Below are 54,708 nucleotides of genomic sequence, written 5' to 3'. Positions count from 1 at the left end.
GGCAGCGGTTAACATGGCCGCGGCGTCCAACGGCTTTCCCATGAGCAGGCACCTGAAAACCTTCAGCGACGGTTCGCGGATCGAGTTCGGCCGCGGGCAGTTCGACGACTGGTGCGTCTACCTGCTCCGGCCAGGCCAGTCGCGCACCGCGCCGCGCGACGCCTGGTACTTCGGCGAGCTCAAGCGCCTGGCGGCGCGCCACGGCGCCTACCGGCTCTACGAGGACTTCGTGCAGATCTACGAGCGCACCGGCGCGCGGGTCGACGCGTCGCTGATGGACCACATCGGCGCGCTGTCGGCCGGCTACGGCGACGACGCGCTGGAGGTCGACCAGCTGCTGTCCATCGTCTACGCAGGCATGGTGGCCGAGGAGAACAAGCGCCACGCACCCTTGCGCAAGCGGATCAAGCGGCTGGGCATGTACCAGAGCCTGATCGAGGGATGGGACGCGGAACTGGCGGCGGGGTTCAGCCGCGGCAAGGAATGGCAGGTGCTGGATGCGGAGTGCGGGTTGCGGGGGTTTTGAGGGTTTAGCCCCACGCGAATCATGCGCCTCCGCCGGCCCGTCATCCCAGCGCAAGCTGGGATGACGGCATTCGGGATCGGAACCGGATCGGGTTGCGTGGCGATGAGGGAGACGACGCGTGCATCGACGGTGACCGGCCCACCATCGTCTCCAGTCAAAAACGAAGAAGGGCCGCGATGCGGCCCTTCTCCCTTCGCGATGACGATTCGCTTACGAACGCACCGGCACCACGCGGATCTCGACGCGACGGTTGAGCGCGCGGCCGGCGTCGGTGTCGTTGCTGGCGATCGGGTAGCGCTTGCCCATGCCGACGATCTCGAAGCGCTCGCGCATCAGGCCCTGGCCGATCAGGTAGTTGGCGACCGAGGAGGCGCGCTGCTCGGACAGGCGCTGGTTGGCCGCCTCGCTGCCGATGCTGTCGGTGTGGCCGGTCACTTCCACGATGGTCTGGTTGTACTCGCGCAGCGTGGAAGCCACGTTGTTGAGCGCCGGGTAGAACTGCGGCTTCAGGTCGGCCTTGCCGAAATCGAAGGTCACCCCGTCCGGCAGGTTGAGCTTGATGACATCGCCCTCGCGGCTGACGTTGATGCCGGTGCCCGAGGTCTGGCGGCGCAGTTCGGCCTCCTGGCGATCCTGGTAGGCACCGATGGCGCCGCCGGTCAGGCCGCCGACGCCGGCGCCGACCAGCGCGCGCTGGCGGCGCTCGGTGGCGTCGCTGCCGCTGAGCAAGCCGGCGACCGCGCCGATGCCGGCGCCGATCAGCGCGCCCTGGCGGGTGCGGTTGGGATCGTTGGGATCGCTGGTCTGGCCGGTGTAGGTGGCGCAGGAACTGAGCGCGACGGCCGCGGCCAGGGCGGTGAGCGTGGTCCTGATGGCGTGCTTCTTCATATTCTTCTCCTCGTCATGGGGCATGCCGATGCCCAGTCGTTCAGCGCCGTGAAACTTAGCCCAGCGGATCTGTCCATCAGGTGAAGATTCGACGTCGCAGCTCGCGCTCCGTTCAGTCGGGATGCATGCGTGGGACGCCGGGGACGCGGGACACGGCAACCGTCATCGCCGGCTCAGACCGCAGCCCTGTATGCCGCCAGCGCGGCCTCCCGCCCTTCGGCCAGATCCCGCACCGGCATGCGCGGATAGTCCGGCGCGACCTCGGCCAGCAGGTCCGGCCGCTGCCAGGGCGCGAAGCGCAGCGGCAGCGGCAGCGGCGCCAGTTCCGGCAGCCAGCGCGCGATGTAGCGGCCGTCCAGGTCGAACTTCTCGGCCTGGGTGACCGGGTTGAACACGCGGAAATAAGGCGCCGCGTCGGCGCCGGTGCCGGCCACCCATTGCCAGCCGAGCGTGTTGTTGGCCAGGTCGGCATCGACCAGCGTGTCCCAGAACCAGCGCGCGCCGTGCGACCAGTGGTAGCGCAGGTGCTTGGTCAGGTAGCTGGCGACGATCATGCGCACCCGGTTGTGCATATGGCCGGTGGTCCACAGCTCGCGCATGCCGGCGTCGACGATCGGCACGCCGGTGCGGCCGCGCTCCCAGGCCGACAGCGTCGCCAGGTCCGGCTCGGCCCAGGCGAAGCGCTCGAAGCGCGGGTTGAGGTTGTCCTGCGGGGTCTGCGGGAAGTGGTGCAGCAGGTGGTGGGCGAAATCGCGCCAGCCCAGTTGCCGCAGGTAGGCGTCGATGTCGGCGCCGGTGCGTGCGCTGCGCGCCTTTTCCAGTTCGGCGGCGATGCGCCACGGGGCGATCTCGCCGAAGTGCAGGTGCGGCGACAGCCGCGAGGTGCCGGTGCGATCGGGGAGGTCGCGCTCGCGGTGGTAGTCGGCCAGCGCGCCGTCGATGAACACTTCCAGCGCCTCGCCGGCACCGCCCTCGCCCGGCTGCCAGACTTCCCAGAACCCGGCGTCCCAGCGCAGGTGCGGTTGCAGGCCGAGCGACGACAGGGATGCGCCAGCCAGCGACTCGGGCACGGCCGGCAGCCGTAGCGGCGCTTCCCACAACGCCGGCAACCGCCATTGCGCCTGCGCGGCGCGCCAGTACGGGGTGAACACCTTGTACGGCCCGCCCTGCTGGGTGGCCAGCCGCCAGGGTTCGAACAGCAGCGCGCCATTGAAGCTCTGCGCACGCAGCCCGCGCTCGCGCAGGGCCGACTTCAGCCCGGCGTCGCGCCGCTCGATGGCCGGTTCGTAGCGGCGGTTCCAGAACACGGCCTCGGCGCCGCTGTCCTCGATCAGCGCACCGAGCGCCTCGGCGGTGGGGCCGCGCCGGTACAGCAGCGTCGAGCCGCGCCGTTGCAGGTCGCTTTCCAGCGCCGCCAGCGAGCGGTGCCGCCAGGCCTCCGAGGCCGCGCCCGGCGCCCACGGCGATTCCTCCTCCGGCGCATGGACGTAGACCGGCACCGGCGCGTAGCCTTCGTCCAGCGCGGCCTGCAACGCCGGGTTGTCGTCCAGCCGGAGGTCGTTGCGGAACCAGACGATCGCGCGCGCCACGGGAATGCCCTCAGCCGGTCGCGCGCTGGTACGGCGGCGTACCGGCCCGGCTCCTGCGCCCGCCGGTGGCGCGACGTGCGCTCATCCCGCCGTGCTCCCGCCCTGTCCGGCCGCGCCGCCCGTGTACTCGCGCGGGATCCTCTCGTTGAGACCGGTCAGGATCTCGTAGGGGATGGTGCCGGCGGCCTGCGCCACCGCCTCGCAGGAGATCCCGGCCTCGCCCTGGCGGCCGATCAGCACCACTTCGTCGCCGTTGTAGGCGGTGCCTTCCGGACCGATGTCGACCATGAACTGGTCCATGCAGATGCGCCCGGCGATTGGCAGGCGGCGGCCGCGCACCAGCACCTCGCCGCGCGAGGACAGCGCGCGCGGGTAGCCGTCGCCATAGCCGATCGGCACGGTGACCACGCGGGTATCGCGCGCGGCGCTCCAGGTGGCGCCGTAACTCACGCTGCTGCCCGCCTTCACCACCTTGAAGTAGACCACCTTGGAGACCAGCGACAGCGCCGGCCGCAGCCCGACGGCGGCGCGCGAGGCCGGATCCGGCAGCACCCCGTACAGCGCGATGCCGGGGCGCACCATGTCCAGGTGCGTGCCCGGGAAGTGCAGCACGCCGCCGGAATTGGCCAGGTGCCGCACCGGCATCGGCGCGCCGATGCGATCGAAGTGCGCGCAGGCGTCGAGGAAACGCCGCAACTGCTCGCCGGTCATCGGCGAGGCCAGATCGTCCGAGCAGGCCAGGTGCGAATAGACGCCCTTCACCACGCACCAGCGCGAGGCCACCGCGGCCTCTATGAACGGCGCGGCATTGCCGCTGTGCACGCCGATGCGCCCCATGCCGGTGTCCAGCTTCAGGTGGATCACTGCCTTGCGGTCCATCGACTCGGCGGCCCGTTCCACTTGGCGCAGTTTGTCGACCGAGGAGACGGTGACCTCCAGGTCGTGGGCGATGAAACTCGAGACCTGCGGCGCATGGATGCCGCCCAGCACCAGGATCGGCACGCGCACGCCGGCGCGGCGCAGCGCGATGCCTTCCTCGACGAAGGCCACGCCCAGTTGCGCGACGCCCTGCGCCTGCAGGTGCAGCGCCACCGGCACCAGGCCGTGACCGTAGGCGTTGGCCTTGACGATGCCCATCACCGGCACGCCGGCATGGGCCTGCAGGGCGCGCAGGTTGGCGCTCAGCGCGTCCAGATCGACGCGGATGCGGGTGGGACGATCGCTGGCCTCGGCGCGGTACGCGTGCGACGGGCCGGATTCGGCGGAAGGCGGGGCGGACATGGCGCGATTGTAGCGGCCCCGACCTCGCCCCCGGCGGCTATTCGAAGCTGCCGACCGAATCGTGGGCCAGGTTGTCGAAGCGGGTGTACTCGCCGAAGAACTTCAGCTTGATCGAGCCGGTCGGGCCGGAACGCTGCTTGCCGATGATCACCTCGGCCAGTCCCTTGTCCGGCGAGTTTTCCTTGTTGTAGTAGTCGTCGCGGTAGATGAAGACGATCACGTCGGCGTCCTGCTCGATGGCGCCGGACTCGCGCAGGTCGGCCATCACCGGGCGCTTGTCGGTGCGCGTCTCCAGCGAGCGGTTGAGCTGGGACAGCGCGATCACCGGCACGTTCAGCTCCTTGGCCAGGCCCTTGAGCGAGCGCGAGATCTCGGAGATCTCGGTGGCGCGGTTCTCGCTGTTGCCGGGCACCGACATCAGCTGCAGGTAGTCGATGACGATCAGGCCCAGGTCGTGCTCGCGCTTGAGCCGGCGCGCCTTCGAGCGCAGCACCTCCGGCGACAGGCCGGGGGTGTCGTCGATGAAGATCTTGGTCTCCTTGAGCATGCGGATGGCGCTGGTGACGCGGCTCCAGTCCTCGTCCTCCAGCTGGCCGGTGCGCAGGCGGGTGGCGTTGACCCGGCCGTTGGACGAGATCAGGCGCAGGGCGAGTTGGGCGGCCGACATTTCCATCGAGAAGATCGCCACCGCCTTCTTCGACTTGATCGCCGCGTACTCGGCCATGTTCAGCGCCAGCGTGGTCTTGCCCATCGCCGGGCGCGCGGCCAGGATCAGCAGGTCGGTCGGCTGCAGGCCGGCGGTCATCTCGTCGAACTCGGTGTAGCCGGTCGGCAGGCCGGTGACGCTGCCGCCATTCTCGAAACGGCTCTGCAATACCTCGAAGGCGTCCTTCAACGCGCTGTTCATCGCCACGAAGTCGCTGCGCCCGCGCGCGCCAGCCTCGGCGATGGCGAACACCTTCTGCTCGGCCACGGCCAGCAGCTCGTCGCTCTGGCGGCCTTCGGGCTGGAAGGCGTCGTTGACGATGCCGGTGCCGACATCGATGAGCTGGCGCATCACCGCCTTGTCGCGGACGATCTCGGCGTAGGCGACGATGTTGGCCGCCGAGGGCGTGTTGCTGGCCAGTTCGACCAGGTAGGCGCCGCCGGCGATCTGCTCCAACTGGCCCTGCGATTCGAACCACTCGCCCAGGGTCACCGCGTCGTAGGGGCGGTTGCGCTCGGCCAGCTCGCAGATGGCGCGGTAGATGAGCTGGTGGTCGCGGCGGTAGAAGTCGCGCTCGGTCAGCTTGTCGTTGATGCGGTCGTAGGCCTCCGGTGCCAGCATCAACCCGCCCAGCACGGCCTGTTCGGCCTCGATCGAATGCGGCGGCACGCGCAGCTGCTCGATGCGGGCCTCGTGCTGGTCGTAGCGGAAACTCGGGGATGCGGGCATGGGGCGCGACGGCGGGCTCGGAAAGGATGCGAGGGAAACGGCGGGACCGGTCATGTTAGGCGCCTGGCGGGTTCGGGCGTTGCAGATAACTATGTGGATAAGCCGGGATAACCGGTGGAGATCTCACCGGTTGCGACTGCGCGCCCCGCAAACGAAACGGGCGCCCAAGGGGCGCCCGTTCCGGGTATTGCCTGCAAGCCGGGGTATCAGGCTTCGGCTTCGACGACCACCTTGACCGGGGTCTCGACGTCGGCATGCAGCTTGGCGATGACTTCGTACTCGCCGACGTTGCGGATGGCGCCTTCGCCCATCACCACTTCGCTCTTCTCCAGCGGCAGGCCGGCGGCGGTGAACGCCTCGGCGATGTCGCGCGGGCCGACCGAGCCGAACAGCTTGCCTTCGGTCGAGGCATTGGCCTTGATGGTCACGCTGGCGCCTTCCAGCTTGGCGCGGCGGCTCTCGGCCTCGTCGTGCACGGCCTTGGCCTTGGCCTCGTACTCGGCGCGCTTGGCCTCGAACTCGGCCAGGTTGGCGGCGGTGGCCGGCACGGCCTTGCCCTGCGGCACCAGGTAGTTGCGGCCGTAGCCGGGCTTGACCTTGACCTTGTCGCCGAGGACGCCGAGGTTGGTCACTTTCTGCAGGAGGATCAGTTCCATTTCTTTGCTCCGTATTCGTTAGCGGGAATCATCCCGCAGCGTGGGCTGTCCGAATGACAGTGGTTCAAGCCCTCCCCTTCAAGGGGAGGGTTTGGGTGGGGATGGTGTGGCTCGTATCCGGTTCTGTCTCACCGGGAGGGAAAACCATCCCCATCCCGGCCTTCCCCTCGGAGGGGAAGGAGAACGTCAGACGTCGTGGTTGTCCGTGTACGGGATCAGCGCCAGGAAACGCGCGCGCTTGACCGCGGTGGACAGCTGGCGCTGGTAGCGCGACTTGGTGCCGGTGACGCGGCTCGGCACGATCTTGCCGGTCTCGGTCAGGTACTGGCGCAGGGTGTTGAGATCCTTGTAGTCGATCTCCTTGACGCCCTCGGCGGTGAACTTGCAGAACTTGCGGCGGCGGAAAAACTTGGACATGGGTGTGCTCCTTACGCGGCTTCGGCGGAATCGGAATCGGCGGCTGCGGCCGGAGCCTCGCCTTCCTCATCGTCACGGCGACGGCGCTCGCCACGCTCGGGCTTGTCGCCCTTCTCGTCCTTGTTCTTCATGATCAGCGACTGCTCGGTGTCGGCCGCATCGCGCTTCATGACCAGGTGACGCAGGATGGCGTCGTTGAAGCGGAAGGTCTCGGTCAGCTCGCTCAGCACGGACTGGTCGGCCTCGATGTTGAGCAGCACGTAGTGGGCCTTGACCAGGTTCTGGATCGGGTAGGCCAGCTGGCGGCGGCCCCAGTCTTCCAGGCGGTGGATCTTGCCGTTGCCGCCTTCGATCAGGCCCTTGTAGCGCTCGATCATGGCCGGCACCTGCTCGCTCTGGTCCGGGTGGACCAGGAACACGATTTCATAGTGACGCATCGTTGTTTACCTTTCGGATGTGGCCCTGACGGGCCGGACAGCTCCCCGCGCGGCCGCGAAGGCCTGGCGGTGGAGCAAGGGACCTGCGCTTGATGGGCGCAGGAAGCTAGAAATTATGGCAGTTCAAGCACTTGCCCGCAAGCGGACGGGGTTGGCCGCCATTCCCCGCCTTGCCCCTTTCGTTCGTTGACTGGAGGAAAGCCCCCTTTGGTAAAGGGGGCGCGGCGAAGCCGCGGGGATTCGGAGGCAAAGGACACGGGGCCCAAGGTTTGCCTTGGGCAAACCTTGGGAGGCTTGAGCCTGCTCCCGCAGGCTCAGGCCTTGTCGGCGTCGGTGGTGAAGCTCTCGCCGCAGCCGCATTCGGCGGCGGCGTTGGGGTTGCGGAAGACGAAGGTCTCGCCCAGACCCTGTTTGGCGAAGTCGATCTCGGTGCCGTCGACCAGCGGCAGGCTGTCGGCGTCGACGTAGATGCGCACGCCCTGGTGCTCGAACACCTGGTCGCCCTCGCGCCGGTCGCGCGCCAGGTCGGCCACGTGGCCCCAGCCCGAGCAGCCGGTGCGCGCCACGCCGAAGCGCAGGCCAAGCGCGTCCGGCGCCTCGGCGAGGAAACGCTGCACGCGCTGCAGGGCGTTCGGGGTCAGGGTGATGGCCATGCGGTGGACTCTGGGGCGGATTGGCGGGAGGAATTATAGGCCAGGCATCATGACCGCCCGCCCAGCCTCGCGCGCCTACCGGCACACCGGTAAACTGCGCCTCCCCTAGATGGTTCTGGTTGCCGAAGGATTCAAGTCATGACGGTGGTGAGCGTCGAACATGCGCTGGCGGGCAGGATCCCGGCCGGCGGCGAAGTCACGGTGCGCGGCTGGGTGCGCACGCGGCGCGATTCCAAGGCCGGGCTGTCCTTCGTCAACGTCAGCGACGGCTCGTGCTTCGCGCCGATCCAGGTGGTCGCCCCGTCCACCCTGCCCAACTACGAGGCGGAGGTGAAGCGGCTGACCGCCGGCTGCGCGGTGGTCGCCACCGGCACGCTGGTGCCCTCGCAGGGCCAAGGCCAGAGCTTCGAGATCCAAGCCAGCGCGGTGGAGGTGGTCGGCTGGGTCGAGGACCCGGAGACCTACCCGATCCAGCCCAAGGCGCACTCGCTGGAATTCCTGCGCGAGGTGGCGCACCTGCGCCCGCGCACCAACCTGTTCGGCGCGGTCACCCGCATCCGCCACTGCCTGGCGCAGGCGGTGCACCGCTTCTTCCACGAGCGCGGCTTCTACTGGATCAGCACGCCGATCATCACCACCTCCGACGCCGAGGGCGCCGGACAGATGTTCCGCGTCTCCACGCTGGACCTGGCCAACCTGCCGCGCGACGGCCAGGGCGAGGTGGACTTCGGCCGCGACTTCTTCGGCAAGGAGACCTTCCTCACCGTGTCCGGCCAGCTCAACGTCGAGGCGTACTGCCTGAGCCTGAGCAAGGTCTACACCTTCGGCCCGACCTTCCGCGCCGAGAACAGCCACACCACCCGCCACCTGGCCGAGTTCTGGATGATCGAGCCGGAGATCGCCTTCGCCGACCTGGCCGCCGACGCCGACCTGGCCGAAGACTTCCTCAAGTACCTGTTCCGCGCGGTGCTGGACGAGCGCGGCGACGACATGGCCTTCATCGCCGAGCGCGTGCAGAAGGACGCCATCACCCGGCTGGAGGCGTTCATCAACGCGCCGTTCGAGCGCATCGACTACACCGACGCCATCGGCCTGCTGCAGAAGTCCGGCCGCAAGTTCGACTTCCCGGTCGAATGGGGCCTGGACTTGCAGACCGAGCACGAGCGCTGGCTGGTCGAGGAACACGTCGGCCGCCCGGTGGTGGTGATGAATTACCCCGAGCACATCAAGGCCTTCTACATGCGCCTGAACGACGACGGCAGAACCGTCGCGGCGATGGACGTGCTGGCCCCGGGCATCGGCGAGATCATCGGCGGCAGCCAGCGCGAGGAGCGCCTGGACGTGCTGGACGCGCGGATGGCGCAGTTCGGCCTGGATCCGGCGCACTACGACTGGTACCGCGACTTCCGCCGCTACGGCAGCGTGCCACACGCGGGCTTCGGCCTGGGCTTCGAGCGGCTGGTGGTGTACGTGTGCGGGCTGTCCAACATCCGCGATGCCATTCCCTATCCGCGCGCGCCGGGCAGTGCGGAGTTTTGATGGAGCCGGGGCTAGGGGCCAGGGGCTAGGGGCTAGGGGCTAGAGGCTAGAGGCTAGAGGCTGGCAATCTGGTCCAACCATCTCTCCAATCCCAATATCCTTCACTCCCGCCCCCCAGCCTCTAATCCCTAGCCCCTAGCCCCTAGCCCCTAGCCTCTAATCCCTAGCCCCTAATCCCTAGCCCCTAGCCCCTCCCCCCATGCTCCTCTTCCTCGCCCTCTGCTTCGTCGGCATCGCCATCGCCGGTTTCTGCGCGTTCGTGATCTTCTGGCCGCTGACGCTGGTGCACGTGCGCGATCGCCATCCGGCGCTGTCGCAGGCCTGGGGCGAAGGCGCGTTCCTGAAGGGGCAGTCGCTGGGCTGGCTGCTGAACGGGCGCTACCGCGAGACCGCCGACGGCTCGCTGACCGGGCTGGCGACGCCGGCGCGGCTGGCGTTGCTGGTGATCTTCGGCGCGCTGGCGATGTCGGCGCTGCTGTGGCTGTGGTCGGTGGCGTCCTGATGGACGGATACGTGCGCGAAGACTGGTACCTCGCCTCGCTGGGCCGGATGCTGATCTGGGCGCGGCTGCGCGTGCGCGAGGCCGGCACCGCCGAGGTGCTGGACAGCGACGGCAACACGCTGGCCTACGACAGCGAGGACAGCGCCCGCGCCGCGTTGTTCGATGCCGAGTTCGTCGCCTGGGACGGGTTGGACGAGGACGACGCGCTGGCGCGCGGCTTCTCGCTGGCGGAGATTGCGCCGCCGCAAGCCGACGACGACGAAGGATTGCGCGGGCTGATGGTGCGCACGCTCGGCCATCGCGCCTGATTGCGCCGGTTCGTGTACACGCCGCGCGCCTTCGCCGAGACCGACCTGGCCGCGCTGGACTGGCTGGTCACACGCGATCCCTTCGTCACCCTGGTCACCGGCGACGCCGAGGGCCTGCCCTTCGCCACCCACCTGCCGGTGCTGTACGTCCGCGAGGGCGAACGGGTCATCCTCGAAGGCCACTGGGCCAAACCCAACCCGCAGGCGCGGCACGACGGCCGCGCGCTGGCGATCGTGCACGGTCCGCATGCCTACGTCTCGCCGGGCTGGTACGCCGACAAGGAAGAAGCCGCGCGCGTGCCGACCTGGAACTACGCGGTGGCGCACCTGTACGGCACGCTCGAGCCGCTGCACGAGGAAGCCGCGCTGGCCGGCATCGTCGCCCGGCTGAGCCAGCGGCACGAGGACGCGGCCGGCGGCGACTGGCGCTACGAGCACGCGCGCGAGGAACAGCGCATCCAGTTGCGCGGCATCGTCGGCTTCCGCTTCGTGGCCGAACGCATCGAGCTGAAGTTCAAGCTCAACCAGCACCATCCGGCCGCCAATGTCGAGGGCGCGGCGGCGGGGCTGCGGCGGCAGGCCGACGCGCAGGCGCACGAGGTCGCGGCGCTGATGCTGGACAGGCTTGCGCGGCGTTGATCCGGCCGGTGGCGAAACCCGGCCCGCGCGGGCCGCGTTTTCCCCCACCTCCCCCTTTGCCCTGCATCGCATCGATCCACCCCAGGCCCTAAACTGCCTCGCAACGCTCCCACAGGAATCCGCGCATGGATCTGAACCTGTCCGGCAGGCACGCGCTGGTCTGCGGCGCCTCGGAAGGCATCGGTCGCGCCGCCGCGCACGAACTGGCGCTGCTGGGCGCCGACGTCACCGTGCTGGCGCGCCGCGCCGATGCGCTGGCCGAAGCCGCCGCCGCATTGCCGATCGTCGCCGATGGCCAGAAGCACGGCTGGCGCGCCGCCGATCTGGCCGATCACGCGGCGCTGCGAACCGCCGTGGACGACCTGCTCAGCGCCTCGCCCGTGCACATCCTGGTCAACAACACCGGCGGGCCGCCCGGCGGCCGCGCCATCGACGCCGACGCCGCGGCCTACCTGGACGCGTTCCAGCGCCACCTGCTGGCCAACCAGGCACTGGCGCAACGCGTGCTGCCGGGCATGCGCGCGGCCGGCTGGGGCCGCATCGTCAACGTCGTCTCCACCTCGGTGAGGGAGCCGATTCCCAACCTCGGCGTGTCCAACACCATCCGCGGCGCGGTCGCGGCCTGGGCCAAGACGTTGTCGCGCGAACTCGGCGGCGACGGCATCACCGTCAACAACGTGCTGCCCGGCTACACGCGCACCCGGCGGCTGGAGCAGATCCTGCGCGATCGCAGCGCCGCGACCGGCAAGGACGAAGCCGACGTCGCCGCCGGCATGCTGGCCAGCGTGCCGGTCGGCCGCTTCGCCGGCGCGGCGGAAGTCGCCGCGGCCATCGCCTTCCTCGCCTCGCCCGCCGCCGGCTACATCAGCGGCGTCAGCCTGGCGGTGGATGGCGGGCGCATGCAGTCGATCTAGCGCACGTCTATCCGTCATCCCCGCGAGGCGGGGACCCAGTGTCTTTGCTGCTGCCTTCAAGGCTTGAAGTCGCCAGGTTCCCGCCTGACCAGACATTCGTCTGTTGAAAACCGCGGGAATGACGGGAGAGTGACAATCCGAATGCGCCGGCGCCACGCCTTTCGCGCCACCTGGCTCTCACGCCCTCGCGACGGAAGCGCTGCTGCAATCGCGACATGCCCGAGGGACCGGAAACCCACTACAACGCCGACCGCCTGGATCTGCTGCTGGGCGGGCGCACGCTGCAAAGGCTGGCGTTCTCGGATCCCGCGCTGGCGCAGCGGCAGGAGCAGTTGCAGGGCCGCGGGGTGCTCGGGGTCCGCGCGCGCGGCAAGGCGACGCTGATCGACTTCGACAACGATCTCACGCTGTACACCCACAGCCAGTTGTTCGGCTACTGGCGCTTCGGCACGCGGCAAGGCCACGTGCCGGCTGGCGAGCCGCGCGTGCTGCTCGCCAGCGAACGCGGATGGGCGGCGCTGTACCTGGCGCCGAAGGTCGAGGTATGGCCCAGCGCAACCATCGAAATAGAACAGTCCTATCTGGCCAAGCTCGGCCCCGACGTGCTGGACCCCGCCGTGCGGCCGGAGATGCTGGCGGCGCGGCTGCACCAGCCGGCGTTCCGCAGGCGCTCGCTGGCGGCGCTGCTGTTGCAGCAGGAATTCGCCGCCGGCATGGGCAACTACCTGCGTTCGGAGGTGCTGTTCGACGCCGCGCTGCTGGCCACGCATGTCGCCGGTGCTCTCGACGCAGGGCAGACACAGCGGCTGGCCAGGGCGCTGCTTGAAATCCCCCGGCGCGCCTATCGCGCCAAGTTCCGCGACGCGCCTCCTCCCCACGGCAAGGACTACCTGGCGCATACCGCGCGCACGTTCCGCTTCAAGGTGTTCGAGCGCGACGGCCTGCCCTGCCCGCGCTGCGGCGCGACCATCGTCATCGACCGGCTCGCCGGCCGGCGCATCTACTCCTGCCCCGGCTGCCAGCATTGATGCGCTGCGGCTACCGCCACGCATCGGCCCGGCCTAAGCTTGGCCGATGCGAAGACTGCCCCATTGGTTCGACGGATCGCCGCAGCCCGTGCGCGAAGGACGCTGGCTGGACGTGCACGATCCCTGCACCGGCGAGGTCTGCGCGCAGGTCGCGCGCGGCGACGCCGACGATGCCGCGCGCGCGGTCGCCGCGGCCGCGGCCGCGTTCCCGGCCTGGTCGGGGCTGCGCAACAGCGAACGCTCGGCCTGGCTGGAGAAGCTGGCGTCGGCGCTGGAATCGCGCCTGGACGACTTCGCCCGCGCCGAGTCGCTGGATACAGGCAAGCCGCTGCGGCTGTCGCGCGAGGTCGAGATCCCGCGTGCGGTCTCCAACCTGCGCTTCTTCGCCCATGCCGCCACCCAGTCCGCCAGCCAGTCGCACCACGGCGAGGCCGGGCTGAACTACACCCTGCGCCAGCCGCTGGGCGTGGTCGCGACGATCTCGCCTTGGAACCTGCCGCTGTACCTGTTCACCTGGAAGATCGCGCCGGCGCTGGCGGCGGGCAACACGGTGGTCGCCAAGCCTTCCGAGATCACCCCGCTGACGGCGACGATGCTGGCCGAACTGGCCGCCGGCATCGGCTTTCCGCCCGGCGTGCTGAACGTGCTGCACGGCCGCGGCGACGAGGCCGGCGAGGCGCTGGTGGCGCATCCGCAGGTGCGCGCGGTGTCGTTCACCGGCAGCACCGGCGTCGGCCGGCGTATCGCCGCGCTGGCCGGCCCGGCGTTGAAGAAGGTCTCGCTGGAACTGGGCGGCAAGAACCCGACCCTGGTGTTCGCCGATGGTCCCTGGCGCGAGCAGATGGACACGATCGTGCGCTCGGCGTTCCAGAACGCCGGCCAGATCTGTCTTTGTGGCTCGCGACTGCTGGTGGAACAGTCGATATACGATGAGTTCCGCGACGCCTTCCTGAGCGCCGCGGCCGCGCTGCGCTGCGGCGACAGCGAGGACCCGGCCACCGGCCTCGGCCCGCTGGTCTCGCAGGCGCATTGCGACAAGGTGCTGGCCTGCATCGCCCGCGCGCGCGACGAGGGCGGCCGCGTCCTGCTGGGCGGCGAGCGGCTGGCGCGGCCCGGCTGGTTCGTGCCGGCGACCGTGATCGAGGGGCTGGGGCCGGAAACGGCGACCAACCGCGAGGAGATCTTCGGCCCGGTGGCGACCCTGCAAGCCTTCGACGACGAGGCCGGGGCGCTGCAACTGGCCAATGCCAGCGACTACGGCCTGGCGGCGATGCTGTGGACGCGCGACCTGGACCGCGCGCACCGGCTGGCCGCGCGGCTGCAGGCCGGCATCGTCTGGATCAACGCCTGGCTGCTGCGCGACCTGCGCACGCCGTTCGGTGGCACCGGCGCCTCCGGGCTGGGCCGCGAAGGCGGCGAGGAGGCGATGCGCTTCTTCACCGAGCCGCGCAACGTCTGCCTTTCCATCGCGCCCTGAACATGCCGGGCTGACGCGATGGCCCGGGGCGGGCAAACTATCCCCCCGCTCCCGCGGCCCTATTCCCTTTCACGGCCTTTCCCATGTCCGAACTCGAAAAACTGCTGCGCAACAACCGCGACTGGTCCGAACGCATCCGCCACGAGGATCCGGATTTCTTCGAACGGCTCTCGCGCCAGCAGTCGCCGCGCTACCTGTGGATCGGCTGCTCGGACTCGCGCGTGCCGGCCAACCAGATCCTCGGCCTGGACCCGGGCGAGGTGTTCGTCCACCGCAACATCGCCAACGTGATGTCGCACGGCGACCTGAACTGCCTGTCGGTGATCCAGTTCGCGGTGGACATCCTCAAGGTCGAGCACATCCTGCTGGTCGGCCACTACGGCTGCGGCGGCGTGCACGCGGCGATGACCGGCGCGCGCGTCGGCCTGGCCGACAACTGGCTGCGCCATGTCGGCGACGTGGCGCAGAAGCACGGCGCGCTGCTGGCCGGGGTCGAGACCGAATCGCTGCGCCATGCCCGCCTGTGCGAACTCAACGTGGTCGAGCAGGTGGTCAACATCTGCCAGACCACCGTGGTGCAGGATGCCTGGACGCGCGGCCAGCCGTTGTCGGTGCATGGCTGGGTCTACAGCCTGTTCGACGGGCGCGTGCGCGAACTGGGCATGGACGTGGCCGCGCCCGACGAGGTCGCCACGGCGTATGCGCGCGCGCTGGACGCCATGCCGCGCCACGGCAAGCGCGATGAGTGAGGCGATCCGCGCCGATGCCGCGCCCGCGCCGGTCGGCGCGTATCCGCATGCGCGTCGCGTGGGCGATCTGCTGTTCCTGTCGGGCATCGGCCCGCGCAATCCGGCCACCGACGCCATCCCCGGCAACCGCCACGACGCCGACGGCCGCCTCGTCGGCCACGACATCGAGGCGCAGGCGCGCGCGGTGCTGGCCAACGTGCGCGCGGTGCTGCACGCCAGCGGCGCGCGCTGGGAGGATCTGGTCGACGTCACCGTGTACCTGACCGACATGGCGCGCGACTTCAAGGACTACAACCGGGTCTGGTCCGAATACTTCCCCGACCCGGCCAGCGCGCCCTGCCGCACCACGCTGGGCATCGACGCGCTGCCGACGCCGATCGCGATAGAACTCAAGTGCATCGCCCACCTGTCTCCGCCGGCCGGCGCCGACCGGACAGGCGGAGGCTGAGGAGTAAGACCATGCTGCCCGCGCCGCTCAACCTGCACGCCTGGATCGAGCAACACCGCCACCTGCTCAAGCCGCCGGTCGGCAACAAGTGCATCTACGACGGCGACTTCATCGTGATGGTGGTCGGCGGCCCCAATGCGCGCACCGACTACCACTGGGACGAGGGCCCGGAGTGGTTCTACCAGCTGGAGGGCGAGATGGTGCTGCGCATCCAGGAGGACGGCAAGGCGCGCGACATTCCCCTGCGCGCCGGCGAGATCTTCCTGCTGCCGCCGCGCGTGCCGCACTCGCCGCAGCGCATGGCCGGCTCGGTCGGCCTGGTCATCGAGCGCAAGCGCCTGCCGCACGAGCAGGACGGCCTGCTGTGGTTCTGCGAGCGCTGCAACGCCCGGCTGTACGAGGAATACTTCCACCTGCGCGACATCGAGAACGACTTCCCGCCGGTGTTCGACCGCTTCTACCGCTCGATCGAGCATCGCACCTGCAAGGAGTGCGGCCACCTCAACCCGCGCCCGGGCCGCTACGACAGCGATCCGGATTCGCTGGCCGACATCACCTGAGCCCGCCCGTGCTGAAGATCGACACCCACGCCCACTTCCTGCCGCGCGACTGGCCGGACCTGGCCGCCAAATACGGCGACCCGCGCTTCCCGGTCATCCACCACGGCGACGACGGCCGCCACCGCATCTACAAGGACGGCAAGTTCTTCCGCGAGATCTGGCCCAAGACCTGGGATCCGCTGGTGCGCATCGACGACTACGCGCGCTTCGGCGTGCAGGTGCAGGTGATCAGCACGGTGCCGGTGATGTTCAGCTACTGGGCCAAGCCGCACCACGCGCTGGAACTGCACCAGGCGCTCAACGATCACACCGCCAGCGCCTGCCGCGATCATCCGCGCCACTACGCCGGCATCGGCACGGTGCCGCTGCAGTCGCCGCGGCTGGCGGTGCAGGAACTGGAGCGCTGCATGGACCAGCTGGGCCTGCAGGGCGTGCAGATCGGCTCGCACGTGAACGACTGGAACCTCGACGCGCCGGAACTGTTCGAGTTCTTCCAAGCCGCCGCGGAACTGGAAGCGGCCATCCTGGTGCACCCCTGGGACATGATGGGCGCCGACAGCATGCCCAAGTACTGGCTGCCCTGGCTGGTCGGCATGCCGGCCGAGCAGTCGCGCGCGGCCTGCTCGCTGATCTTCGGCGGCGTGCTGGAACGGCTGCCAAAGCTGAAGATCTGCCTGGCCCACGGCGGCGGCAGCTTCCCATACACGCTGGGCCGCATCGAGCACGGCTTCAACATGCGCCCGGACCTGGTCGCCACCGACAATCCCGGCAACCCGCGCGACTACGTGGATCGGCTGTACTTCGACTCGTGGGTCGCCGACCCGCGCGCGCTGCGCTACCTGCTCGACACCGTCGGCCACGAGCGGGTGATGCTCGGCACCGACTATCCCTTCCCGCTCGGCGAACAGGCACCGGGCGCCTCGATCGCCGCGCTCGGCCTGGACGAGCGCCAGCAGGCGCGCCTGTACCACGGCACCGCGCTGGAATGGCTGGGGTTGCCCGCCTCGCGGTTCATGTGAACCCACCCTGTGGAAGCGACGTCAGTCGCGATGAAGCCTTACCATGAAACCCCGTCGCGACTGACGTCGCTCCCACAATGAAAAATCCGCCTCGATGACCGATGCCCTTTCCCGCACCCACGCCATCGCCCTCGACGCCGCCGATCCGCTGCGCGCCCTGCGCGGCGAGTTCCTATTCCCGCGCCACCAGAACAGCGACCAGATCTACTTCGTCGGCAACTCGCTGGGCCTGCAGCCGCGCGCGGCGCGCCAGCACGTGCTGGAGGTGCTCGACACCTGGGCGGCGCAGGCGGTGGAAGGCCACTTCACCGGCCAGGCGCAGTGGATGACCTACCACGAGCTGCTGACCGCGCCGCTGGCGCGCGTGGTCGGCGCGCAGCCTTCCGAGGTGGTGGCGATGAACTCGCTGACCGCCAACCTGCACCTGATGATGGTGAGCTTCTACCGGCCCACCCGCGCGCGGCCGGCCATCCTGATCGAGGCCGGCGCGTTTCCTTCCGACCGGCACGCGGTCGAGTCGCAGATCCGCTTCCACGGCTTCGATCCGGCCACCGACCTCATCGAGGTCGAGGCCGACGAGCCCAACGGCACGCTGTCGATGCAGGCCATCGAGCGCGCCATCGGCGAGCACGGCCCGCGGCTGGCGCTGGTGCTGTGGCCGGGCGTGCAGTACCGCACCGGGCAGGCCTTCGACGTCGCCGAGATCGCCCGCCTGGCGCACGCACAGGGCGCGGTGGCCGGCTTCGACCTGGCCCACGCGGCCGGCAACCTGCCGCTGCGGCTGCACGACAGCGGCGCGGACTTCGCCGTGTGGTGCCACTACAAGTACATGAACGCAGGCCCCGGCGCGGTGGCAGGCTGCTTCGTCCACGAAAGGCATGCGCGCACCGACAGGCCGCGCTTCGCCGGCTGGTGGGGCCACGACAAGCAGACGCGCTTCCGGATGGCGCCGGAATTCGCGCCGACGCCGGGCGCCGAGGGCTGGCAGCTCAGCAATCCGCCGATCCTGGCGCTGGCGCCGCTGCGCGCCTCGCTGGACCTGTTCGACAAGGCCGGCGGCATGGCCGCGCTGCGCGCCAAGTCAGAAAAGCTCACCGGCCTGCTGGAGGCGCTGATCAAGGCACGGGTGGGCGACGTGCTGGAAATCGTCACCCCGGCCGATCCGCGCCAGCGCGGCGCGCAGCTGTCGCTGCGGGTGGCCGGCGGGCGCGAGCGCGGCCGCGAACTGTTCGAGTACCTCGCCTCGGTCGGCACGCTCGGCGACTGGCGCGAACCGGACATCATCCGCATCTCGCCGGCGCCGCTGTACAACCGGTTCATGGACGTCTACCGGTTCGTGGAGGAAGTGGAGACGTGGCGGGGCGTTTGATCGTCGTCCCCGCGCAAGCGGCGCCATCCGCGTTCCAATCGGACACGTATGACAACATCGCAACCACATCGCTTCACCCGTTGTCACCGCTGTAGAGCGGAGCTTGCTCCGCTGCTTCGACCATCACGAAGCCGGCACAGCCGAGCAAGCTCGGCTCTACATGCGGGCTTTTCCGGAACGCTCCCTGGCCGGCGATCGCGGAACAGGGTTCAAACACTGGTCCCCGCCTTCGCGGGGATGACGGGTCATCGCATTGAACACTGACGACACTCGCTCCCTCACCATCATCGGCGCCGGCCTCGCCGGCGCGCTGCTGGCCACCCTGCTCGCGCGCGAAGGCTGGCGCGTCGACGTGCACGAGAAGCGCGGCGATCCGCGTGTGCGCGGCTACGAGGGCGGGCGCTCGATCAACCTGGCGCTGGCCGAGCGCGGCCGCCACGCGCTGCGCCAGGCCGACGCCGACGAGGCGGTGATGCGGCAGGCGGTGATGATGCGCGGCCGCATGGTGCATTCGCTCGACGGCCACCAGCACCTGCAGCGCTACGGGCGCGACGACAGCGAGGTCATCTGGTCGATCCACCGCGGCGATCTCAACATCACCCTGCTGGACCTGGCCGAACAGGCCGGCGCGCGCCTGCATTTCCACCAGCGCCTGGACACGGTGGACTTCGACGCCCGCCGCGCGCGCTTCGTCGACGATCGCGACGGCGGCATGCGCGAAACGGAATTCGACTCGCTGGTCGGCGCCGACGGCGCAGGTTCGTCGCTGCGCGCGGCGATGGCCCAGCGCATCGAACTGGGCGAGCGCACCGACTTCCTCGATCACTCCTACAAGGAACTGGAAATCCCGCCCGCGGCCGACGGCGGCTTCCTGATCGAGCCCAACGCACTGCACATCTGGCCGCGCGGCCACTACATGTGCATCGCCCTGCCCAACGACGAGAAGACCTTCACCGTCACCGTGTTCCTGCCCAACCAGGGCGATCCCAGCTTCGCCAGCGTGGGCAGCGGCGCGCAGGCGCGGGCGCTGTTCGAACGCGACTTCGCCGACGCGCTGGCGCTGATCCCCGACCTGGAGCAGGACTGGGAGCGCAACCCGCCGGGCCTGCTGGCCACGCTTTACCTGGATCGCTGGCACCTGGACGGGCGTGCGGTGCTGCTGGGCGACGCCGCGCACGCGATGGTGCCCTTCCACGGCCAGGGCATGAACTGCGCGTTCGAGGACTGCGTGGCGTTGGCCCGGCAGTTGCTCAGGAACTCCGATCGCGCCGCCGCCTTCGCCGCCTTCCAGGCCGAGCGCAAGCCCAACGCAGAGGCCATCCAGGCGATGGCGCTGGAGAACTACGTCGAGATGCGCGACCGCGTCGACGATCCCGACTTCCTTCTGCAACGCGAGCTGGAGCGCACCCTGCAACTGCGCCACCCGGGCCGCTTCGTCCCGCACTACACGATGGTCACCTTCATGCGCATCCCGTACGCGCTGGCGCACCGGCGCAGCGAGATCCAGCGCGGGATCCTGGTCGCCGCCACCGCCGGGCTGGCCTCGCTGGAGCAGGTGGACTGGCGGGCGGTCGACACGGCGGTGCTGGAGCGCCTGCAACTGCTGGAGGAAACGGCCTGATGGCGGCCAGCTTCCTGTTCTACGACCTGGAGACCTTCGGCACCGATCCGCGCCGCACGCGCATCGCCCAGTTCGCCGCGCTGCGCACCGACGCCGAGTTGCGCATGATCGACGAACCGCTCAGCTTCTTCGTCAAGCCCGCCGACGACCTGCTGCCCTCGCCCGCCGCCACCCTGATCACCGGCATCACCCCGCAGCGCGCGCTGGCCGAGGGCGTCAACGAGGCCGAAGCCTTCGCCCGCATCTTCGACGAGATGGCGCGGCCGGAGACCTGCACGCTCGGCTACAACTCGCTGCGCTTCGACGACGAGTTCGTCCGCCACGGGCTGTTCCGCAATTTCTTCGACCCATACGAGCGCGAGTGGCGCGGCGGCAACTCGCGCTGGGACCTGCTCGACGCGCTGCGGCTGATGCATGCGCTGCGGCCGGACGGCGTGCAGTGGCCGCTGCGCGAGGACGGCGCGGTGTCGTTCCGCCTGGAGCACCTGGCCGAGCTCAACGGCGTGCGCGACGGCGACGCCCACGAGGCGCTGTCGGACGTGTACGCCACCGTCGGCATGGCCCGGGCGATGCGGCGCGCGCAGCCGCGGCTGTGGGAATACGCGCTGCAACTGCGCGACAAGCGCTTCGCCGCGCGCCTGCTGGACTGCGTGGCGATGCAGCCGGTGCTGCACGTCTCCCAGCGCTACCCGGCCAGCCGCCTGTGCGCGGCGCCGGTGCTGCCGCTGTGCCGGCACCCGCGCTACGACAACCGCGTGGTGGTGTTCGACCTCGACGGCGACGTCGACGCGCTGCTGGAACTGCCGGCCGAGCAGATCGCCCACCGCCTCTACACGCCCGCCGCCGAACTGCCGGAAGGACAGGCGCGCATCCCGCTGAAGGAAGTCCACCTGAACAAGGCGCCGGCACTGGTCGCCTGGTCGCACCTGCGCCCGGCGGACTTCGAGCGCCTGCGCATCGATCCCGCGCGCGTCGAACGCACCGCATCGCGGCTGCGCGGGCAGGCGCCGGCGCTGGCCGAGAAGATCCGCCAGGTCTTCGCCGATACCCGCGAGCACCCGCCCGCCGACGCCGATGCGTCGCTGTACGCCGGCTTCCTCGCCGACGGCGACCGCCGCCGCTTCGCCGAGGTGCGCGCCACGCCGCCGGAAGCGCTGGGCACGCGCGCGTTCGCCTTCTCCGACGCGCGCCTGCCGGAACTGCTGTTCCGCTACCGCGCGCGCAACTGGCCGCAATCGTTGACGCCGCAGGAACGCGCGCGCTGGGACGATTACCGCCGCCTGCGGCTGGAGCAGGACAGCGGGCTTTCCGAATACGGCCTGTCCGGCTTCGATGCCGAGATCGCCGCGCTGCGCGCCGCGCACGCCGGCGACACGCGGCAGGCGGCACTGCTGGACGCCCTGCAAGCCTGGGGCGACGGACTGCGCGAAGGATTGCGCCCCACCGCCATCGCGCACTGACATGACGACCTATTTCTCCGACGCCAGCCTGAAGTTCCTGCGCGGTCTGGCGCGCAACAACGACAAGACCTGGTTCAACGCGCACCGCGAGCAGTACGAGGAGCACGTGCGCCGTCCGTTCCAGCGGCTGCTGGTCGACCTGCAGCCGGATCTGGCCGCCATCAGCACGCGCTACAGCGCCGACCCGCGCCCAGTCGGCGGCTCGATGTACCGCATCTTCCGCGACGCGCGCTATTCCAGCGACAAGTCGCCGTACAAGCCCTGGCAGGGCGCGCGCCTGTGCCACGAACGTCGCAAGCAGGTGCCCGCGCCGTCGTTCTACATCCACCTGCAACCGGGCGAGAACTTCGTCGGCGCCGGCCTGTGGCATCCCGAACCGGACACCCAGCGGCGCGTGCGCCAGTTCATCTTCGACAACCCCGGCGGCTGGAAGGCGGCGACGCACAAGCCCGGGTTCCGCCGCCGCTACGAATTCGACACCGAGGACAGGCTGTCGCGCCCGCCGCGCGGTTATCCGGCCGATTTCGAGTTCATCGAGGATCTCAAGCACCGCAACTTCGTGTTCTGGCGGCAGCTGGACGACGCGGTGATGACCGGCCCGCGGCTGCGGCAGGTGCTGGTCGCCGACTTCAACGCGCTGGCCCCGTTCGTGGACTACCTGTGCGCGGCGCTGGACCTGGAGTTCTGATCGCCTGTCGCAAGGAGAGGCACGCATGAAGAAGATCCTCGCGCTCGTCGTGGCCGCCATGCTCGCGCTGGCGGCCTGGGTTGCCGCCGGCCCGTACCTGGCCATCCACGGCATCCGCACCGCGCTGGCCGAGCAGGACACCGGCAGGCTGGAAAGGCACGTCGATTTCCCCGCCCTGCGCGTCAGCCTGCGCGCGCAGTTGCAGGACAGGCTGGCGCGCGAGGTCGGCACGCGGACGCAGTCGAGCATGCTGGGCTCGATTGCGCTGGCATTGGCCGGCAACGCGGTCGGCGCAGGCGTCGATACGGCCGTCACGCCCCTGGGCATCGGCGCGCTGCTGCAGGGACGCGCGGTGTGGAAGAAGGCCACCGCGCAGACCGTCGGCGGCGACACCTATGCGCCCGCCGTGCCGTACGAGCCGCTGAAGGATGCACGGCACCGCTACGAATCGCCCTCGCGCTTCACCGCCACCCTCCTCGACGAGGACGGCGACCCGGTGGTGTTCGTGTTCAGCCGCCAGGGCCTGCGCTGGCGGCTGACCGACATCCGGTTGCCGCTGTAGCGGCGGGTGCGCCGCCAGCGTCATCCAGCGCCGCTGCTTGCGGCCGCTCGAAGTCGCCGGCTTCCCGCCTGCGCGGGACCGACGGGCAAGGCGGATTCGTCCGGGTTTTCCTAGCTGTCGGTCGGGAGCGGCGTGCGCTTGACCGGTATCTCCGGCGGCGGGCGCGCCTGCGCCGGCTGCTCGTTGAGGTTGGGATCGGTGATGCCGCAGCCGCCACCGAGCTGCAGCAGCGACACCACGCAGCGCAGCTTCTTGTTGGTGCCGGGAATCGGGATGTAGGTCTCGCGGATGTTCCTGCGCACCCATTCGGCCAGCAGCGATTCGTTGGGCACCCAGTACTTGTCGAAGGAGGTCGGCTCGTAATCGTAGGGCGGACGCTGCAGCCAGGTGCCGGACTGGTCGATGCGCTCGCGCGTCCAGGCGTCGTTGTCGCCGCCCGGGGCGCCGCGCTGCGCGCTGCTGTCGCCACCCGCGCCGGGGGCGCGCACGCTGCCATCGGCATTGAACAGGCCCGGCTGGCGGCCGGCGCTGGCGCCGGAATCGCCCGGCCGGTTGCGATCGGAAACGCCCCAGTCGTCGCCGCGCACCGGCGCGGTCCAGCCGTCGCTGCGATCGGCCGCCGCGGGCCCGGCGCCGCTGGCCGCGGGCTGGTTGCCGCGTGCGGCGGCCTCACGGGCGGCCTGCGAGGCGCCGGCGCTGGCCGCGCTGGCGGGCGCCGCGCTGTCCGCCGAAGGCGCGGGAGCGCTGCCGGTCGTGGAGGCGGTGCCGGTGGCGGCCTGCGATGGCGAGGGCGCGGCAATTTCGGCCTGCCGCAGCTGCGCCTCCGGCGCGCGCAGCTCGGGCGAACGCAGCGGCTGCGACGGCACCCGTACTTCGCGGATCGTCGGCGTCTCCAGCGGAGCCGGCGCGGCGATCTCACGCTGCCTCAGCTCCTGCACGGGACGTTCGATGCGCGGCACGTCGAGCGGGCGCGCCGGCGTCTCGGCGCGCAACTGCGGGCGCTGGGCGACGGTGATCTCGCGCTCGGGCACCTGCATCGCCGGCGACGGCCGCGGGGCCACCTCGCGGCTGGGTTCCAGCGGCGGCGGCAGGACGAATTCGCGCGTCGGCAGCGGCGTCTCGGTGACCTGCAACGGCTGCGGGGCGGCGGCAGGCTCGGGGATCTCGCGCGCCTGCAGCGGCGGCGCATCGCTGTCGAACGCCGGCGCGATTTCCGGCACCTGCACGGCGCCGGACACGGGCGGCGGCGCGCTGGCCTGCGCATCGCGCGAAGCGGAAGCCGGCGCCGCGGAAGCGGCCGCGGCGGCGGGCGCCGCTTCTCCCTGCGCCGCGGCCGCGCCGGCGCCTTCCTGCTCGGGTGTGCCACGGCCGATGAACTCCACCTGCACCCGGCTGCCCTCGCTGTCGGAGGACGATGGCGGCGGCGGTAGCCGCACCACCGCCACCAGCACCAGCAACAGCCCGAACAGCAGGTGCATCAGCGTGCTGACGGCCGCGCCGGTCCAGCGCAGGCCGCGCTCCTCGCGCAGCGGTCCTTCCCAGGTCTGGTGGAACAGCGAGCGCAGCGCGCGCCACGGCGTCAGCGCCGGCGCGATGCCGGTGTTCGCCGGCCGCGGCCGCGCCGCGCACGCGGCCACCAGCGATTCGGCCCTGGCCCGGCTGATGATGCCCAGCCGCTCCGGCACCCCGCGCAGCCACAGGCCCCAGCCGTAGGGCAGGCCGGTATGGCGTTCGAGCACCGGCATGGGCCGGCGTGGCAGCAGTTCGCGGACGAGGTCGGCGGCTGTCGTCACCGGCGCGGTACGGGTTTCAGTTCGCCTGTCCGCGCGGGATGTAGGGCGCCGCGCCGCTGTCGTGGTCGGTGGCGTCGCGCACCGCGGTGATGCCCGGCACCCGCGCCATCAGCGTCTTCTCGATGCCCTGCTTGAGCGTCACGTCGGCCATGCCGCAGCCGTGGCAGCCGCCGCCGAAGCGCAGCAGCACCACGCCGTCGCCGGTCACTTCCTGCACCGACACCCGGCCCTTGTGCTGGGCCAACTGCGGGTTGATCTCGTTGTCGATCACCCAGCGCACGCGCTCGACGATGGAGGACGATTCGGCCGGCGCCTCGCCCTTGATCTTCGGCGCCTTGATGGTCAGCTGCTGGCCCGCGCCCTGGCTGACGTAGTCGATCTCGGCGCCATCGAGCCATTGCACGCTGGCCGCGTCGACGTAGAGGGTGAAGCCCTGGCAATCGACCGCCCATTCGTCGCCGGCCAGGTCGGCCGGCTCGGCGAACTCCAGGCGGGCGTCGGCGCGCGCGGTGCCGGCGTCGACGGCGCTCAGCCGCACGCCGAGGCCGGGCAGCGCCTCGCGTTCGATCAACTTGCGGAAATGCGCCTGCGCGCTGTCGGAAATCTGGATCATGCGGGGTATTCTAGCGGTCCGCCCGCGGCGCCGTTCACACCCGTTGCCGCGGGCGGGTCCGGCGTTCAGCCAGCCCTGCCCAGGAGTCCTCCATGTCCGATCTGGTTCCCCTCGTCCGCGCCCACTGCCTGCCGTTGCGCGGCAGCGAACACCGGCTGGGCCAGGCGCGCATCGCCGAACTGCTGCCCGAGATTCCCGGCTGGGAACTGGTCGAGGACGGCCATGCGCTGAGCAAGACCTTCCATTTCGACAACTACTACCAGACCTTGGCGTTCGTGAACGCGCTGGCCTTCGTCGCCCACCGCGAGGATCACCATCCCGACCTGGGCGTGCATTACAACCGTGCGGTGGTGCGCTATTCCACCCACGACGTCGGCGGCCTGAGCGAGAACGACTTCATCTGCGCGGCCAAGGCCGACGCGCTGGCGGAGGGGCGATGAACGCGCGCCTGCCATCGGCGCTGGCCCTGCTCGCCCTGGCCGCCTGCCGGGGCGGCGGCGACGCTCCCGCCGCGCCGGTGATTGCGCCGACCGAACTGGCGGCCACGCGTACGCCGCCGCCGGACTATCCGCTGGCGCTGGCCTGCGCCAACATCGGCGGCACCGTGCTGTTGCAGGTCACCGTCAGCCAGACCGGCAACCCCTCCGCCCTCCGGCTGCTCGACAGCAGCGGCAACGAGCAGCTCGACCAGCTCGCGCAAGCGCGGGTCAGGGAATGGGAGTTCAAGGCCGCCACCCGCAACGGCCAGCCGGTCAGCCAGACCTTCCAGGTGCCGGTGACCTTCACCCCGCCGCTGGAGCGCCCGAGCGAATGCTTCGCGCTGGACGCGGGACGGAACTGAGGCAACCCGTTCCAGCGTCTTGCTGCATCACTCCGGGATGGACACCCGTCCATCCCGATTCTCGTCCCGTGTGTCTGGCAGCCACGATTCGGGGCCTGCGCGAGCGTTGCCGAATACGCCCGGCTACTTTCCCGCCGACACGGCCGGCGGGGTTCTCGAAGGCCTGCCGTGGTAGGTCGGGGTCTTCTGAACAACGGGAGGGGCCACCTGGAACCCGTTGCCGTTGCGCAACGGATGCGGATAGGGATACGCGTTGTAGTTCGGCCGCTTGAACAGATACCAATCGCGCCCCTGCTGGAGGTATTGGGCGCAGCCACTGCCGTAGACGTTGACGCCCGTGCGGGTATTGTCCGGCTGCTTGTCGGCATCGTAGCCGTTGATCGTCGTCCAGGTATTGTTCCAGAGATGGACGGACCGCGACTGACCAGCCACCGGATAGCTGCCGCTGCACGAGGTGTCGGAGGTCAGGTAGAGGACATACGGATAGCGGAAAAAGGTGTTGTCGAAGATCACGCCATCACCGCCCCGGATGCCGACGCTGCTCGCAATCACCGAGCTGCTTTCGGTCGTCAGGGTGTTGTTGTAGATCTCCCAACTGGACGAACCGCGGGAGCCGCCATGCGCGTCGATTTCGGCCCAGTTGCGCGCGCGCTGGCTTGACACGATGTCGTTGTAGCGAAAGACATAGCGCGAACCATTGTTCGAGGCGATGCTGTGGCGGTTGTCGTGGAAATAATTGGCTTCCACGAACACCGACTCCGCCGTGCCGAGTTCTAGCGGCCGCGCGCTTCCGTCGCCATATACGACGACGCCATAGCCGTAGCACGGATAGCTGCTGTCCGTTGACGAGCACTTGAAGTTGGACTTGAACTCGTTCTGGTAGATGACGCCACGCTGTGCGGCGCCGCGCAGATAAAGACCTGAATTGGAGAACTCGTTGAACTCCATGCCGTGTACCTTGAAGTCGCGGCAGGGACCCAGCAGGCCGACGCCACTGTCGTAGTCGTCACGGCGCGCGGCGTCGGTATTCAACCCGCTGACATTGTCATTGCCGATCAAGCTCATGCCCGAGATGTCCAGCCTGCTGCCCGCGATACAGGTGAAACGGAGCACAAAGCCCTTGTCCTGCTCGCTGGTACTCGCACTGACGGCCGTGGTGCGCCTGATCACCGTCTGCCCCATCCCGGCGCCGCTCACGGTCAGATCGCCCTTGAGGGTCAGCGCCACCATGCTGTCCTTCCAGTCACAGGTACCCGCCGGAATCTTCACGCTGCCGCCGGCTGGCGCACTGTTCAGGGCCGCCTGCACATCGGCGGCCGAGCAACTCTTGGCGACGTTCAGGGGATTTACCGTGAGTGTTGCCACCTGGCTCGTCACCGCTCCCACCGTATTGCTCACATTGACGGTGTAGCTGCCCGCATCGGCGGCCGTGGCCGATGCGATGACGCAGGTCGCCTGCGTGCAGGCAGGCACCTGGGCGCCGTTCCGGGACCAGCGGTAGGCCAGCGGCGCGGTCCCCGTCGCCACCACGCTGAAGGTCGCCCGCGCGCCTTCATTGACCGTCACGCTGGCCGGTTGCGTGGTGATGGAAGGTGCGATGTTCTGCGTCACCGTCAGCACGGCCGCGGCACTGGTCACCGCGCCCGCCGCATTGCTCACGTTGACGGTGTAGCTGCCTGCATCGGCAGCCGTGGCCGATGCGATGACGCAGGCCGCCTGCGTGCAGGCAGGCACCTGGGCGCCGTTCCGAGACCAGCGGTAGGCCAGCGGCGCGGTCCCCGTCGCCACCACGCCGAACGTCGCCCGCGCGCCCTGGCTGACCGTCGCACTGGCGGGGTGCGTGGTGATGGCGGGCGCTTCGACCACTCGCATGGCCGGATAGGGCGTACTCATGATGCGCGGCTGGGCCAGCGCGGAGTAGACCGGACAGATGGCAATCAGCCCAAGCGATGCCAACAGCGCGCCTTTTCCCCATCGAGCCAATAACGCAACGACCTTGGACATTGCCTTATCCCTTTGTGAAAACAACTCCCTGCATGCCGGCTCTCGGGCCGGCGGATCGACCCGGCTTCAAACAGTCCCCGATTTCCCGATGCTATACCAAATGGTTCAATGCCGCGCGCAGGTCTTCGGCCAACGGCGCATTGAGCACGTAAGGGGTCTTGCCGCCGTCGAGCGCGAACTCCAGCGAGGCCGCGTGCAGGAACAGGCGCTTTAACCCGATCTGCTCGCGCAGGCGCTTGTTGACCGCCGCGTCGCCGTACTTGTCGTCGCCGGCGACCGGGTGGCCGATGTGCCGCGCATGCACGCGGATCTGGTGGGTGCGGCCGGTCTCGATGCGCACTTCGCAATACGAATGCCCGCCGCGACGCTCCAGCACGCGGAAATGGCTCAGCGACGGCTTGCCGCCCGGATTGACCTGCACGTGGCGCTCGCCGCCTTGGCGCAGGCCCACGTGCAGCGGCGCATCGACCGTCATCACCCCGTCGGGCATGCGCCCGACCAGCAGGGTCAGGTAGCGCTTGACGATGGCGCGGTCGCCGTCGCTGTCCTCGCGCATCAGCGCCTGCAGCTCGGTCAGCGCCGAGCGCTTCTTGGCCAGGATCAGCAGGCCGGAGGTGTCGCGGTCGAGCCGGTGGACCAGTTCCAGCGACTGGTTGGGCCGCAGCGCGCGCATCGTCTCGATGGCGCCGTGGCTGATGCCGCTGCCGCCGTGGCTGGCCACGCCGGTGGGCTTGTTGATCACCAGCAGGCGCGCGTCCTCGAACACGATGGCCTGCTCCATCCGTTGCAGGAAGCCGGCCGGCGGCGGCGCATTGTCTCCGGTCTCGTTGAGATTGACCGGCGGGATGCGCACCTCGTCGCCCGCCTCCAGCTTGCGCTCGGCCTTGGCGCGGCCGCCGTTGACCCGCACCTGGCCGCTGCGCACCAGCTTGTAGATCAGGCTGCGCGGGGCACCTTTCAGTTGGCCCAACAGGTAGTTGTCCAGCCGCTGGCCGGCGCGGTCGGCCTGCACGGTGACGGTGCGCACGGCGGTCTTGCCGGCGGCGGGAACGGGGGGGCGGGAAGTCTGAACGGTCATCCGGGTTTTTCTGATACACTCGCCAGGCGAGATAAGGGTTTGATTTCGCAGGAAGTTAGGCAGTCGTTATCGCCGCGGGCCAGAAGCCCAGCTTTCCGCGATTCCGGTCGAGTGCGCGGCCACCGCCCCCGGGGCGGCCATGTTAGCGGCTTGCCGGCGAACCCGGATACCGCCCGGTGTGTCAGACACCGGAGCTAGAGATGACCCGTGTGGCGCCACCGCGAGGAAAGCTGCCGCCGGCCCGTGACAATCCATTACTACAAAGCGCTCCCGCGGCTTGCCGTGGTGTCGTAGCGCTGGAAACCCCGACCTGCCCCGCTGCGCCTGCGCAAGGGGCGGGAAAAGATGCGCCCTCCCCGGAGGGCCGGTTCCAGAGGCGAAACGCCACGGCGTTCCGCGCGGTAGCAGCGCGCGAGGAACGCAAATGAAACGCATGTTGATCAACGCCACGCAGGAAGAAGAACTGCGCGTGGCCATCGTCGATGGACAGACCCTGTACGACATCGACATCGAGCAGCCGTCCAAGGAACAGAAGAAGTCCAACATCTACAAGGGCCGCATCACCCGGCTCGAACCGTCCCTCGAGGCGGCCTTCGTCGAATACGGTGGCGACCGCCACGGCTTCCTGCCGCTGAAGGAAATCTCCCGCGATTATTTCCAGGCCGGGGTCGATCCCAACAAGGCCGGGCTGCGCGAGCTGCTGCGCGAGGGCCAGGAGGTCGTGGTCCAGGTCGACAAGGACGAGCGCGGCAACAAGGGCGCGGCGCTGACCACGTTCATCTCGCTGGCCGGCCGCTACATGGTGCTGATGCCCAACTCGCCGACCGCCGGCGGCGTGTCCCGCCGCATCGAGGGCGAGGACCGCGCCGAGCTCAAGCGCGCGATGGACGCGCTGAACATCCCCGACGAGATGGGCGTCATCATCCGCACCGCCGGCGTCGGCCGCGACGCCGAAGAGCTGCAGTGGGACCTGGACTACCTGCTCAGCGTCTGGCGCTCGATCGCCGAGGCCGCGCTGAGCAAGCCGGCGCCGTTCCTGATCTACCAGGAGTCGCGCCTGATCGTGCGCGCCCTGCGCGACTACCTGCGCGCCGACGTCGGCGAGATCCTGGTCGACACCGAGGAAATGTACGAGACCGCGCGCGAGTTCATGCAGCAGGTGATGCCGCACAACCTGCGCAAGCTCAAGCACTACAAGGACGACATCCCGCTGTTCAACCGCTTCCAGATCGAATCGCAGATCGAGGCGGCCTACGAGCGCAACGTGCGCCTGCCCTCCGGCGGCTCGATCGTGGTCGACCAGACCGAGGCGCTGACCGCCATCGACGTCAACTCAGCGCGCGCCACCAAGGGCGGCGACATCGAGGAGACCGCGTTCCAGACCAACCTGGAGGCGGCCGAGGAAGTGGCCCGCCAGCTGCGCCTGCGCGACCTCGGCGGCCTGGTGGTGATCGACTTCATCGACATGTCGTCGAACAAGCACCAGCGCGAGGTCGAGAACAAGCTGCAGAACGCGCTCAGGTACGACCGCGCGCGCGTGCAGCTGGGCCGCATCTCGCGCTTCGGCCTGCTGGAGATGAGCCGCCAGCGCCTGCGCCCGAGCCTGGGCGAGTCCAGCCAGATCGTCTGCCCGCGCTGCGAGGGCCACGGCCGCATGCGCAGCGTCGAGTCGCTGTCACTGTCGATCATCCGCGTCGCGGAAGAGCACGCGATGAAGGACAACACCGGGCAGGTGCTGATCCAGGCGCCGGTGGAGATCGCCAACTTCCTGCTCAACGAGAAGCGCGGCGCGCTGCGCGAGATCGAGCGCCGCCACGACGCGCCCATCGTCATCGTCGCCGACGAGCAGCTGCACACCCCGCACTACGAGGTCACCCGCATCCGCGAGAACGAGCTCGGCGAGGAAACCAGCAAGCCCAGCTACCAGCGCGGCACCCCGCGCAAGCTGCCGGTGCACGCGCTGACCAAGGCGCAGCTCAACATCCCGCCGGCCCCGGCCGTCACCCAGGTCAAGCATTCCTCGCCCGCCCCGGTGCGCGAGGAACGCGAGGCGCCCGCCCCCGCTCCGGCGGCACCCGCGCCGGTGCCGGTGGCCGTCGCCGCGCCCGCCAGCGGCGGCATCGTCGGCTGGTTCAAGCGCCTGCTGACCGGCGAGGCGCCCGCTGCCGCGCAGCCGGCTACCAGGCCGCAGGAAGGCCAGCGCCGCGGCGAGCGCAACGATCGCGGCGGCCGCCGCGACAATCGCGACAACCGGGGCCAGCCACAGGGCCGCGGCGCCGGCGGCGCGCGCAAGGACGAACCGCGCGCCAAGGCGCAGGCCGGCGGCGCCCAGCCGGGCCAGAAGCCGCGCGGCGAGAACCCGCCGCCACAGTCGCAGAAGCAGCCGCGCCCGCAGACGCCCAAGCCGCCGAAGCAGCAGCCGCAAGCCGGCGCCGCGCAGGCACAGGCGCAGCAGCCGGCCGCGAATGCCGGCAAGCCGCAGCCGCCCGCGCGCGAAGTCGCCAAGCCGCAGGCCAGGCAGGATGCCGCGCCGGCCGCCATCGAGAAGGCGCCGGCAACGGCCGCGGCCGCTGCGGCGGCTCCGATCGCCACGGCCACCGAGGCCGAGGCCGTCCGCAAGCCGGTGCAGCCGCCGGTCGAACCGACGCAGCCGGTCGAGGCGATCGCCGCGGCCCCGGCCACCGGGACCGCCGCCGAAGCCTCGGTGCCGGGCGATGCCGCCGCTGCGGCAAGTGATGCGGAAACCGGCGAAGCGGGCAGCCGCCGCCGCCGTGGCCGTCGTGGCGGCCGTCGCCGCCGCCGTGGCAATGGCGAAAGCGGCGCGCAGGAGAACCTGGCCGATGACGGCACGTTCGAAGGCGACGACGACGGCGAGGAAGGCGGCGACGCCCCCGCGACCGCCACCGCCCCGCGCAGCCATCCCGAGTTCGATTTCGACGACGTCGCCGCGCCGCAGGCCCCGGCGCCCTCGCCGGCCCGGACGCGCCGCGAGACCGCTCCCGCTGCCGTCGCGGGTGCCAGCGCGGTCGATGCGGTGACTACCACGCTGGAACAGGAAGTCCCCGCGCCTCAGGAAGCCGTGCAGGAACCCACGGCGGACCCGGTCGCTCCCGCCGGCACGCCTGCGCCTGCCGTCGCGCTGGACGAACCCGCTTCCCCGGCCAGGGCCGAGGAGGTGGTGTTGATCCAGGCGACCCCGGTACAGGGGGTGGAACAAGAAGCCCAGCCCGTTGCATCGACCCCGGCCCCGGCCGCCGTCACCACGGACAAGCCGGAAACGGTGACGATCGTGGAAACGGAAACCGCCAGTGTCGAAGCTCAGCGGCAACCGGCACCTGGGACCCCGTCCCCCATCGCCGACGTGGCATCGCCAGTGCAGGAAGCCGCCGAGGCGCAGGCGGACGAAGGCCATCGCGAGGAAGCGGTAGCGGTCGTGCCCGTGGCGCAGTCTCCGGTGGACGAAACGGCGGCCCCGTCCAAGACCAAGGACGCCCCGGCACCGTCGCGCGGCAGCACCGGTTCGCTGTTCTTCGTCGCCGACGCCGACACCCCGCCCTCGGTCACGCGCGGTTTGTTCGACCCGCTGCCGCAGCAGCCCGAGGAAGAAGGCGCGCAGGCCAAAGCACCGGTCGCCACGGACAGGCAGGAAGATCCCGACCGCCCCGCCTGACGACACCGTCTGCAGCACCCGCCACCGGCCGCCTCGCGCGGCCGGTGGCGTTTCCGGGACCAGGCGGCCAATCCGCAACGCTGGGCAATGCGAGCCCGTACGGAAAGACGCCACCGCCATCGCCAATCGTCCCCGCATGTTTTCCCGGCCGTGGCGTTCCGCCAACAGTCACCGCGGCTTTCCCCGCCGCCCCTACAATCACCGCATCTTTCGGCAAGCCGCTGCATCGAACGCATGGAAGCGAAGCCCGTCTCCGCAACGCCAATCGCATGCCGGCGAATGTTCCATTCCCGTCGTTGCCATGCCTCTTCGCCTGCGCGTCGCCAAGGCCGGATGGCGCATGCCCCATTCCCCGGCATGATGCGCGCGCCCCACGGCAGGGCGTCCTGCGGACCGCCCGGGCTCCCATGCCGGATGCGCGGGAGATACGCGGTCCGCACCCGATATGGACGAACCCACCCAACGCTGCAACGAACGCGAGACGAGGCCCATGATCAAGCACGCCGACTACTTCCGGATCCTGCAAACCCTGCTGCGTTGCCACGGCGGTCCGGCCATGACGCAAGCCGAGGGATTGCCCCATCCCAGGAACGTCCACTTGATTGAGCGGGTCCAGGAAGGCATCGACGGCGGGCGGTTCATCGCGACCGAACAGGTTGCCGAAGGGATACGCATCACGTTCGAGAACAACCGCAACCGCTTCCTGATCAGGAAGACGGATTCCGGGAAAATCGATCCCCCGCTGTACTTCGAGGAAGACGGCCAGTGGGCGCTGGATTTCAAGACTTCCTCGATCATTTTGCTGACCGATTTCGCCATGCACCTGCACCGGAACGCCGCGCACAGGACCCAGCGCGACGATCTCGGCGGGCAGGCGGCGCTGAAGGAGCATTTCCGGTTGATCTGCAAGGAAAAGGACTTCTTCAGCGAGATCTGGCTGCATGCGGAAACGGACTGTTTCGCCCTGCTGGACCGGGTCGAGGAAAGGATTTTCTTCGTGGCGGATAAGGCGGAGACCATCGCCAGGATCGATTCGCTGTTTCCTCGCCCCGCCGCGGCCAGGCCGCGGAAACCCGGCAAGACGAAGGCCGCGCCCGTTTCCGGCTTCCTGGCCGATGCGTACCTGGTGGACGGCGATCTGCACGGCAAGGCGAAGCTGCCCGGCCATGCGCATCCGGTCGAGGTAGTCTTCGAGTCGGAAAATGGCGAGACCGATTTCTCGCAAGCCCTGGATTTCGGCGAGGCGGTCATCGGCAAGCTGACCCCGCGCAAGCAGGCGCAGCTGCTGGAACGAATCGCGAACGAGATCGCCCACGCGGTATTCAGCCAGTCGGACCGTGATGAAGACGAACGCGATCTCGCCGGCCGCCTCAAGGAGGATCTGCGGATCGCCTGCCTGGTCTTCGTCGAACAGGACATCCTGATGATCCTGGCGGCGGACGGACTGTTCCCCCGCCGGGAGGTGGTCGCGCAACTGGATGGCAGGCTCTCGCCCGTCGACATCACGCTGGCAGAGGCTCCCGCGGCGCGATGACCCGCCAACGCGGGCGTGGCGGCCACGTCGTCGCCTCCACTGGGGTCCATCCCGCGCAATGCGGCCGGTCTGACCGCTTTTCCGCCGGGAAGCGGACTCAGAGCGCCCGTGCCGGATCCAGCAGGCCGTACTGCGCGGCCAGCCGCGCCAGCGCGATGTTGTCGTGCACGCCGGTCTTCTCGAACAGCCGCGACTTGTGCGTGTTGACGGTCTTGGCGCTCAGGCTCAGCCGGCGGGCGATGTCGTCCTGGCGCATGCCCTGGGTGAGCAGCATCGCCACCTCCAGTTCGCGCGGCGAGAGCGCGTCGAACGGCGAGCCCTCGCCGGCGACGCTGTGCAGGGCGAGGTTCTGCGCCACGTTGTTGCCGAGGTAGCGGCGCCCGCGCGAGACCTCGCGCACCGCGCGCACCAGTTCGGCCGCGTCGCCGCCCTTGCCGACGTAGCCGGAAGCGCCGGCCTCGAGGAGGCGCCGGGGCAGCGGGCCGTCCTCCAGCACCGAGACGATGATGACGCGGGTGCCGTGATCGCCGCGGACGATGCGCTCGGTCACCTCCAGCCCGCTGTAGCCGGGCAGGTGCAGATCGCACAGCACCACGTCCGGCGCCAGTTGCCGGATTTGCGGCAGCGCGGCCTCGCCGCTCTCGCTTTCGCCGACCACCTCGATGTCGTCCTCGCTGCCGAGGATCATCTTCATGCCGGCGCGCACCAGCGCGTGATCGTCCACCAGATATACGCGAATCTTCATCGATCGTTCCTCTCGTCCCTGTCTCCGTCCCAGACGGTCTCTGTCGAAGTCCGGTCGGGCGGCGCCTTGCCGTGGCGCCACTCACCGGTCGGCTGTCATCCCTGCGGCGCCGCCCACAGGCCGGCGCCGGTGCATACTCACACACTCGCCACCCGGGTAAAAGCCATGTCCCTGCACGCACGCCTGCTGTCCTGCCTGCTGTTGTCGCTGCTTCCGCTCGCCGCCGTCGCGCGCGACGCCGCCCCGGCGGCGGACTGGCGGCGCCAGGTCGCCGACATCAGCGCCGGCCACGACACCGCCGGGCGCGCCGCGGCCATCACCGCGCGGCTGGACAGGCTGGGCATCGCCTGGCAGCGCGAACCCTTCAGCCAGGACGGGCAATCCGGCATCAACCTGGTGGCCGATCTCGGCGGCCCCGAAGGCGCCCCGCTGCTGCTGCTCGGCGCCCACTACGACCGGGTCGAGATCGGGCACGGCGCCACCGACAACGCCTCCGGGGTGGCGGCGGTGATCGAGCTGGCGCGCGCCCTGCACCGCCAGCCGCTGGCCCGCCACCGCGCCCGCATCGTGTTCTGGGATCTGGAGGAAAAGGGCCTGCTCGGTTCGCGCGCCTGGGTCGCCACGCCGGGCCGCGAACGGCCGGCGCTGTACGTCAATTTCGACGTCTACGGCTGGGGCGACACGCTGTGGATGATGACCCTGCGGCAGGACGATCCGCTGGCCGCGGCGCTGCGCCCGCTGGTCGCCGCGCGCGGACTGCAACTGGTGGCCGGCGAACGCTACCCGCCCACCGATCACCTGCCCTTCCAGCGCGCCGGCTGGCCGGCGGTGTCGTTCTCACGGGTCGAAGGCACCGAAATCGAAGGCATCCTGCAGGTGTTCGCCGGGCAGCAGCCGGCCACGCCGCCGAAGGTGATGCAGGTCATCCACAGCCCCGGCGACACCCTCGCCGCGCTCGATGCGGCGCACCTGGAAGCCAGCGTGCAGGTGCTGGAACAGGCCCTGCGCCAGTGGGATCGCCGTGGCCCCGCCGCAGCCGCGCCGGCCGCCTCGCCCTGAACTGAACCGGCGCGGTTCCGCTCGGGCTTCCTTGGCGTCCTCATCACCCGGCCATCGCTAGATTGCCGGGCAGTTTCCGCTGTCCGCCGCACCCATGATGATGTTCGACCTGCCGTATGCGCCCGACGAGGAAGGAGCCTATCCGCTCTCGATCAACGAGTCGCCGCCGCTGCGCTTCTCCAGCCGCCAGGCCGCGCTGTCCTACGCGGTGAAGCTGGCCAACCAGCGCGCCGAGCACGGCAAGGACTACGCGATCAACCTCGAAGGCGGGGACGGCAAGTGGCGGCTGTTCCAGGGCCGCGCACGGATGCGCGCCTGAGCGCCATTCGGGGTTTTCCTGCCTCGCATCCGCTTCCACCCGATGGCGCGATGCCATGTGCGCGCACATACTCCCAGCCGTTCGCCGCCGCATGACGAGGTGGACTTCGCCTTCGTCATTTCCCCCCGGAGTCCCCACTCCCGGGTTTTTTTGCCCGGCCGCCGGCGGCCCTCAGGCGCAGCCGATCCTCCAGTCCCGACAGATCCTGGCGCAGGCGCGCGTAATCCTCCCAGGGATGGCCCGACAGGCGGCGCATGCGTCGCGGCGCGCTGTCGATGTCGAACGCATCGCCGCCGCGGATCCGCCCCAGTTCCTCCCAGCGCAGCGGCATCGCCACCGGCGCGCCTTCGCGGGCGCGCAGCGAGAACGACGCCACGCTGGTGGCGCCGCGGCCGTTGCGCAGGTAGTCGATAAAGATGCGCCCCTTGCGCAGCCGCTTGGTCGCGGTGGCGACGAAGCGCATCGGTTCGGCCGCGGCCATCGCCTCGGCGAACGCATGCGCGAACGGCTTGACCAGGTCCCAGTCGCAACCGGGCCGCAGCGGCACCACCACGTGCAGTCCCTTGCCGCCGGTGGTGCGCACGAAGGAATGCAGTTGCAGGCCCTCCAGTTGGCGGCGGACGTCGCGCGCGGCCTGGCGCACGTCCGCCCAGGCCACGCCCTCGCCCGGGTCCAGGTCGAAGACGATGCGATCGGCGCGCTCGGGCGTCGTGGCATGGCTTCCCCACGGATGGAATTCCAGCGCGTTGAACTGCACCAGTTCCATCAGCGACAGCGCATCCTCCACCACCAGGTAGTCGGCGCGCGTGCCTGATTCCTCCTCCAGCGCGACCGAGGCCACGTGCGCGAAACCGGCCGCATGGTGCTTCTGGAAGAAACAGGGCCGGCCCACGCCCTGCGGACAGCGCACGATCGACAGCGGCCGCCCGGCGATCTCCGGCAGCAGCCAGTCCGCCATCGCCAGGTAGTAGTCGGCGACCTGGCGCTTGCGGGTCCCCCGATCCGGGTAGACCACGCGCTCGGGGCTGCTCAGCGGCAGTTCCGCGGCCGTACGCGGCGTTTCCGCGTCGGCCTTCCGCATCCGCTTGCGCGTCCTGCCGGCGCCTTCGTCTCTCGCCTTGCCCATGCCGTCCTCCCGCTGCGGGCTGCGCAGATCGGCGATGGACTTGTCCTCGCGCAGCGTCTTGAACGAAGCCTGCCGCAACAGGCCCTGGTTGCCGATGCCGCGATGGAACACTTCCACCACTTCGCGCGGCGGCAGCCATCGCGCCGCACGCAGTTCCGGGTCATCGACGACGCCTTCCACCGTCGGCACATCGACCGCATGCGGCTGCAGGCGCCGCCGCAACCGCTCCAGCATTTCCCCGCTGAAACCGCTGCCGACCCGGCCGGCGTAGCGCCATCCGCCGCGGCCGTGCGGGCGCGCCAGCAGCAGCGCGCCCAGGCCGCTGCGCCGGCCCTTGGGCAGGGTATAGCCGACCACGGCGAACTCGTCGCTGTGCGCCTGCTTGGTCTTGCGCCAGTCGTCGCCGCGGCCGCCGCGATAGGGCGAGCGCGCGCGCTTGGAGATGATGCCTTCCAGCCTGCGTTGCAGTGCCGTCGCCAGCGCCTCCTCGCCGCGCCCGGTCACGTGCGAGCTGTAGATCAGGTGCGACGGCGGCGCGTCCAGCAGTTCCTGCAGCAGGGCCTTGCGCTGCACCAGCGGCGCGGCGGTGATGTCGCAGCCGGCCAGGTGCAGCAGGTCGAACAGCACGTAGTTCAGCGACGCCTGCTTCTCGCCCGACAACACGGCCTGCAACAGGCCGAAATCGGCCTGGGTGCCGGTGCCGGCGACCAGTTCACCATCCAGCGCGGCCTCGTGCAGGCGCAGGGAGCGCAACGCGGCGACGATGTCCGGCAGCCGGTGCGTCCACGGCAGCGCATTGCGCGACCACAACTGCACGTCGCCCGCCTTGATGACCGCCAGCAGGCGGTAGCCGTCCCACTTGGCTTCGTGCACCCAGTCCTCGCCGGCCGGCGGGAACTCGCCCAGCCGCGCCAGTTCGGGTTCGAACGGGCCTTCCTTCAGCGTGCCGCGGCGCGCGCCCTGCAACTCGCCGGCCCGGCGCGCCAGCGCGGCGATCCGCCGGGCCGGGGTCTTGGCGGCCTGGCCGGCATCCGGGGCGCGCGTGGACGGCCCGGCGAGCAGATCGTCGGCCTCGACCGCGCCGGCATGCGCATCCTGCTCCTTGAACAGCAGCCATTCCGGCTGCCGCGCGCGGCGCGAGCTGCGCACCAGGTGCCAGCCGCCGCGCAGGCGCTCGCCGAACAGTTCGAAGCGCAGGTGGCCCTTTTCCAGCTGCGCCTGCGGATCCCCGGCGGTGGACCACACGCCGCGATCGAAGATCGCCACGTGGCCGGCGCCGTACTGGCCCTGCGGGATGTCGCCCTCGAAATCGGCATAGGCGACCGGATGATCCTCCACTTCCACCGCCAGCCGCTTGACGCCGGGATCGAAGCTCGGTCCCTTCGGCACCGCCCAGCTCTTCAATGCATCGCCCACCTGCAGGCGGAAGTCATAGTGGCGGCGGCCGGCATGGTGCAGCTGCACGACGAACAGCGGCCGGCGCCCGCGCGGCGGCGGCTTGCCCGGCTCGGGTTCGCGCGTGCGGGCGAACTCGCGCTTGCGTCGGTATTCGGCCAGCGTCATGTCCTTCTTATGCAGGCCGGACGGTCAACGGCGCGTAACGACGCTCGAACCGCGCGCGGCGGTTTCACGGCGTTTTCAGGCCGCTGGCGGGACAGTGTCGCGGCCCCCCTTCGGAGATCAGCAGATGGCACGCGACCGCAAGGATCCGCCCGGCCCGGGCGAGAACCGGCAGGCCTGGGAAACGCCCCACGAGCAGCAGCTCCGGCAGGCGCACGAGAGCGACAACCACGACGAGGCGCTGGAGGAAACCTTCCCCGCCAGCGATCCGGTGTCGCCGTTCGTGCCGGCACGCATGCCCTAGGGAGACACCGATGGCACGCCCGATCTGGTCCGGCACCCTGTCGTTCGGGCTGCTCAACGTCCCCGTCTCGCTGATGTCCGGCGAGCGCAAGGTCGACCTGCAGTTCCGCATGCTCGATTCGCGCGACCGCAAGCCGATACGCTTCGAGCGGGTCAACGCCGAGACCGGCGAGGAAGTGCCGTGGAAGGACATCGTCAAGGCCTTCGAGTACGACAAGGGCAGCTACGTCGTCATCGAGAAGGAGGACATCGCCGGCGCCGCACCGGAGAGCCACGAGTCGGTGGACGTGGAGACCTTCGTCGATGCGGCCGGCATCGACTACCGCTACTTCGAGAAACCCTACATCCTGGTGCCGGCCAAGAAGGCCGAGAAAGGCTACGTGCTGCTGCGCGAGACGCTCAAGGCGACCGGAAAGGCCGGCATCGCGCGTGTGGTCATCCGCACCCGTCAGTACCTGTGCGCGGTGCTGCCGCAGGGCGATGCGATCGTGCTGATCCTGCTGCGCTACCCGCAGGAACTGGTGGATCCGCAGGATTACCGGCTGCCGGCCAGTGGCGACGATTCCTACCGCATCACCGCCAGGGAAAAGGAGATGGCGCGGCAGTTGATCGATTCGATGTCGAGCGAATGGAATCCCGAGGACTACCACGACGAGTTCCGCGAACGCCTGCAGCAGATTATCCAGAAGCGGATCAAGTCGAAGGGACGCACCGCCAAGGTGGCCGAGGAAGCGGAAGCGCCGGAAGGGACCGCGACCAACGTGGTCGACTTCATGGCGCTGCTGCAGGAAAGCCTGCAGAGCAAGCGCCGCACCCCGGCGCGCAAGCAGGCCGCCACCACGCGCAAGGCGGCCAAGGCGGCGAAGGCCGGCAAGGCCGCCAAATCCGCCAAGCCCGAGGCCGGCGCCGAGGCCGCCAGGCCGCGCAAGCGCGCCGCTTCGCCGGGCAAGCGCCGCAGCGCCTGAGATGCGCGCGCATCGGCCGCCGCGCCCCGTCACCCGGCCGTAACCCCTGCGCGCTATCTTTGCGGTTCCTTCCAGGCACCGGGGAGACAGAGCGATGACGGCAATGCCCAAGGCCGGCGGTTCCTACCGCGACGACTGCGCCTGCATCGACATCAATGCCGAACTGCGCTACTGGCAGACGAGGTTTTCCTTCGCTGCGCCGGCCATTCCGGCCGGACGCTTCGAGGATCTGAAGCCCACGCTCAAGTTCGCCTACGATGCCTATCTCAAGTGGCATCGCGAGCCCTGGGAAATGCTGGCGCCGCGCCTGCAGCATGCCTATGGCCGCCTGCCCTCGCGCGATCGCCTGGACTGGACGCAGGCGGAGGAAATCATCCGCGAGGTATGGCTGCGCATCGGCAGCGCCGGCACCTGTTGCGACGGCTCGCCCGCGCACGTCCATCGGCCCGCGCCCGGCATGCGCATGTCGATGCAACAGACCGCCTGAGCAGTAGCGCAAACACCCGCGCCAGCGCGGCAAAGCGCCATGCCGGCGTCGCCACGCTTCACCTGCCACGGACGCGGCGATCCCTATGCTGCGATGACCTTCCCCCAGGAGCATCGCACGCATGAGCCATCTCACCGGCAAGACCCTCGCCCTGCTGGCCACCGACGGCTTCGAGCAGTCGGAACTGCTCGAACCCAGGCGCCTGCTCGAAGCGCATGGCGCGCGCGTCGACGTGGTTTCCCCCGACGGCAAGCAGAAGATCCGCGGCTGGAAGGACAAGGACTGGGGTGACGAAGTACAGGTCGACGTTCCGCTTTCGAAAGCAGACCCCGTCGCCTACGACGCGCTGGTGCTGCCCGGCGGCGTCATCAACCCCGATACGCTGCGCGGCGACAGCAAGGCGATCGCCTTCATCAGGGACATGGCCGGCGCGGGCAAGCCGGTGGCCGCCATCTGCCACGGCCCCTGGCTGCTGGCCGAGAGCGGATTGGCCAAGGGTCGCCGGCTGACTTCCTGGCCCTCGGTGAAGACCGACCTGACCAACGCCGGCGCGCACTGGCAGGATGCCGAAGTCGTGGTGGACGGCAACATCATCACCAGCCGCAAGCCCGACGACATCCCCGCCTTCAGCGCCGCCATCGCCCAGTCGCTGGCGGGATAGGCGCCACGAGTGGATGGGATGGGGGCGCGCGAAAAGCGCCTTCGTCCATCCATTCGGGCATCCCGCCTTCGGGGGCAGGCTTTTCTCCCGCAAGCGGGAGAAATAACCGCGAACAAACATTCGGTCCCGCGCTTAATTTCGAATTCTCCAAAAGAAACGCCTCGGCAAGCCGAGGCGTTTTTCCTTGCGACCCTCGCCGGGATCAGCGCTGTTGCTGCTCACGGGTGTTCTGATCGCCCTGCTGGCGGTTGCGCTGGTCTTCCTGCTGGCGATTCGGATCCTGGTGCTGCTGCTGACGCTGCTGGTTCGGATCGTTCGGCTGCTTCTGGTTCTGGTTGTTCTGGTTGGGGTTCTGGGGATTGTTCTGGGCCATCTCGGTAACTCCTTTTGACTCAGGCGGGATTGCCTGGAGAAAAGCGTAGGACACCACGCGTAAAGCGAAGGTGCGGCCCTGGCGCCGGAAACATCACAAGCTGGAAACGGCATTCATTTCACGACCCACTGATCGCCGCACAGGACATCGCGCCGGCGCGTGCTCCTTCGTCTTCAACGGAAGTGGAATCAGGATTTCGAACCGCGCTTGTCGTCCGCGTCCGTCGCCGCCGCATCCGTCCCGGCCTCGCCGGCGGGCGCAGCCTGGGATCCGCCCCAGGTCCCGGCCTGGCCGAAATTCGGCTGGACGCGTCCACTGGCGTCGTCGGAATCGCTGCTCTCCGGGCCGCGCTCGGTGTTGGGCACGGCCGGAAGATCGGCCGAAGGATCGTCGCGCGAGGTTCCCCGCGGGATGCCGGTCCCTTCCGGTTCGGATCCGGTTCCCCGGTACGCGGCCTGGCGGACATCTTGCTGATCGAGCGGCTTGCTGGTCATCGCGTTTCTCCCTGCGCTGGCCGATCAGGCCGCGCGCTTGTTCTGGCGGGCCGCTTCCTGGTTGCCGCCCTGCTCGGCGAGCATGGTCAGCTTCTCGTCGGTCGCCTTCTCTTCCTGCAGCGTTTCCAGCAGCAGCGGCAGCGCCTTGCTGTAGCCGAGCTGCTTGGCCAGCGCGGCCAGGGTGCCGTAGGCGGCGATCTCGTAGTGCTCCACCTTCTGCGCGCCGCCGATGAGCGCGGCATCGCGCAACGGGCCGGCGGCGACCGAATCGATGATTTCCTTGCCTTCCTCCACCAGGCCCTCCATCGCCGCGCACTTGATCCGCTTGAGCTTGATGTCGAGCGTTTCGACCACCTGGTCGATGCGTTCGATCTGGCCCTGTGTTTCCTCCAGATGGGCTTCGAACGCGGCCGCCAGATCCGGATTGGAAGCGGCGCGCGCCAGCTTTGGCAGGGCCTTGGTCAGCTGCTTTTCCGCGCTGTAGATGTCGGACAGTTCATGGATGAACAACTCTTCGATGGTCTTGACGCTCATGGGGGATTCCTCGTGCGGGGATGATGGGCAAGCGGCGCCGGGAGGTGCCGCGTGCCACCCTATCGATGCCGCCGTTACGACGAACCGACGCGCGGGTGAAGAGAACCGAAACCGGCCGGCCTTCAGAGCAGCGCCGAACCGCCGGCAACGGTCAGCAGCGCGCCCGAGGTGTAGCTGGCGCCGTCGGCGGCCAGCATCACGTAGGCCGAGGCCAGCTCGGCCGGCTGGCCCGGACGGCCGAAAGGCACCTGCGATCCGAAGTTCTTCACCGATTCCTCGTCCATGCCCGCCGGGATGAAGGGCGTCCACACCGGGCCGGGCAGCACCGCGTTGACGCGGATGCCGCGTTCGGCCAGCAGCTCGGCCAGGCCCAGCGTCAGGTTGGCAACCGCGCCCTTGGTGGCGGCATAGGGGAAGATGTTGGCGCTGGGTTTCTTCGAGTTGACCGACGCGGTGTTGATGATCGAGCCGCCCTCGGGCATGTGCGGCAGCGCCAGGCGGATCAGGTTGAACGGCGCATGCACGTTGGTGGCGAAGGTCTTCTCCCACTCGTCGAGGGTGATGTCCTCGAACTTCTCGAAATACTTCTGGTAGGCGGCGTTGTTGACCAGCACGTCGATGCCGCCGAATCCGGCGGCCACCTTCTCCACCAGTTCCCGCGCGTGTCCGCGATCGCTGATGTCGCCCGGCACCAGCAAGGCCCTGGCGCCGGCGCCCTCGATCAGCGCGCGCACGCTTTCGGCATCCTGCTGCTCTTCGGGAAGGTAGGCGATGGCCACGTCCGCGCCCTCGCGTGCGAAGGCGATCGCCACCGCCGCGCCGATGCCGCTGTCGCCGCCGGTGATGAGGGTCCGCTTGCCCTTGAGCAGGCCGTGGCCGACGTAGCTTTCCTCGCCGTGATCGGGCGTCGGATCCAGCTTGGCGGTCTTGCCGGGAAACGATTGCTGCTGCGGCTTGAACGGCGGGCGCGGGTAGCGTGGAACGGGCATGGCAGGCTCCTTGGGGCGGGGAAAGGCGAGCGCGGCGCGCCGGGAGCGCACCCGGTTCAATCGCAGGGATGCGCCATCGTGGTCATGAGCGCGTTGGCGGCCTGGCGCGAGTCCAGCCGCGTGTGCTGGACGACCACGCGGACGCTGGATCGGATAAGCGAGGCGAACGGCGTTTCCTTCGGAATCGGCTCCGGATCGCGGAGGTCGTTGAAGCGCAGGTGGAAGGTGCGCTGTGCGCCGACGGTGAGGCGGTAGGGTCCGCAGGCGGGTCGGTCCTCGAAGAAGATCATGATCTCGAGCTCGGCGTCGCGATCCGATGCGTTCAGTACGCAGCACGTCTCGTGGCTTTCCAGCGCGGGTTCCGGGCCGTGGCTCCATCCGGGGATGTAGCCCTCGGCGATGGCCCAGGTCCTGCTTCCGATCTCATCGCTCATGACGTCGTTTTATCGCCGTCCGTGTTGGCATAAAGTCAATGCCGCAGGAAGACGCCGATGGCCATGCTCGGTTTCCATGCATCGCACGAACAGTTCGCGCCGCAGGCGCTGCTCGAACACCTGCGCCGGGCCGAAGCCGGCGGCTTCGGCGCGGCGATGTGCTCGGAGCACTTCCATCCCTGGAGCCGCGCGCAGGGCCAGTCGGGCAACGCCTGGGCATGGAGCGGCGCGGCGATGGCGACCACCGCGCTCACCCTGGGCATGGTCAACTGCCCGACCGGCCGCCACCATCCGGCGGTCGTGGCGCAGGCCGCTGCGACGCTGGAGCTGATGTTCCCCGGCCGCTTCTGGCTGGCGGTCGGCAGCGGCGAGGCGCTGAACGAGGCCATCACCGGCCAGCCCTGGCCTGACAAGGCGCAACGCAACGCGCGCCTGCGCGAATGCGTGGAGGTGATGCGCGCGCTGTGGCGCGGCGAGTGCGTCGATCACCACGGCGCGGTCGTCGTCGAGCATGCCCGGCTGTTCTCGCGGCCGGCACGGCCGATCCCGCTGATCGCCGCCGCGCTGACGCCGGAGACCGCGCGCTGGGCCGGCGCATGGGCCGATGGCCTGATCACCGTCAGCGCCGAACGCGCGCAGCAACGGCGCATTGCCGACGCATTCCGCGAAGGCGGCGGCGAAGGCAAGCCGATGTGGCTGCAGGTCAAGCTGTCCTATGACCGCGACGACGACGCCGCGATGGCCGGCGCGATGGCGCAGTGGCGCACCAACGTGCTGCCGCCGGCGGCCACGCAGTTGCTGCGGCAGCCGGAGCAGTTCGAAGCGCTGGCCGAACGGGTGGACGAGGTGGAAATGGCGCGCAAGGTGCGCGTGTCCGCCGACCCCGGGCTGCAGGCCCGGTGGCTGCAGGAAGATCTCGAACAGGGCTTCGAGCGGCTGTACCTGCACAACGTCAATCTTTCGCAGGAACGCTTCATCGACGATTTCGGCCGCGACGTGCTGCCGCGGTTCAGCGCGTCCGGCGGCCTTGCAACCAGCAATAACCGTACGGTTGCAGCGCCACCCGGTCGCTGAGCGGCCGCGCGCCGCGCGCCACCTTCGTCGCGTCGAGGACGAAATCCGCGGGCAACGCGGCCTGCCGGAGCTCGCCGGAAAGATTGACCAGCGCCAGTAGCGGCGTCGGCGCATCGGCGTAGTGGCAGCTTAGGATCCCGGGCGTGCCGGCATCCTCGTAGCGGCAGTGGGTATCGAAGGCGGGCAGGCCGCGACGGGCCGCGAGCAGTTCGCGCACGCGCGCCAGCAGCGAATCCGGATCGTCGCGCTGCGCCGCCACGTTGATCCGGCCGTGGCCGAAAGGCCCTGCGGAAATCGGCCGGCGCCACGCCCGCTCCGGGCGATCGCCGAAGCCGGCGCCCTCCCCGGCCGTCCACTGCATCGGCGTGCGCACCGACTGGCGCTCGGGCAGCGCCAGTTCCTCGCCCATGCCTATCTCGTCGCCGTAGCGCAGCACCGGTACCTGCCCGATCGACAGGATCAACGCATGCGCCATCGCGATGCGCGCCACGTCGCCGCCCAGCATCGGCGCCAGCCGGCGCCGGATGCCGCGGCCGTAGATGCGCATCCACGGTTCCGGCGCGAACGCCCGCATCACCTGCTCGCGCTCGTCCTCGTCGAGCTGCTCCAGATCCAGTTCGTCGTTGTTGCGCAGCCACATCAGCCGCGTCGAGGCGGGCGCATCGGCCGGGTACTCGGCCGCGGTGGCCGCGATCTCGCGAGCGTCCTCGCAGGCCAGCGCGAGGAACAGGTGGTTGTTGAAGTGGAAGTCGAGCAGGTGCGAGAGCTTCCGGCCGTGATCGAGGTAGGTTCCGTACTCGCCCGCGGCCACGTCGGCCTCGCCGATCAGGATCGGGTCATCGAGGTGCTCGCCGGCCTTGCGGCGCATTTCGCCCAGCAGCCAGCGCCCCTGCTCAGCCGGATCGGCCTCGCGGGCACGCTCCACCATGTAGGGCAGCGCGTCGATGCGGAACCCGGCCACGCCGCGACGCAGCCAGAATTCCATGATCCGGAACATTTCCTCGCGCACCGCGGGATGCGCGGTATCCAGGTCCGGCTCGTGCGGATAGAACAGATGGCGGTAGTACTGCCGCGCGCACGCGTCCCAGGTCCAGATGCCGGCCTGCACCGGCGGGAACATCGGATCGTGGCCGTGATCCTCGGGTGCGTCGCGCCACAGGTAGCGCGCACGGAAAGGCGACGCCGGATCCCGGCGCGCCTGCTGGAACCAGTGGTGGCGGTCGGAGGTGTGCTGCAGGACCAGTTCGACGACGATGCCGATGCCGCGCCGCCGCGCTTCGCGCACCAGCCGGTCGAACGCCGCCAGATCGCCCAGCCTCGGATCCACGGCGCAGTGATCGACGATGTCGTAGCCGCCATCGCGTCCGCCCGAGACGAAGAACGGCAGCAGCCAGAGGGTCGACACGCCCAGCTCGGCCAGGTAGTCGAGCTTCCCGGTGATGCCATCCAGCGTGCCCCATCCATGCCCGTCCGAGTCGCGGAACAGGTAGGGATCGATCTGGTAGAGGGCGTTGCAGTGGATCTTCATGGCCGGCCGCGCGGGGAAACCCGGTACAGCTTCGCGGCCGTGCGGTCGGCGGTGGGTGAAGCCGCGCGCCAAGGGGCATTGGCGGAGAGAGTGGGATTCGAACCCACGGAAGGTTTGACCCTTCGCCGATTTTCAAGTATTCAGCGAGTTGATTTTACACGCCCTCACGAGGCTTCCGTAAGTGTTATTTTTCTTTACAAATCATAGTCTTATCATTGTTTCGTCATTGTCGGAGGTTGTCCTACATTTGCGTGGACTGCTTACGTTGCACTTACGCGAGGACTTCAACGATGGCGAGACTCACCAAGTCCGTAGTGGATCGGCTGCCTGCACCATCTACCGGCTACGCGCTCCATTGGGACGAACAAGACCGGGGCTTCGGCCTCCGCATCACCAAGGACGGCAAGAAGAGCTATGTCGTCCAAGGCCGCGTCCACGGCAAGGAACTCCGGCTGACCATTGGCCCCCACGGCGTGTTCACCGTGGACCAAGCACGGGAGGCCGCACGCGAGCACCTGCGGAACATGCGGCTATGTCGAGGCAGAAGTTCTGTCTTGGCTCGACGACCAGATGCGTCAAAACACCAGCCAGTCACCCCGCCAGCAAGCGGCGATCTGACGACCAGCAAACACGGAGTTATTCGGGCTTGCCCGCTAACCGATTGCTGCTCCTGCGATTAGCTCGGCTCCCGGCGTTGCGAATAAGCCCAGCGTAAAAAAAATACACGGGACGGAACAACGTAGCGGGCGAAATCTTGGCCTGTAGCGTGGAGATGATCTGCTCTAGCTCGATACGCGCCTCAGCTTGCAGGCCAAGGCACGTTGCGATGCCGTCAGCATCGGTACTTAGCCGAGAGGCCATCGACAAGCGGAAGTTTCCGTCATCGGCACGCGCCATCCGGTAGGAGTGGAGGTGCATCGAGTCACCGACCGCCGCTGGATTCTTCATGTGGTCAAACTTGAATTCTTTGGTCATGTAGGCCAGGAACTTGTCTTGCACCACGAGAACGAGCTTCCGATTGACATGCTCGAACGTCTGCACCTTGTGATGCATCTGGACGAGGATCGTCTTCGCGGTCATCTTCCAGTTCATGCCAAAGGACTTGTCGGACTCTTCGCCGTTGTCCCCGCGTGCGACGCCCAGCTCTTTGAGCAGGCGCTGCCGTTCAGGCCATACGGTGCCCGTCGTATCGAGCGTTTGCAGTTCGATACCCACAAAGTCCCGAACCTTGCCTTCCTTCGCCGACACAAGGACATAGTCGATGCTTCCACCGGGCACGGTGACCTCGGACACTAAATGAAGCTCGTTCCCCGGTTCGTGGCTGGTCAGCAGATGCAAACAGTCGGTGAAGATCTGCCCGCGCTGGATAAGGCGCGTGGGGCAAATGATGATCGGCTCCGGCTCGCGCCCATAGAGAACGGTACAGGAGCCAATCGAAATCTCGGGGTTAGACTTCCGAACCTTGTAGCAGCGCTTGCCGAGAAACGGGCACTGCTGATCCGCGATTTCATTTTGCCAGTCAATACCCGGCGCGTCGCCGGCTTTGCCGAACAGTTCGACAACTTTGCTCATAGAAGACCATCGCACCTTTCTTGCGAGAGTTCGAGATAGTGACGCGATATGTCGATGCCCACTGACTTGAGGCCAAGATTACCGGCGGCGAGCAGAGTTGTGCCAGTCCCGCAAAATGGATCAAGCACTATGCCACCGGGTGGGCACGTGGCAAGCAACGGTCGCCGACAAAGGTCTATAGGATACGGGGCGAAGTGCGCGCCGCGTCGTTGCGTATCCTCAGGAATGATTTCCCACACGTCGCCGGGCTTGCTTCCATTGGGATGGTACTTGAGGAAGTAGAAGCCTTTGTCTCGAAGCTCTTTTGCTCGGCCTGAAACCTTCTCACTATCCGAATGCGTGGCGCGTTGCTGACCACGAATAATCATGCGGAAGTCAGAGACGTTACCAGCGCCCACGTCGGCAAGCATACGGTCAAGGGCAGCGAAGGCAGCCTTCTTCTCGTTCTCGTCGAGAGCCGTGGAAAGCTCAAGCTGCCTCTTGTAGCGGACGCCGGAGACGCCTGTAGCTGAAACAACTGCGCCATTGACGACTTTCGCCTCGCGCGGTTTCGAGCGAATGGCGTCAGCGTTGTAGTAGTAGCCCTTCGGCTGCTTCACGAAGTGAAAGAGATTCTCATGGACGTTGGCTAGGCGATCTTTGCTGTTATCCATGCCGCCCTTCAACTTGTTCCAGACGACGCTGTTCCGCATCGTCCAGCCTTGGACGTCAGTCAACTCAAAAGCGACCCTCCACGGAATCCCGAGCAAGCTCTTGCCGTTGTAGGTGTCACCGATATTGAGCCAGAACGACCCCGTGGGCTTTAGGACTCGCTTCAGCTCCAAGAAGATGGCAGCCAAGTCCTTTACGAAGTCCCTGTAGTCGGCCTCAAGACCGATACCCCCGTTCTCGTACTCGCGCTTCCCCCAATACGGCGGGGAAGTCATAGCGAAGTCGATGGACTCATCAGGTAGGGACTTGAGAACGGCGAGCGCATCGCCGTTGAGCAGCAGCGGGCGCAGCGTTGCTTCCCGCTGGTAGGCAGCGAATGCGTGCCCGTAGTCTTTCGAGACGATCTGTGGTGACGACTGGTCGCTATCGCTTACGGTTTGCTTACGGTCGGTTGCGCCGCTCACTACCTCGATGCTCCCATCACTCACTGAAATCCTCTCGCTTCATGGCACTTACTAGTGATGCGAAATTCCGCGTAAGTGCTTGTTTTTAATGGCGGAAGAGGTGGGATTCGAACCCACGGATGGTTGCCCATCGCCGGTTTTCAAGACCGGTGCCTTAAACCGCTCGGCCACTCTTCCTACAACTGTTTTCAAGACCGGTGCCTTAAACCGCTCGGCCATCTCTCCGTTGTTACCGCATCGCCGCGCCCTGCGCCTTAGCGCCCCGGCCGGCGCGACATTCTGCCATGCGCGGGCGGCTTGTCGAGGCAGCGCCCGCCCGCGGGGCTTCAGGAGGCCTTGCGCGCCTTGCCGTTGCGGTTGTTGTCGAGGGCGGTGGCGATGGCCTTCTCGGCGGCGTCGGCGCATTTGCCGCCGCAGTCCAGGCGCGAGGCCTCGATCTGCTGCGGCAGGTGCTCGGCGAGGAAGTCGATGAACACGCGCACCGCCGGCAGCATGCCGCGGCGCGAGGCGAACACGGCATGGCAGATGCCCTGCGGCAGCGACCACTCCGGCAGTACGACTTCCAGTTCGCCCTTGCGCACGGCCTCGGCGCAGACGGTCTCGGGCAGCAGGGTGATGCCGAAGCCGTCGCGCGCCATCGATTGCAGCAGCGGGAAGTCGAAGCCGGCCAGCCGCGGCTGCAGATCAACGCGCCGCACCTCGCCGGCGGGACCGTGCAGCTCCCAGCGCTGGCGCGCCTCGTCCTCGCTGATGCTCAGGGTCACGTGCTGGACCAGCTCGTCCGGATCGGCGGGGCGGCCGGCGCGATCCAGGTAGCGCGGGCTGGCGACCAGCAGTTCCTGGATCTGTCCGAAGCTGCGCATCACCAGGCTGCCGTCGTCGTCGAGCTTGGCGCGCACGCGCAGGGCCACGTCGTAGCCTTCGTTGATGATGTCCACGCGGCGGTTGTTGACGTGCAGTTGCAGCCGGACCTTGGGGTACTTCTCCAGGAACATCGGCAGGATCTTCGGCAACTGCATCTGCGCCACCGCCACCGGCACGCTGACGCGCACCACGCCGCGCGGCTCGGCGCTGAGGCGATCGACCACCTCGCGCGCGGCCTGTGCCTCGGCCAGCATGGTCTGGGCGTGGCGGTGCACGCTCATGCCGACGTCGGTGACGGCGAAGCGGCGGGTGGAGCGCTGCAGCAGGCGCACGCCCAGGTCGGTCTCCAACTGGCTGATGCGCCGGCTCAGGCGCGACTTGGGGATGCCCAGTGCGCGCTCGGCGGCGGCGAACCCGCCGTGGTCCACCACCATCGCGAAGTAATAGAGGTCGTTGAGATCATGCATGGCCGAAAGTTCCATGTTTAGAACAATCAGTGATTTTTATCACTGTTTATCCCACAAAAGCAACAAACTAAGGTGGCGTCCAACGCGGCCACGGCCGCTCCCACGACTGGACACCCCCGATGAAACTCCTGCATGTCGACAGCAGCGCCCTGGGCGCCAACTCCGTCAGCCGCCAGCTCACCGCCGCCATCGTAGCCCGTTGGCAGGACAATGTGGCCGGGCTGGAGGTCATATATCGCGATCTGGACAACAATCCCCTGCCCCACCTGACCGGTGCGGTGCTGGCCAAGGCCGATCCGGCGGTGGCCGCCGCGGGTGAGCAGGCGTTGCAGGAATTCCTCGACGCCGACGTTGTGGTGGTCGGCGCGCCGATGTACAACTTCTCGGTGCCGTCCACGCTGAAGGCCTGGATCGACCGCATCGCGGTGGCCGGGCGCACCTTCCGCTATACCGAGCAAGGCCCGCAGGGGCTGGCCGGCGGCAAGAAGATCGTCGTCGCCAGCGCGCGCGGCAGCCTGCACGGCGACGATGCGCCGACCGATTTCCAGGAAGCCTACCTGCGCCAGGTGTTCGGCTTCCTCGGCATCGACGATGTCGGGTTCGTCCGCGCCGAGGGCATCGGCCTGGGGCCGCAGCAGCGCGCCGAGGCGATCAGCGGCGCACTGGCGGCGATTGCGGCACCGCTGCGCGAAGCCGCCTGAGTTCGCTGCTGCGGATCATGGCCGGGTTCGGCCCGTGCTGGCGGGTCGATTTGCGTTGAGCGGTCAGGCTCTCGATGGTGGATTGCGCAGTGGCCGGGAGCCTCTTGCGCCAACAGCGCCCTCATCCGCCCTTCGGGCACCTTCTCCCGCGATGCGGGAGAAGGAAACTCCATCAGCGGTCGGCTGCGCCCATGCAGGGTGCAGCGCTTCCTCGACGGTGCATTGCGCAGCAGCCGGGAGCCTGTTGCGCCAACGGCGTCCTCATCCGCCCTTCGGGCACCTTCTCCCGCGATGCGGGAGAAGGGAGTCTCGGCAAGTCAGGCGATGCGTTCGGCGCCGCTCATGTAGGGACGCAGCGCTTCCTCGACGGTGCATTGCGCAGCAGCCGGAAGCCTGTTGCGCCAACAGCGCCCTCATCCGCCCTTCGGGCACCTTCTCCCGCGATGCGGGAGAAGGAAACTCCATCAGCGGTCGGCTGCGCCCATGCAGGGTGCAGCGCTTCCTCGACGGTGCATTGCGCAGCAGCCGGGAGCCTGTTGCGCCAACGGCGTCCTCATCCGCCCTTCGGGCACCTTCTCCCGCGATGCGGGAGAAGGGAGTCTCGGCAAGTCAGGCGATGCGTTCGGCGCCGCTCATGTAGGGACGCAGCGCTTCCGGCACGGTGATCGAGCCGTCGGCGTTCTGGTAGTTCTCCATCACCGCGATCAGCGCGCGGCCGACGGCGGTGCCGGAGCCGTTGAGCGTGTGCACCGGCTCGGGCTTGCCGGTGGCCGGGTTGCGCCAGCGCGCCTGCATGCGGCGGGCCTGGAAATCCTCGCAGTTGGAGCACGAGGAGATTTCGCGATAGGTGCCCTGCGACGGCAGCCATACCTCCAGATCGTAGGTCCTGGTGGCCGAGAAGCCCATGTCGCCGCTGCACAGCAGCATGCGGCGGTACGGCAGGCCCAGCCGCTCCAGCACCGTCTCGGCGGCGCGGGTCATGCGCTCCTGCTCGTCGTAGCTCTCCGACGGGCGCGCGATCGAGACCAGCTCGACCTTCTCGAACTGGTGCTGGCGGATCATGCCGCGCACGTCGCGGCCGCCGCTGCCGGCCTCGGAGCGGAAGCACATCGAATGGGCGGTCATGCGCAGCGGCAGGCGCGCGTCGTCGAGGATCTCGTCGCGGACGATGTTGGTCAGCGGCACTTCCGAGGTCGGGATGAGGTAGCGACGGTGCTCGCCCAGCTCGGTGGCGAACAGGTCCTCCTCGAACTTCGGCAACTGGCCGGTGCCGCGCATCGACTCGGCGTTGACGATCACCGGCACGCTGGTCTCCTCGTAGCCGTGCTCGCCGGTGTGCAGGTCCAGCATGAACTGCGCCAGCGCGCGGTGCAGGCGCGCCAGCTGGCCGCGCAGCACGGTGAAGCGCGCGCCGGACAGCTTGGCGGCGGTGTCGGCGTCCAGCCAGCCGTGGCGCGCGCCCAGTTCGACGTGATCCCTGGCCGGGAAATCGAACGCGCGCGGCGTGCCCCAGCGGTGCTGCTCGACGTTGCCGCTCTCGTCGCTGCCGGCCGGCACGCTGGCGTGCGGCAGGTTGGGGATGCCCAGGGCGATGGCCTCGATCTCTGCGCGGATCTCGTCCAGCCTCGCTTCCGAGGCCTTCAGTTCGTCGCCGAAGCCGGCCACCTCGGCCATCAGTGCGGACACGTCCTCGCCCTTGGCCTTGGCCTGCCCGATGGCCTTGGAACGGGTATTGCGCAGGTTCTGCAATTCCTCGGTGCGCTTCTGGATCCGCTTGCGGTCGGCTTCCAGTTCGGCCAGCCGGGACACGTCCAGCTCGAAGCCGCGGCTGTCCCTGAGGCGCTGGGCGAGTTCGGCGGGCTGGTTGCGGAGCAGGACGGGATCGAGCATGGCGGCGGCGCAAGGGGGAAAGCGGCATTATCGCCCATTCATGCACGATGCCCACCCGCTTCACCGCGGCCATGCCAGAATCGGCGCGCCCACACCGACCCGCGCCTCCATGTCCCTTTCCCGCAACCGTCCCGCCTCCGACATCACCTTCCGCCTGCCGCGGCGCTCGCTGCTCGTCATGGGCGTCGCCTTCGGCGCGGGGCTGCTGCTGTTCGTCGCCGTGTGGCTGGCCGGGCGCGACGACGGTTTCTACACCGCGCCGCCGCGCGAGGACGGCACGCCCGCGGCCGTCCTGGAAGCGCTGCCCGCCCCGCTGCCGGCCGGCGACGGCGCCAGCGGCATGGAAGTGCCGCGCGAACCGCGCGAGGAAGTCCGTCCGCAACTGGTCGAGGCACCGCCGACGCCGCCCGCCGACGCGCCGCTGCCGGCGCCGGTGGATGGCGCGGCATCCGCTCCCGCCGGCGCCAGCGCGGCGCTCGCGCCCGGCGAGGTGCCGGTGCCGATTCCCGGGCAGACGCCGCCGCCGGACTATCCGGTCGCGGCGATGCGCAGCGGCGAGACCGGCACGGTGATGGTGCGGGTCGAGGTCGGCACCGACGGCGTGCCGCTGCGGGTGGAGGTCGAGCAACGCAGCGGTTCGCGCGATCTGGATCGCGCCGCGGTCGAGGCGGTCCGACGGTGGCGCTTCAATCCCGCCCAGCACAACGGGCAGCCGATCGTCGCCAGCGTGGTGATTCCGATCGACTTCAACCTGCAATGATGTTCCCGTCGTTCCCACCTGCGCGGGGATGACGGATGCGTCATCAGGCGATGACGCCCGCTGCACATCGATGAACCCTGGCCCTGGGTGGATCGCGGCTTTACCCGCATCTCACGCAGCGGGAACGAACCTGCGTGCAAGACTTCCGGCGTACGCGAAAACGCGTCGCCCACAGGAGGTTTCCCATGTCCCAGGTTTCCAACGAATTCCGCCAGGACTATCGCGTCGAGGATGCGGCCGTGGAACCCGCGCCGCGCTCCATCGCAAGCCCATTGTTGTGGGGATTGCTGCTGATCGTGCTGGCCGCGGCGGCGGCGTGGTGGTACAGCAACCGCGATGCTTCCGACACGACCGTGCCGATGATGACCGAGCAGACGATGCCGGCGCTGC

At 69.0% G+C, this 54,708-nt stretch carries 56 protein-coding genes and 1 tRNA gene (1 of these 57 running past the window's edge); 32 read left to right on the top strand and 25 right to left on the bottom strand.

Annotated elements, in window-relative coordinates:
• The first annotated feature begins 40 nt into the window (after positions 1–40).
• The gene (locus tag AAG688_RS08450) at positions 41–526 is read left to right on the top strand and encodes a DUF7004 family protein (RefSeq protein ID WP_411834902.1); all 486 of its coding nucleotides are present in this window, start codon (positions 41–43) and stop codon (positions 524–526) included.
• Between the two features lie 210 nt (positions 527–736).
• On the opposite strand, the gene AAG688_RS08445 is transcribed toward AAG688_RS08450, so the two are convergent.
• The 8 genes from AAG688_RS08445 to AAG688_RS08410 all read right to left on the bottom strand — a co-directional run bounded on the left by AAG688_RS08445 (position 737) and on the right by AAG688_RS08410 (position 7,882).
• Positions 737–1,414: an OmpA family protein gene (locus tag AAG688_RS08445; RefSeq protein ID WP_411834901.1), complete on the bottom strand. Its 678-nt coding sequence runs from the start codon at positions 1,412–1,414 to the stop codon at positions 737–739.
• Positions 1,415–1,587: 173 nt separating this feature from the next.
• Entirely contained in the window at positions 1,588–3,003 is a 1,416-nt protein-coding gene (locus AAG688_RS08440) for a cryptochrome/photolyase family protein (RefSeq protein ID WP_411834899.1), read from the bottom strand.
• 81 nt (positions 3,004–3,084) lie between these two features.
• Entirely contained in the window at positions 3,085–4,284 is a 1,200-nt protein-coding gene (alr, locus tag AAG688_RS08435) for an alanine racemase (RefSeq protein WP_411834898.1), read from the bottom strand.
• A gap of 37 nt (positions 4,285–4,321) precedes the next feature.
• Positions 4,322–5,719 (bottom strand): replicative DNA helicase, encoded by a 1,398-nt coding sequence (locus tag AAG688_RS08430; protein WP_411834897.1) that lies wholly within the window; start codon positions 5,717–5,719, stop codon positions 4,322–4,324.
• A gap of 206 nt (positions 5,720–5,925) precedes the next feature.
• Positions 5,926–6,375 (bottom strand): 50S ribosomal protein L9, encoded by a 450-nt coding sequence (rplI, locus tag AAG688_RS08425; protein ID WP_411834896.1) that lies wholly within the window; start codon positions 6,373–6,375, stop codon positions 5,926–5,928.
• 186 nt (positions 6,376–6,561) lie between these two features.
• Positions 6,562–6,792, bottom strand: coding sequence for a 30S ribosomal protein S18 (gene rpsR, locus AAG688_RS08420; protein ID WP_057657706.1), 231 nt, complete (start codon positions 6,790–6,792; stop codon positions 6,562–6,564).
• Positions 6,793–6,803: 11 nt separating this feature from the next.
• Positions 6,804–7,229 carry a 30S ribosomal protein S6 gene (gene rpsF / locus AAG688_RS08415; protein WP_411834895.1) on the bottom strand — a complete coding sequence of 142 codons (426 nt, stop codon included), beginning with the start codon at positions 7,227–7,229 and terminating at the stop codon, positions 6,804–6,806.
• A gap of 314 nt (positions 7,230–7,543) precedes the next feature.
• Positions 7,544–7,882 carry a HesB/IscA family protein gene (locus tag AAG688_RS08410; RefSeq protein WP_411834893.1) on the bottom strand — a complete coding sequence of 113 codons (339 nt, stop codon included), beginning with the start codon at positions 7,880–7,882 and terminating at the stop codon, positions 7,544–7,546.
• Positions 7,883–8,020: 138 nt separating this feature from the next.
• Here AAG688_RS08410 and asnS point away from each other — a divergent pair, with 138 nt between their 5' ends.
• The 16 genes from asnS to AAG688_RS08330 all read left to right on the top strand — a co-directional run bounded on the left by asnS (position 8,021) and on the right by AAG688_RS08330 (position 22,765).
• Complete coding sequence (asnS, locus tag AAG688_RS08405) at positions 8,021–9,421, top strand: asparagine--tRNA ligase (RefSeq protein WP_411834892.1); 1,401 nt, start codon at positions 8,021–8,023, stop codon at positions 9,419–9,421.
• A 199-nt stretch (positions 9,422–9,620) separates the two neighbouring features.
• On the top strand, positions 9,621–9,923 hold the full coding sequence (locus AAG688_RS08400; RefSeq protein WP_411834891.1) for a hypothetical protein: 303 nt from the start codon (positions 9,621–9,623) through the stop codon (positions 9,921–9,923).
• On the top strand, positions 9,923–10,231 hold the full coding sequence (locus tag AAG688_RS08395) for a hypothetical protein (protein WP_411834890.1): 309 nt from the start codon (positions 9,923–9,925) through the stop codon (positions 10,229–10,231). The genes AAG688_RS08400 and AAG688_RS08395 overlap by 1 nt, the downstream gene beginning before the upstream one ends.
• A 12-nt stretch (positions 10,232–10,243) precedes the next feature.
• Positions 10,244–10,870, top strand: coding sequence for an FMN-binding negative transcriptional regulator (locus AAG688_RS08390; RefSeq protein ID WP_411834889.1), 627 nt, complete (start codon positions 10,244–10,246; stop codon positions 10,868–10,870).
• A 125-nt stretch (positions 10,871–10,995) separates the two neighbouring features.
• Positions 10,996–11,784, top strand: coding sequence for an SDR family oxidoreductase (locus AAG688_RS08385; RefSeq protein ID WP_411834888.1), 789 nt, complete (start codon positions 10,996–10,998; stop codon positions 11,782–11,784).
• 215 nt (positions 11,785–11,999) lie between these two features.
• On the top strand, positions 12,000–12,812 hold the full coding sequence (locus AAG688_RS08380) for a DNA-formamidopyrimidine glycosylase family protein (protein ID WP_411834887.1): 813 nt from the start codon (positions 12,000–12,002) through the stop codon (positions 12,810–12,812).
• Between the two features lie 46 nt (positions 12,813–12,858).
• A complete protein-coding gene (locus AAG688_RS08375) occupies positions 12,859–14,289 on the top strand; it encodes an aldehyde dehydrogenase (protein WP_411834886.1) in 1,431 nt (476 codons plus the stop codon).
• Positions 14,290–14,372: 83 nt separating this feature from the next.
• Positions 14,373–15,038, top strand: coding sequence for a carbonate dehydratase (gene can / locus AAG688_RS08370; RefSeq protein WP_411834885.1), 666 nt, complete (start codon positions 14,373–14,375; stop codon positions 15,036–15,038).
• Positions 15,031–15,486 carry a RidA family protein gene (locus AAG688_RS08365; RefSeq protein ID WP_411834884.1) on the top strand — a complete coding sequence of 152 codons (456 nt, stop codon included), beginning with the start codon at positions 15,031–15,033 and terminating at the stop codon, positions 15,484–15,486. The genes can and AAG688_RS08365 overlap by 8 nt, the downstream gene beginning before the upstream one ends.
• 11 nt (positions 15,487–15,497) lie before the next feature.
• Positions 15,498–16,046: a 3-hydroxyanthranilate 3,4-dioxygenase gene (locus tag AAG688_RS08360; protein WP_411834882.1), complete on the top strand. Its 549-nt coding sequence runs from the start codon at positions 15,498–15,500 to the stop codon at positions 16,044–16,046.
• Between the two features lie 8 nt (positions 16,047–16,054).
• The gene (locus tag AAG688_RS08355; RefSeq protein WP_411834881.1) at positions 16,055–17,065 is read left to right on the top strand and encodes an amidohydrolase family protein; all 1,011 of its coding nucleotides are present in this window, start codon (positions 16,055–16,057) and stop codon (positions 17,063–17,065) included.
• A 94-nt stretch (positions 17,066–17,159) separates the two neighbouring features.
• Positions 17,160–18,434 carry a kynureninase gene (gene kynU, locus AAG688_RS08350; RefSeq protein WP_411834880.1) on the top strand — a complete coding sequence of 425 codons (1,275 nt, stop codon included), beginning with the start codon at positions 17,160–17,162 and terminating at the stop codon, positions 18,432–18,434.
• A 253-nt stretch (positions 18,435–18,687) separates the two neighbouring features.
• Positions 18,688–20,055, top strand: coding sequence for an FAD-dependent oxidoreductase (locus AAG688_RS08345; RefSeq protein WP_411834879.1), 1,368 nt, complete (start codon positions 18,688–18,690; stop codon positions 20,053–20,055).
• A complete protein-coding gene (sbcB, locus tag AAG688_RS08340; protein ID WP_411834878.1) occupies positions 20,055–21,515 on the top strand; it encodes an exodeoxyribonuclease I in 1,461 nt (486 codons plus the stop codon). The genes AAG688_RS08345 and sbcB overlap by 1 nt, the downstream gene beginning before the upstream one ends.
• Before the next feature lies 1 nt (position 21,516).
• A complete protein-coding gene (locus AAG688_RS08335; RefSeq protein WP_411834877.1) occupies positions 21,517–22,203 on the top strand; it encodes a DUF2461 domain-containing protein in 687 nt (228 codons plus the stop codon).
• 25 nt (positions 22,204–22,228) lie between these two features.
• A complete protein-coding gene (locus AAG688_RS08330; RefSeq protein ID WP_411834875.1) occupies positions 22,229–22,765 on the top strand; it encodes a DUF2939 domain-containing protein in 537 nt (178 codons plus the stop codon).
• 110 nt (positions 22,766–22,875) lie between these two features.
• Here the strand turns inward: AAG688_RS08330 and AAG688_RS08325 are convergent, their stop codons facing one another.
• Positions 22,876–24,558, bottom strand: a complete 1,683-nt coding sequence (locus AAG688_RS08325; protein ID WP_411834874.1) for a hypothetical protein — start codon at positions 24,556–24,558, stop codon at positions 22,876–22,878.
• A gap of 16 nt (positions 24,559–24,574) precedes the next feature.
• A complete protein-coding gene (locus tag AAG688_RS08320) occupies positions 24,575–25,171 on the bottom strand; it encodes an NfuA family Fe-S biogenesis protein (RefSeq protein WP_411834873.1) in 597 nt (198 codons plus the stop codon).
• 92 nt (positions 25,172–25,263) lie between these two features.
• Between AAG688_RS08320 and AAG688_RS08315 the strand changes: the two genes are divergently transcribed.
• Positions 25,264–25,611, top strand: a complete 348-nt coding sequence (locus AAG688_RS08315; RefSeq protein ID WP_411834872.1) for a 4a-hydroxytetrahydrobiopterin dehydratase — start codon at positions 25,264–25,266, stop codon at positions 25,609–25,611.
• Positions 25,608–26,012 carry an energy transducer TonB gene (locus tag AAG688_RS08310; RefSeq protein WP_411834871.1) on the top strand — a complete coding sequence of 135 codons (405 nt, stop codon included), beginning with the start codon at positions 25,608–25,610 and terminating at the stop codon, positions 26,010–26,012. The genes AAG688_RS08315 and AAG688_RS08310 overlap by 4 nt, the downstream gene beginning before the upstream one ends.
• A 123-nt stretch (positions 26,013–26,135) precedes the next feature.
• Here AAG688_RS08310 and AAG688_RS08305 read toward each other — a convergent pair whose 3' ends face one another.
• Together AAG688_RS08305 and AAG688_RS08300 are read right to left on the bottom strand one after the other, a co-directional pair.
• On the bottom strand, positions 26,136–28,016 hold the full coding sequence (locus AAG688_RS08305; RefSeq protein ID WP_411834870.1) for an immunoglobulin domain-containing protein: 1,881 nt from the start codon (positions 28,014–28,016) through the stop codon (positions 26,136–26,138).
• 91 nt (positions 28,017–28,107) lie between these two features.
• Complete coding sequence (locus AAG688_RS08300; protein WP_411834869.1) at positions 28,108–29,094, bottom strand: RluA family pseudouridine synthase; 987 nt, start codon at positions 29,092–29,094, stop codon at positions 28,108–28,110.
• Positions 29,095–29,518: 424 nt separating this feature from the next.
• Between AAG688_RS08300 and AAG688_RS08295 the strand changes: the two genes are divergently transcribed.
• Positions 29,519–32,764, top strand: coding sequence for an Rne/Rng family ribonuclease (locus AAG688_RS08295; RefSeq protein WP_411834868.1), 3,246 nt, complete (start codon positions 29,519–29,521; stop codon positions 32,762–32,764).
• Positions 32,765–33,254: 490 nt separating this feature from the next.
• Positions 33,255–34,298, top strand: coding sequence for a hypothetical protein (locus AAG688_RS08290; RefSeq protein WP_411834867.1), 1,044 nt, complete (start codon positions 33,255–33,257; stop codon positions 34,296–34,298).
• A 97-nt stretch (positions 34,299–34,395) separates the two neighbouring features.
• Here the strand turns inward: AAG688_RS08290 and AAG688_RS08285 are convergent, their stop codons facing one another.
• Entirely contained in the window at positions 34,396–35,043 is a 648-nt protein-coding gene (locus AAG688_RS08285) for a response regulator (RefSeq protein WP_411834866.1), read from the bottom strand.
• 165 nt (positions 35,044–35,208) lie between these two features.
• Here AAG688_RS08285 and AAG688_RS08280 point away from each other — a divergent pair, with 165 nt between their 5' ends.
• A complete protein-coding gene (locus AAG688_RS08280) occupies positions 35,209–36,102 on the top strand; it encodes a M28 family metallopeptidase (RefSeq protein WP_411834865.1) in 894 nt (297 codons plus the stop codon).
• Positions 36,103–36,196: 94 nt separating this feature from the next.
• On the top strand, positions 36,197–36,421 hold the full coding sequence (locus AAG688_RS08275) for a hypothetical protein (protein ID WP_411834864.1): 225 nt from the start codon (positions 36,197–36,199) through the stop codon (positions 36,419–36,421).
• A gap of 115 nt (positions 36,422–36,536) precedes the next feature.
• On the opposite strand, the gene ligD is transcribed toward AAG688_RS08275, so the two are convergent.
• Positions 36,537–39,110 carry a DNA ligase D gene (gene ligD / locus AAG688_RS08270; RefSeq protein WP_411834863.1) on the bottom strand — a complete coding sequence of 858 codons (2,574 nt, stop codon included), beginning with the start codon at positions 39,108–39,110 and terminating at the stop codon, positions 36,537–36,539.
• A gap of 124 nt (positions 39,111–39,234) precedes the next feature.
• Here ligD and AAG688_RS08265 point away from each other — a divergent pair, with 124 nt between their 5' ends.
• The 4 genes from AAG688_RS08265 (at position 39,235) to AAG688_RS08250 (ending at position 41,523) form a co-directional block, all read left to right on the top strand.
• Positions 39,235–39,411 carry a hypothetical protein gene (locus AAG688_RS08265; protein ID WP_411834862.1) on the top strand — a complete coding sequence of 59 codons (177 nt, stop codon included), beginning with the start codon at positions 39,235–39,237 and terminating at the stop codon, positions 39,409–39,411.
• Positions 39,412–39,421: 10 nt separating this feature from the next.
• Positions 39,422–40,375 (top strand): Ku protein, encoded by a 954-nt coding sequence (locus AAG688_RS08260; protein WP_411834861.1) that lies wholly within the window; start codon positions 39,422–39,424, stop codon positions 40,373–40,375.
• 94 nt (positions 40,376–40,469) lie between these two features.
• On the top strand, positions 40,470–40,862 hold the full coding sequence (locus tag AAG688_RS08255; RefSeq protein WP_411834859.1) for a hypothetical protein: 393 nt from the start codon (positions 40,470–40,472) through the stop codon (positions 40,860–40,862).
• A 121-nt stretch (positions 40,863–40,983) separates the two neighbouring features.
• Positions 40,984–41,523: a type 1 glutamine amidotransferase domain-containing protein gene (locus tag AAG688_RS08250; protein WP_411834858.1), complete on the top strand. Its 540-nt coding sequence runs from the start codon at positions 40,984–40,986 to the stop codon at positions 41,521–41,523.
• Positions 41,524–41,725: 202 nt separating this feature from the next.
• Here the strand turns inward: AAG688_RS08250 and AAG688_RS08245 are convergent, their stop codons facing one another.
• From AAG688_RS08245 to AAG688_RS08225, 5 genes are all read right to left on the bottom strand, one after another.
• Positions 41,726–41,896 (bottom strand): hypothetical protein, encoded by a 171-nt coding sequence (locus AAG688_RS08245; RefSeq protein ID WP_411834856.1) that lies wholly within the window; start codon positions 41,894–41,896, stop codon positions 41,726–41,728.
• Between the two features lie 188 nt (positions 41,897–42,084).
• Positions 42,085–42,390, bottom strand: a complete 306-nt coding sequence (locus tag AAG688_RS08240) for a hypothetical protein (RefSeq protein WP_411834855.1) — start codon at positions 42,388–42,390, stop codon at positions 42,085–42,087.
• A 24-nt stretch (positions 42,391–42,414) separates the two neighbouring features.
• The gene (locus tag AAG688_RS08235; RefSeq protein WP_411834854.1) at positions 42,415–42,924 is read right to left on the bottom strand and encodes a ferritin-like domain-containing protein; all 510 of its coding nucleotides are present in this window, start codon (positions 42,922–42,924) and stop codon (positions 42,415–42,417) included.
• Positions 42,925–43,046: 122 nt separating this feature from the next.
• Entirely contained in the window at positions 43,047–43,913 is an 867-nt protein-coding gene (locus AAG688_RS08230) for an SDR family oxidoreductase (RefSeq protein WP_411834853.1), read from the bottom strand.
• A 56-nt stretch (positions 43,914–43,969) separates the two neighbouring features.
• A complete protein-coding gene (locus AAG688_RS08225) occupies positions 43,970–44,347 on the bottom strand; it encodes a sensory rhodopsin transducer (protein ID WP_411834852.1) in 378 nt (125 codons plus the stop codon).
• A gap of 57 nt (positions 44,348–44,404) precedes the next feature.
• Here AAG688_RS08225 and AAG688_RS08220 point away from each other — a divergent pair, with 57 nt between their 5' ends.
• Positions 44,405–45,421 carry a TIGR03885 family FMN-dependent LLM class oxidoreductase gene (locus tag AAG688_RS08220; RefSeq protein WP_411834851.1) on the top strand — a complete coding sequence of 339 codons (1,017 nt, stop codon included), beginning with the start codon at positions 44,405–44,407 and terminating at the stop codon, positions 45,419–45,421.
• On the opposite strand, the gene AAG688_RS08215 is transcribed toward AAG688_RS08220, so the two are convergent.
• Positions 45,357–46,949 (bottom strand): alpha-amylase family glycosyl hydrolase, encoded by a 1,593-nt coding sequence (locus tag AAG688_RS08215; RefSeq protein ID WP_411834850.1) that lies wholly within the window; start codon positions 46,947–46,949, stop codon positions 45,357–45,359. The genes AAG688_RS08220 and AAG688_RS08215 overlap by 65 nt on opposite strands.
• 290 nt (positions 46,950–47,239) lie before the next feature.
• Here AAG688_RS08215 and AAG688_RS08210 point away from each other — a divergent pair, with 290 nt between their 5' ends.
• The gene (locus AAG688_RS08210) at positions 47,240–47,629 is read left to right on the top strand and encodes an Arm DNA-binding domain-containing protein (RefSeq protein WP_411834849.1); all 390 of its coding nucleotides are present in this window, start codon (positions 47,240–47,242) and stop codon (positions 47,627–47,629) included.
• Here the strand turns inward: AAG688_RS08210 and AAG688_RS08205 are convergent.
• The 4 genes from AAG688_RS08205 to AAG688_RS08190 all read right to left on the bottom strand — a co-directional run bounded on the left by AAG688_RS08205 (position 47,586) and on the right by AAG688_RS08190 (position 50,982).
• Complete coding sequence (locus tag AAG688_RS08205) at positions 47,586–48,521, bottom strand: NotI family restriction endonuclease (RefSeq protein WP_411834848.1); 936 nt, start codon at positions 48,519–48,521, stop codon at positions 47,586–47,588. The genes AAG688_RS08210 and AAG688_RS08205 overlap by 44 nt on opposite strands.
• Positions 48,518–49,636 (bottom strand): DNA-methyltransferase, encoded by a 1,119-nt coding sequence (locus tag AAG688_RS08200; RefSeq protein ID WP_411834847.1) that lies wholly within the window; start codon positions 49,634–49,636, stop codon positions 48,518–48,520. Before AAG688_RS08200 ends, AAG688_RS08205 begins: the two co-directional genes overlap by 4 nt.
• An 89-nt stretch (positions 49,637–49,725) precedes the next feature.
• A tRNA-Ser gene (locus AAG688_RS08195) sits at positions 49,726–49,813 on the bottom strand.
• A gap of 149 nt (positions 49,814–49,962) precedes the next feature.
• Positions 49,963–50,982 (bottom strand): LysR family transcriptional regulator, encoded by a 1,020-nt coding sequence (locus AAG688_RS08190; RefSeq protein ID WP_411834846.1) that lies wholly within the window; start codon positions 50,980–50,982, stop codon positions 49,963–49,965.
• Between the two features lie 104 nt (positions 50,983–51,086).
• Here AAG688_RS08190 and AAG688_RS08185 point away from each other — a divergent pair, with 104 nt between their 5' ends.
• Positions 51,087–51,668 carry an FMN-dependent NADH-azoreductase gene (locus tag AAG688_RS08185; protein WP_411834844.1) on the top strand — a complete coding sequence of 194 codons (582 nt, stop codon included), beginning with the start codon at positions 51,087–51,089 and terminating at the stop codon, positions 51,666–51,668.
• A 609-nt stretch (positions 51,669–52,277) separates the two neighbouring features.
• Here AAG688_RS08185 and serS read toward each other — a convergent pair.
• A complete protein-coding gene (gene serS, locus AAG688_RS08180) occupies positions 52,278–53,558 on the bottom strand; it encodes a serine--tRNA ligase (RefSeq protein ID WP_411834843.1) in 1,281 nt (426 codons plus the stop codon).
• A gap of 109 nt (positions 53,559–53,667) precedes the next feature.
• Between serS and AAG688_RS08175 the strand changes: the two genes are divergently transcribed.
• Positions 53,668–54,318 carry an energy transducer TonB gene (locus AAG688_RS08175; RefSeq protein ID WP_411834842.1) on the top strand — a complete coding sequence of 217 codons (651 nt, stop codon included), beginning with the start codon at positions 53,668–53,670 and terminating at the stop codon, positions 54,316–54,318.
• Between the two features lie 185 nt (positions 54,319–54,503).
• Positions 54,504–54,708, top strand: partial view of an energy transducer TonB gene (locus tag AAG688_RS08170; protein ID WP_411834841.1) — the beginning only. The gene runs 353 nt beyond the window's last position; 205 of the gene's 558 nt are visible here — the first part of the coding sequence; the start codon lies at positions 54,504–54,506; its stop codon lies beyond the right edge, outside the window.

It is taken from the genome of Pseudoxanthomonas mexicana (genome assembly GCF_046736355.1).
In the GTDB taxonomy this organism is placed as follows: Bacteria; Pseudomonadota; Gammaproteobacteria; order Xanthomonadales; family Xanthomonadaceae; genus Pseudoxanthomonas_A; species Pseudoxanthomonas_A mexicana_B.
The sequence above is the reverse complement of the archived record's forward strand: the minus strand, read 5'-3'. Positions and strand labels throughout refer to the sequence as shown.

Excerpts from the sequence above, each read along its gene's own strand:
- AAG688_RS08315 (WP_411834872.1), top strand. The coding sequence starts at position 25,264 with ATGTCCGATCTGGTTCCCCTCGTCCGCGCCCACTGCCTGCCGTTGCGC.
- serS (WP_411834843.1), bottom strand. The coding sequence starts at position 53,558 with ATGCTCGATCCCGTCCTGCTCCGCAACCAGCCCGCCGAACTCGCCCAG.
- kynU (WP_411834880.1), top strand. The coding sequence starts at position 17,160 with ATGACCGATGCCCTTTCCCGCACCCACGCCATCGCCCTCGACGCCGCC.
- AAG688_RS08280 (WP_411834865.1), top strand. The coding sequence starts at position 35,209 with ATGTCCCTGCACGCACGCCTGCTGTCCTGCCTGCTGTTGTCGCTGCTT.
- can (WP_411834885.1), top strand. The coding sequence starts at position 14,373 with ATGTCCGAACTCGAAAAACTGCTGCGCAACAACCGCGACTGGTCCGAA.
- asnS (WP_411834892.1), top strand. The coding sequence starts at position 8,021 with ATGACGGTGGTGAGCGTCGAACATGCGCTGGCGGGCAGGATCCCGGCC.
- AAG688_RS08220 (WP_411834851.1), top strand. The coding sequence starts at position 44,405 with ATGGCCATGCTCGGTTTCCATGCATCGCACGAACAGTTCGCGCCGCAG.
- AAG688_RS08400 (WP_411834891.1), top strand. The coding sequence starts at position 9,621 with ATGCTCCTCTTCCTCGCCCTCTGCTTCGTCGGCATCGCCATCGCCGGT.
- AAG688_RS08395 (WP_411834890.1), top strand. The coding sequence starts at position 9,923 with ATGGACGGATACGTGCGCGAAGACTGGTACCTCGCCTCGCTGGGCCGG.
- AAG688_RS08305 (WP_411834870.1), bottom strand. The coding sequence starts at position 28,016 with ATGTCCAAGGTCGTTGCGTTATTGGCTCGATGGGGAAAAGGCGCGCTG.
- ligD (WP_411834863.1), bottom strand. The coding sequence starts at position 39,110 with ATGACGCTGGCCGAATACCGACGCAAGCGCGAGTTCGCCCGCACGCGC.
- AAG688_RS08295 (WP_411834868.1), top strand. The coding sequence starts at position 29,519 with ATGAAACGCATGTTGATCAACGCCACGCAGGAAGAAGAACTGCGCGTG.
- alr (WP_411834898.1), bottom strand. The coding sequence starts at position 4,284 with ATGTCCGCCCCGCCTTCCGCCGAATCCGGCCCGTCGCACGCGTACCGC.
- AAG688_RS08260 (WP_411834861.1), top strand. The coding sequence starts at position 39,422 with ATGGCACGCCCGATCTGGTCCGGCACCCTGTCGTTCGGGCTGCTCAAC.
- AAG688_RS08185 (WP_411834844.1), top strand. The coding sequence starts at position 51,087 with ATGAAACTCCTGCATGTCGACAGCAGCGCCCTGGGCGCCAACTCCGTC.
- AAG688_RS08245 (WP_411834856.1), bottom strand. The coding sequence starts at position 41,896 with ATGGCCCAGAACAATCCCCAGAACCCCAACCAGAACAACCAGAACCAG.
- AAG688_RS08330 (WP_411834875.1), top strand. The coding sequence starts at position 22,229 with ATGAAGAAGATCCTCGCGCTCGTCGTGGCCGCCATGCTCGCGCTGGCG.
- AAG688_RS08215 (WP_411834850.1), bottom strand. The coding sequence starts at position 46,949 with ATGAAGATCCACTGCAACGCCCTCTACCAGATCGATCCCTACCTGTTC.
- AAG688_RS08285 (WP_411834866.1), bottom strand. The coding sequence starts at position 35,043 with ATGAAGATTCGCGTATATCTGGTGGACGATCACGCGCTGGTGCGCGCC.
- AAG688_RS08205 (WP_411834848.1), bottom strand. The coding sequence starts at position 48,521 with ATGAGCAAAGTTGTCGAACTGTTCGGCAAAGCCGGCGACGCGCCGGGT.
- AAG688_RS08375 (WP_411834886.1), top strand. The coding sequence starts at position 12,859 with ATGCGAAGACTGCCCCATTGGTTCGACGGATCGCCGCAGCCCGTGCGC.
- AAG688_RS08335 (WP_411834877.1), top strand. The coding sequence starts at position 21,517 with ATGACGACCTATTTCTCCGACGCCAGCCTGAAGTTCCTGCGCGGTCTG.
- AAG688_RS08310 (WP_411834871.1), top strand. The coding sequence starts at position 25,608 with ATGAACGCGCGCCTGCCATCGGCGCTGGCCCTGCTCGCCCTGGCCGCC.
- AAG688_RS08450 (WP_411834902.1), top strand. The coding sequence starts at position 41 with ATGAGCAGGCACCTGAAAACCTTCAGCGACGGTTCGCGGATCGAGTTC.
- AAG688_RS08275 (WP_411834864.1), top strand. The coding sequence starts at position 36,197 with ATGATGATGTTCGACCTGCCGTATGCGCCCGACGAGGAAGGAGCCTAT.
- rpsF (WP_411834895.1), bottom strand. The coding sequence starts at position 7,229 with ATGCGTCACTATGAAATCGTGTTCCTGGTCCACCCGGACCAGAGCGAG.
- AAG688_RS08265 (WP_411834862.1), top strand. The coding sequence starts at position 39,235 with ATGGCACGCGACCGCAAGGATCCGCCCGGCCCGGGCGAGAACCGGCAG.
- AAG688_RS08240 (WP_411834855.1), bottom strand. The coding sequence starts at position 42,390 with ATGACCAGCAAGCCGCTCGATCAGCAAGATGTCCGCCAGGCCGCGTAC.
- AAG688_RS08250 (WP_411834858.1), top strand. The coding sequence starts at position 40,984 with ATGAGCCATCTCACCGGCAAGACCCTCGCCCTGCTGGCCACCGACGGC.
- AAG688_RS08320 (WP_411834873.1), bottom strand. The coding sequence starts at position 25,171 with ATGATCCAGATTTCCGACAGCGCGCAGGCGCATTTCCGCAAGTTGATC.
- AAG688_RS08430 (WP_411834897.1), bottom strand. The coding sequence starts at position 5,719 with ATGCCCGCATCCCCGAGTTTCCGCTACGACCAGCACGAGGCCCGCATC.
- AAG688_RS08360 (WP_411834882.1), top strand. The coding sequence starts at position 15,498 with ATGCTGCCCGCGCCGCTCAACCTGCACGCCTGGATCGAGCAACACCGC.
- AAG688_RS08385 (WP_411834888.1), top strand. The coding sequence starts at position 10,996 with ATGGATCTGAACCTGTCCGGCAGGCACGCGCTGGTCTGCGGCGCCTCG.
- AAG688_RS08290 (WP_411834867.1), top strand. The coding sequence starts at position 33,255 with ATGATCAAGCACGCCGACTACTTCCGGATCCTGCAAACCCTGCTGCGT.
- AAG688_RS08230 (WP_411834853.1), bottom strand. The coding sequence starts at position 43,913 with ATGCCCGTTCCACGCTACCCGCGCCCGCCGTTCAAGCCGCAGCAGCAA.
- AAG688_RS08175 (WP_411834842.1), top strand. The coding sequence starts at position 53,668 with ATGTCCCTTTCCCGCAACCGTCCCGCCTCCGACATCACCTTCCGCCTG.
- AAG688_RS08445 (WP_411834901.1), bottom strand. The coding sequence starts at position 1,414 with ATGAAGAAGCACGCCATCAGGACCACGCTCACCGCCCTGGCCGCGGCC.
- AAG688_RS08210 (WP_411834849.1), top strand. The coding sequence starts at position 47,240 with ATGGCGAGACTCACCAAGTCCGTAGTGGATCGGCTGCCTGCACCATCT.
- AAG688_RS08300 (WP_411834869.1), bottom strand. The coding sequence starts at position 29,094 with ATGACCGTTCAGACTTCCCGCCCCCCCGTTCCCGCCGCCGGCAAGACC.
- rplI (WP_411834896.1), bottom strand. The coding sequence starts at position 6,375 with ATGGAACTGATCCTCCTGCAGAAAGTGACCAACCTCGGCGTCCTCGGC.
- AAG688_RS08380 (WP_411834887.1), top strand. The coding sequence starts at position 12,000 with ATGCCCGAGGGACCGGAAACCCACTACAACGCCGACCGCCTGGATCTG.
- AAG688_RS08365 (WP_411834884.1), top strand. The coding sequence starts at position 15,031 with ATGAGTGAGGCGATCCGCGCCGATGCCGCGCCCGCGCCGGTCGGCGCG.
- AAG688_RS08410 (WP_411834893.1), bottom strand. The coding sequence starts at position 7,882 with ATGGCCATCACCCTGACCCCGAACGCCCTGCAGCGCGTGCAGCGTTTC.
- sbcB (WP_411834878.1), top strand. The coding sequence starts at position 20,055 with ATGGCGGCCAGCTTCCTGTTCTACGACCTGGAGACCTTCGGCACCGAT.
- AAG688_RS08255 (WP_411834859.1), top strand. The coding sequence starts at position 40,470 with ATGACGGCAATGCCCAAGGCCGGCGGTTCCTACCGCGACGACTGCGCC.
- rpsR (WP_057657706.1), bottom strand. The coding sequence starts at position 6,792 with ATGTCCAAGTTTTTCCGCCGCCGCAAGTTCTGCAAGTTCACCGCCGAG.
- AAG688_RS08190 (WP_411834846.1), bottom strand. The coding sequence starts at position 50,982 with ATGGAACTTTCGGCCATGCATGATCTCAACGACCTCTATTACTTCGCG.
- AAG688_RS08225 (WP_411834852.1), bottom strand. The coding sequence starts at position 44,347 with ATGAGCGATGAGATCGGAAGCAGGACCTGGGCCATCGCCGAGGGCTAC.
- AAG688_RS08235 (WP_411834854.1), bottom strand. The coding sequence starts at position 42,924 with ATGAGCGTCAAGACCATCGAAGAGTTGTTCATCCATGAACTGTCCGAC.